Origin of the sequence: Paenirhodobacter hankyongi (assembly GCF_003664585.1) — a bacterium.
Classification (GTDB): Bacteria; Pseudomonadota; Alphaproteobacteria; order Rhodobacterales; family Rhodobacteraceae; genus Rhodobacter; species Rhodobacter hankyongi.
Window position 1 is genome coordinate 1 of sequence record NZ_RCHI01000005.1, and the last position, 56,432, is coordinate 56,432.

Consider the following 56,432-nt stretch of genomic DNA (forward strand, 5'->3'; position numbering starts at 1 on the left):
TCGGCGGGATATCTCAAGCTCAAGATGCAGGAGTGGAACGCCTTCGTGAACCACTTCTCCCACTGGGAACGCGACAACACCCTCGATATCTGAACCAAAAATGCGCGCCCGCGATGCCGGGCCCGCATCATGGAAAACGGCGCCCCGAGGGGCGCCGTTTCGCATGTCGGGGGGAGCGCTCAGGCGCGGGCCGCCGCCTCGATCTGTGCCTCGAGCATCGAGCCGGTCTCGATGAAGCGCTGGTGCCAAGACAGCGCCTCGGTCAGCAGATGCGGCGCGTGCTTGCCCCAGCTGCCCGAGATCGAGCGGGCGAAGTAATCCTCGAGCATCGGGCGATAGGCCGGGTGGGCGCAGTTGCGGATGATCAGCTCGGCGCGCTTGCGCGGCGCCAGGCCGCGCAGGTCGGCCAGGCCCTGCTCGGTGACGATCACCTGCACGTCCTGGCTGATGTGGTCGACATGGGCCGCCATCGGCACGATCGCCGAGATCTTGCCGCCCTTCGCCGTCGAGGGGGTCATGAAGATCGACATGAAGGCGTTGCGGGCGAAGTCGCCCGAGCCGCCGATGCCGTTCTGGATCCGCGAGCCCATGACATGGGTCGAGTTCACGTTGCCGTAGATGTCGGCCTCGATCAGCCCGTTCATCGCGATCACGCCCAGACGGCGGACGAGTTCGGGGTGGTTCGAGATTTCCTGCGGGCGCAGGATCAGCTTGGTGCGATAGTGATCGGCACGCGCGTTCAGATCATGGGCGCGTTCGGGGCTGAGCGAGAAGGCGGTGGCCGAGGCCATGCGCAGCTTGCCCGCGTCGATCATGTCGAGCATGCCGTCCTGGATCACCTCGGTGAAGGCGGTCATCGGCTCGAAGGGGGCGTTGATCAGGCCGGCCATCACCGCGTTCGGCACGTTGCCGACGCCCGATTGCAGCGGCAGCAGCGCCTTCGGCAGGCGGCCCTTCTTCACCTCATGGGCGAGGAACTCGAGAATGTGTTCCGCGATCGCCTGGGCCGAGCCGTCGGGCTTCGAGAAGGGCGCGTTGCGGTCGGCGGCGTCGGTCTCGATGATCGCCACGACCTTCGAGTGGTCGACGTGGAAATGCGGCTCGCCGATGCGCTGATCGGGCGCGATCAGCGGGATCGGCACGCGGTGCGGCGGCAGGCGGGTGCCGTAATAGATGTCGTGCATCCCCTCGAGCGATTCCGACTGCCAGCGGTTCACCTCGAGGATGATCTTGTCTGCGCGATCGAGCCAGGTCTTGTTGTTGCCGACCGAGGAGGAGGGGATCAGCTGACCGCCGGGCGTGATGCCCGAGATCTCGACCACGGCGAAGTCGAGTTCGCCATAGAGCCCTTCCCAGACCATCGGCGCGACCTGGCTCAGGTGCATGTCGACGTAATCCATCTCACCGCGGTTGATGCGCTCGCGCAGGATCGGGTCGGAGTTGTAGGGCAGGCGGAACTCGATGCCGTCGGCGCGGGCCAGCGCACCGTCAAGCTCGGGGCCGGTCGAGGCGCCGGTGAGCACGCGCACGCGGAACGGGCGGCCCTGCGCGTGTTCGGCCTCTGCGCGGGCCGCGAGCGCCACCGGCACCGCCTTCGGATAGCCCGAGCCGGTGAAGCCCGACATGCCGATCGTGGCACCGTGCGGGATCAGCGCGGCCGCATCTTCGGCGCTCATCACCCGAGCGGCAAGGCCGGCGTGGCGCAGGCGGGCGTTCGTCTTGCTGGTGGTCATCTGGCTCCTCCCAAACCCCTGAGGTCGCAGCAACGGTCGTTCATATTCCGTCGCGCGCATGAAACTATCCGAAAGCAGAATGCCGCGCGTTTGTCGATGGCGTAACAGACATGCGCCCCGTGCATGGCTTTCGCAAGAATGTTAGGCGCGGCCTGTCAGCCCGCGCCGAGCAGCACGGCGAGGTGATAGGTGACGAAAGACCCCACCCAGGCCAGCACGAACATGTAGCCGAAGGTGAGCCACATCCAGCGCGCGCCGCCCGCCTCGCGCCGGATCACGGCGAGGGTCGAGATGCATTGCGGCGCGAAGATATACCACACGAGGAGCGAGAGCGCGGTGGCGAGGCTCCAGTTCGCGGCAAGGATCGCACCAAGCGCCGAGGTGCTGTCGCCGCCCACGGCATAGACCGTGGCAAGGCCCGAGACGGCGATCTCGCGCGCTGCCATGCCGGGCACCAGCGCCACGGCGATCTGCCAGTTGAAGCCGATCGGCGCGAGGATCGGTTCCAGAAGATGGCCGATCATCGCGGCGAAGGAATAGAGGATCGGCGGCTCGGTCGCGCCCGCCGGCGCGAAGGGGAAGGTGGCCAGCAGCCAGATCAGCACCGTCATCGCGAAGATCGTGGTGCCCGCGCGTTTCAGGAACGCCTTCGCCCGGGTCGAGAGCCCGATCGCCACCGAGCGCGGCCGCGGCAGCTTATAATCGGGCAGGTCGAGCATGAAGGGCGGCGAGGGCTCGCGCCGCCAGAACATGAACTTCGCCGCGGCCGAGACCGCCAGCGCCGAGACGATGCCGGCGGCGTAAAGGCCGAACATCACCAGCCCCTGCAGGCTGAGCACGCCGAGCACATGGCGCGCCGGGATGAAGGCCGAGATGATCAGCGTATAGACCGGGATCCGCGCCGAGCAGGTCATCAGCGGTGCGACCAGGATCGTCGTCAGCCGGTCGCGGCGGTTGTCGATCACCCGCGCCGCCATGATCCCGGGCACGGCACAGGCGAAGGAGGACAGCAGCGGGATGAAGGCGCGCCCGTGCAGCCCCGCGCCGCCCATGATCTTGTCCATCAGGAACGCCGCCCGCGCCATGTAGCCAAGGTCTTCGAGCAGCAGGATGAAGAGGAACAGGATCAGGATCTGCGGCAGGAACACCAGCACGCCGCCCACGCCCGCGATCACCGCATCCAGAAGGAAGCTCTGCACGATGCCCGCGGGCACATGCGCGGCGACGAAACCGCCCACCACGCCAAAGCCCGCGTCGATCAGGTCCATCAGCGGCGCGGCCCAGGTGAAGACCGCCTGGAACATCACGAAGAGCAGCACCAGCAGGAAGACGAGGCCGAAGACCGGGTGCAGCAACACGCGGTCGATGCGGTTCGTCAGCGTGTCGGGCAGCTCGGGCTCGGTCACCGCGCGCGCGATCAGCCGGTCGGCGGCGCGGTGGCTCAGCCGCAGGTCCGCCGCATTGGGCGGGCTCCACAGGTTCGGGCCGGGCTCGGGCACGCCGCGGGCAAGGATCGCGTCGAGCTCGGCGTGCAGCGCATCGAGCCCGCCCTTGCGCACCGAATTCGCGGTGACGACCGGCACGCCCAGGGTTTCGGAAAGCGCGTTGGTGTCGATCTCGATGCCGCGGTGGCGGGCGATGTCGATCATGTTCATCACCAGCACCATCGGCAGGCCGGTGGCGGCAAGCTCCATCGCCAGCCGCAACCCCGAGCGCGGCGCCGAGGCATCGGCCACGACCAGCAGCAGGTCGGGCACGCGTTCGTTGTGATGGCGACCAAGGACCACGTCGCGGGTCACCACCTCGTCGGGGCTGCGCGCGCGCAGGCTGTGGGTGCCGGGCAGGTCGATGACCCCGATCGAGGCGCCCGAGGGCAGCTTCGCCAGCCCCGCCTTGCGCTCGACGGTGACGCCCGAATAGTTGCCCACATGCTGGCGCGAGCCGGTCAGGGCGTTGAAAAGCGCGGTCTTGCCGCAGTTCGGCGGGCCGACGATCGCCAGGCGAAGGTCGTCGGGGCGCGCCGCGGCGGGCGCGGGAGTGTCGCAGCAGTCCATCTGGTCCGGTTCAGGAAACGAGGATCGCCATCGCCTCGCGACGGCGCAGCGCCACGGTGGCGCCGTTCACCCGCACGGCGATCGGATCGCGGCCGAAGAGCCCCTCGTGCAGGATCGCGACGCGCGCGCCCTCGACGAAGCCAAGCTCGATCAGCCGCCGTTCCATCTCCTCGGCGGGCAGGGTGTTCGAATGGGCGGCGGGCAGGATGCGGAAGACATGGCCGGAAAAGCCCCTGTGCAGGGCCCCGAGCGGACGATGCGCGGCCTCGGGCACGTGACCCGGCAGGCTGGCGGCGTCGATCGGCTGCGGCGAGATCATCATCTCCGGTTCCCTCCGTTCTGGGCCGGCGGGCTGTGCGGGGCCACGGTTCGGGCCGGGCGACAGCGCGTCGATGTGCCCTTCATACTATTCCGAGTGAAGCAATCAAGAATATTCCCGCGGCTCGCGCGGGAATGTGATGCGGCGCGCTGCCGCAAGGTTCCGGGCGCCGGACCCGGCGGGGGTCTTGCGCGGGGCGCGGGCGCCGCGCAGGATCGGCGCGGCAGCGGAGGAGGCGATGGACGCAGACCAGATCATGGCGGGCAGGCGACAGTCGGGGCGGCCGCGCAAGGCGCGCGCGCCGGTGCCGGCGACGCGTGCGGGCGCGATCGACGCCGCCTATCTGGCGCAGGCCCCGGCCGCGCATCGCCGCGCCCATGCGCAGGTGCTGACCCCGCCGGATCTTGCCGCGCTGATGGCCGAGTGGATCGCCGCGGCGCGCCCCGCGACGCTGCTCGATCCGGCCTTCGGCACCGGCATCCTCGCCCGCGCCGTCGCCGCCCGCCGCCCCGGCATCGCCGTCACCGGCTGGGAGGTCGATCCCGAGATTGCCGGGGCGGGGCAGGCGGCCTGCGCGGCGGAGGGGCTGGAGCCCGATCTGCGGCTTGGCGATTTCCTCGCCAGCGCGCCCGAGCCGGTCGAGGCGGTGATCGCCAATCCGCCCTGGCTGCGGCCGCTCGCGGGCAACGGGCTGCGCGCGCAGATCCGGGCGATGGCGGTGCGCACCGGGCTGCCGCTGCAGGGCGCGGTGAATGCCTATACCTTGTTCGTGATCGAGGCCTGCCGGCGGCTGCGCCCGGGCGGGCGCGGCGCCTTCCTGCTTCCGGCCGAATGGGCGAATGCCAATTCCGGCGCGGTGCTGAAGGAGTTTCTCCTCTCCCGCGGGCTGCTGCGCCGGCTGGTCTCGGTGTGCAACCTGCGCCCGGTCTTTGCCGATGCGCTGACCACGGCGAGCCTTGTCCTGGTCGAGGCGCCGCGTGCGGGCGAGGCCCTGCCCGAGACGATCGACTGCCTCTTCGTGCCCGAGGGCGCGGCGCTGCCCGGCCCGGGCACCTCCGGCCGGCCGGTGCCGGTGGCGGCGCTGCGCGCGGCGCCGAAATGGGACGTGCTCTTGCGCGATCTGCCCGAGGCCCCGCCGCCGGGCTTCGTCCGGCTGGCCGCGCTTGCCACCACCCGGCGGGGCCTTGCGACCGGGGCGAACGGCTTCTTTCACCTGAGCCGGGCCGCGGCGCTTGCGCAGGGCATCGCGCCGCACCGGTGGCGCGCTTGCGTGGCAAAGGCGGGCGATGCGCCGGGTCCGGTCTTCACCGCCGCCGATCTTGACGCGCTCGAGGCGGCGGGGCGGCCCACGGTCTTTCTCGACCTGACACCGCCGCTCGCGCCCGCCGAGGCGGCCTATGTCGACGCGGGGGCCGCCGAGGGGCTTGATGCGCGCTTCCTCACCCGCAACCGCACGCCCTGGCACGCGCCCGAACGGCTGTATGTCGCGCCGATCTGGGCCGCGACCTTCGCCCGCGACCGGCTGCGCTTCGTGCTGAACGAGGCGGGCGCGCTGCAGCTGACCGCCTTTCACGGCATCTTTCCCGAGCGGCGCGACCGCGCCTTCCTGCGCGCGCTGACCGCCTGCCTGAACGCCACGCCGGTCGCCGATCTGGCCGAGGCGCAGCTGCGCCGCTATGGCGGCGGCCTGCGCAAGATCGAGCCGCGCGACCTCGCGGAGATCGCCGTGCCCGACCTGCGCCGGGTGCCGCCCGCGCGGCTGGCCGCGCTTGGCCGGGCATTGACCGCATTGAACGAGGGCCGGCGGGGCGCACAGGCGCGCCTCGACCGGCTGGTGGAGGAGGTCGCGGCCGAGATCGCGACAAAACCGGAGGAGAGCACATGAAACTTCTGCGATGGGGCGCGGCGGGGGCCGAACGCCCGGGGATGCTGGCGCCCGATGGCACGATCCGCGACCTTGGCGGCGTGCTGACCGATCTGTCGGGCCCGGCGCTTGCGCCCGAAAGCCTGGCCCGGCTGGCCGCGCTCGACCCCGCGACCCTGCCCGTGGTGGCGCCCGGCACCCGGCTTGGCCCGCCGGTCGCCGGCACCGGCAAGGTGATCTGCATCGGTCTGAACTATGCCGATCACGCCGCGGAGTCCGGCATGGCGGTGCCGCCCGAGCCGGTGATCTTCCTCAAGGCGCCCTCGGCGATCTCGGGGCCCGACGACCCGGTCGAGCTGCCGCGCGGCGCCGAAAAGCTCGACTGGGAGGTGGAGCTGGCCTTCGTCATCGGCACCCGCGCGAAATACGTCGAGGAAGCCGCGGCGATGGATCATGTGGCGGGCTACATGCTGGCCAATGACGTCAGCGAGCGCGCCTTCCAGACCGAGCGCGCCGGGCAATGGACGAAGGGCAAGAGCCACGACACTTTCTTCCCCTGCGGCCCCTGGCTCGTCACCCGTGACGAGATCGCCGATCCGCAGGCGCTGGCGCTTGGCGCCTCGGTCAATGGCGCGGTGATGCAGGCCGGCACCACGGCGACGATGGTCTATGGCGTGCGCTTCCTGGTGAGCTATCTCAGCCGCTTCATGACACTCGAGCCCGGCGACATCGTCACCACCGGCACGCCGCCCGGCGTCGGCATGGGGATGAAGCCGCCGCGCTTCCTGCGCCCGGGCGATGTGGTCGCGCTGACGGGCGAGGGGCTGGGGATGCAGCGCCAGCGCGTGGTGCCGGCATGAGCGGGGCCGCCTTCACCCGTCTTGCCGCCGGCAATGCCACGCGCCGCACCGGGTTCGGTTACGCCGAGCGCCGCGCCGCGCTGATCGCCCTTGCGACGGCGATCCGGGCGCATGAGGCCGAGATCATGGCGGCGCTCGCCACCGATCTCGGCAAGCCCGAGACCGAGACCCGGCTGACCGAGATCGTGCCGGTGCTGGCCGAGATCCGCCATACCCTCGCCCATCTGCGGCGCTGGATGAAGGTGCGCCGCGCGCTGCCGACGCTTGCCATGCTCGGCACCCGCGCCCGGCTGCGGCCCGAGCCGAAGGGCACGGTGCTGGTCATCGCGCCCTGGAACTATCCGTTCTCGCTCGCCCTCGGCCCGCTCGTCTCGGCGCTGGCGGCCGGCAATGGCGCGGTGGTGAAACCCTCGGAACTGGCGCCTGCGACCTCGGCGTTGATCGTGCGCCTGGTCGCCGCCGCGCTGCCCGAGGATCTGGTGGCGGTGATCGAGGGCGGGGTCGAGACCTCGACGGAACTTCTGGCGCTGCCCTTCGACCACATCTTCTTCACCGGCTCGCCCGCGGTCGGGCGGGTGGTGATGGCGGCGGCGGCGAAGACGCTCGCCTCGGTCACGCTGGAACTCGGCGGCAAGTCGCCGGTGATCGTCGGCCCCGGGGCGGATCTGAAGCGCGCCGCGCGGATGGTCGCCTGGGGGAAATTCGCCAATGCCGGCCAGACCTGCATCGCCCCCGACCACGTCTTCGTGCCGCGCGCGCAGGAGGCGGAGTTCCTGACCGCGCTGCGGGCCGAGATCGCGCGCATGTATGGCACCGATCCGCGCGCCTCGAACAGCTTCGCGCGGATCGTGAACACGCGCCATTTCGCGCGTCTGAAGGCGATGCTCGACGAGGCGCGGGCGGGTGGGGCGGAACTTGCGGCAGGCGGCGAGGCCGACGCGGCCGCGCGCTATCTCGCCCCCACCGTGCTGACCCGCACCGATCCGACGATGGCAGTATCGCGCGAGGAGATCTTCGGCCCGGTGCTGCCGGTGATCGCCTATGACGACCTCGACGCGGTGCTCGGCCAGATCGAGGCGGGAGAGAAGCCGCTCGCGCTCTACCTCTTCGAGCGTGACCGCGCGGTGATCGAGCATATCAGCGCCGCCACCACCTCGGGCGCGCTCGGGGTGAACATCACGCTCGCGCATTACCTGCACCTGAACCTGCCCTTCGGCGGTATCGGCAATTCCGGGCTCGGCGCGGCGCACGGGATCTGGGGCTTTCGCGCCTTCAGCCATGAAAAGCCGGTGCTCGAGGATCGCTTCTCCTCGCTCGGCCTCTTGATGCCCCCCTATACGGGCGCGAAGGCGCGGCTTGCGAAACTGGTGCAGCGGCTCGTGGGATAGGCCGGGCAGGGGGCGCTGCCCCCTCTTGGCTGCGCCAATTCACCCCCGAGGTATTTCCGGCAAGGAGAAAGCGCGAAGGGTCTTCCGCTTCCAATTGCCGCAAATATCCCGGGGGTGAGGGCGAAGCCCGAGGGGGCAGCGCCCCCTTCTGCCGCCCGCCCCCTTGCCCGCAGGGCGGATTTGCCGCAAACCGGGCCGGTCGCAGGGAGGGAACGGACATGGGCGAGGCAACGGAGGGCCGGGCGCGGCTCGGGCTCGAGGGGATCGCGGCGCTGGCGCTGCCGCCGCTGTTCTGGGCGGGCAATTTCATCGTCGCGCGCGCGGCGCGTGGCGAGGTGCCGCCGATGGCGCTGTCCTGCGTTCGCTGGGGCCTTGCGCTGCTGTGCATGCTGCCCTTCGCCTGGCCCTATCTCAAGCGCGACGCGGCGTGGTATCGGGAGAACTGGAAGCTCGTGGCGCTGGTCGGCATTCCGGGCGTCACCGGCTTCAACACCCTCGTCTATGTCGGGTTGCAATACACCACCGCGACCAACGGCATGTTGCTGAACTCGACGATCCCGGTGCTGATCCTGGTGCTGGGTGCGCTGTTCTGGGGGCGGAAGATGCGCGCGCTGCAGGCGTTCGGCCTGCTGGTCTCGACCTTCGGCGTGGCCGTCATCATCTTGCATGGCGAATGGCAGCGGCTGGTGACGCTGGAATTCTCGCGCGGCGACCTGATCATCTTCGTCGCGATGATCTGCTGGGCGCTTTACACCCTTGGCCTGACGCGGATCCCGGCCTCGGTCAACCGGCTCGGGCTGCTCGCCGTGCACAGCGCGATGACGCTCGTGCTGCTGGCCCCCTTCCTCGGGCTCGAGATCGCCTCGGGCCGGGTGCCGAGCTTTTCCGGCGCCGGCATCGCGGCGATGCTTTACGTGGGCGTCGTGCCCTCGGTGCTGGCGACGCTGCTTTACATGCGTGCGGTCTCGATCGCCGGGCCGGCGCGGGCGGGGCAGTTCATCCACCTGCTGCCGGTCTATGGCGCGGTGCTCTCGACGCTGTTCCTGGGCGAGGAGCTGCACCTCTATCATGCCGTCGGTTTCGGGGCGATCCTGGCCGGCATCGTGATCGCCGGGCGGGCCGGGCGCTGACGCAGCGGCAGGGCTGACGCGGGGGCAGGGCGGGCGCGCCCTTTCCCTGTCGCGCCGCGGGCCTAGATAGGCCGCGGAAGGAGCCCGCCATGATCCCCTATTCGATCCTCGATCTCTCGCCCATTCCCGCCGGTGCCAGCGTGGCCGAGGCGCTGGCGAACAGCGTTTCGCTTGCCCGCCATGCCGAGGCGCTCGGCTTTCACCGTTACTGGCTTGCCGAGCATCACAACTCGACCGGCATCGCCTCGGCTGCGACGGCGGTGGTGATCGGCCATGTCGCGGGCCAGACCCACAGCATCCGCGTGGGCTCGGGCGGGATCATGCTGCCGAACCATTCGCCGCTGCAGGTGGCCGAGGCCTTCGGCACGCTCGCCACGCTCTATCCCGGCCGCATCGACCTGGGCGTCGGGCGCGCGCCCGGCACCGACCAGCGCACCGCGCAGGCGCTGCGGCGGGGGATGAGCGGTGCCGACCGCTTCCCCGAGGATGTGGTCGAGCTGATGGGCTTCCTGGGCGAGGCCGACCCCGAGGCGCCGGTGCGCGCGGTGCCGGGGCAGGGCACGCATGTGCCGGTGTGGATGCTCGGCTCGTCGCTCTTCGGCGCGCAGCTTGCGGCCTATCTCGGCCTGCCCTACGCCTTCGCCAGCCATTTCGCCCCCGACATGCTGGGCGAGGCGCTCGAGGCCTATCGGGCGCGCTTCCGCCCCGGTGTCACCGCGGCACCGCGCTTCATGCTGGCGGTCAACCTCTTTGCCGCCGAGACCGATGCCGAGGCGCATCTGCTGCGCTCCTCGATGCTGCAAAGCTTCATCAACCTGCGCCGCGGCGCCGCGGGGCCGCTGCCGCCGCCCTGTGCCGATCTGACCACGGTCGCGACCCGGGCCGAGATCGCCATGGCCGAACGCGCGCTGCGGGTCGTCGCGGTCGGCAGCCCGGCCACGGTCGAGGCGCAGCTGCGCAGCTGGATCGACACCTGGCGCCCCGACGAGGTGATCCTCACCGGCCATATCCATGACCACCACGCGCGGCTGCGCAGCTTCGAGATCGGCGCCGAGGTGATGCGGCGGCTCGGCTAGGCCTGCCAGGCCGAGGCAAGGGTGAGGCCGACCAGCCCGACGAGGAAGATCCCCTTCTGCCAGCCCGGCACCGGCAACCGCGCGAGCGTGCCGGGCAGCCACATCACCACGCAGGCCGCGGCGTAGAGGATTGCCAGGCGCAGGCCGAAGGCGGTGAGCGCGCGCTCGCTCTCGGCGGCCTTGCCGAGCACGTCCTGCGCCGCGAGCAGGGCGAAGGCGCCGGCGATGATGCCGGTGAGGAAGGCGATGCCCTCGCCGACGATGTCGGTCATCATCTCGACCGCGGGACGGCTTGGCAGGGCCAGCACGAACAGGCACCAGACCCCGAGCATCGCCCCCATCTGCCGGAAGCTGAGCAGCGATTGTGGCAGATGCGCCCAGCTGGCGACCGAAAGCGGCGCTCCCTCGCCGGCGAGGAAATGCAGGATCTGGGTGCCGAGGAGCGTGAAGAGGAAGGCGAGGGCGCCGGCGAGCATCAGCAGCGCCGCCTGGATGAAGAGTTCGCCGAACGTCCCGAGCGTGGTGAAAAAGCGCGACATGAAAGCTCCCCGGTCTCTGTCTTTCGTGATAACCCGGCCTTGGCCCATGCGTAAACCCGCCGGTTGCGGCAATCAGCGCTTGCATCGCGCGCGCCATGGCCTATAAGGCGCGGACTTCCGCATTCATGTGAACCGGCGGAGCCTCTCGTGGTGGGCCGCGGAAGTCACTGGCCCTCCTATGAAGCCGCCCGAGAAACAGGAGCAAACATGCCGCTTTACGAGCATGTCCTCATTGCGCGCCAGGACCTGTCCAACGCGCAGGCCGAAGGTCTCGTCGAACACTTCTCGACCGTTCTCGCCGACAACGGCGGCAAGGTCGTTGCCTCGGAATACTGGGGCGTGAAGACGATGGCCTACAAGATCAACAAGAACCGCAAGGGCCACTACGCCTATCTGCGCACCGACGCCCCCTCGGCCGCGGTGCAGGAGATGGAACGTCTCGCCCGCCTGCATGACGACGTCATGCGCGTTCTGACCGTCAAGGTCGATGCGCACGAAGACGGCCCGTCGGTGCAGATGCAGAAACGCGAAGAGCGCGACGACCGTCGCGAGCGTCGCGAACGCCGTTGATCGAAAGGACCTGACCCATGGCCAACAAACCGTTTTTCCGTCGCCGCAAGGTCTGCCCGTTCTCGGGCGAGAACGCGCCGAAGATCGACTACAAGGACGTCCGTCTGCTGCAGCGCTACATCTCCGAGCGCGGCAAGATCGTGCCCGCCCGCATCACCGCCGTCTCGGCCAAGAAGCAGCGTGAACTCGCCCGTGCCATCAAGCGCGCGCGTTTCCTCGCCCTGCTCCCCTACGCCGTGAAGTAAGGAGCGAGACCCATGCAAGTCATCCTGCTGGAACGTGTGGCCAAGCTCGGCCAGATGGGCGAGGTCGTGAACGTCAAGGACGGTTACGCCCGCAACTTCCTGCTGCCGCAGGGCAAGGCCCTTCGCGCGTCGGAAACGAACATCAAGTCGTTCGAGGCCCGCAAGGCGCAGCTCGAGGCCCGCAACCTCGAGACCAAGAAGGAAGCCGAAGCTCTCGCCGAGAAGCTTGACGGCCAGACCTTCGTGGTCATCCGCTCGGCCTCAGATTCGGGCGCGCTCTACGGCTCGGTCACCCCGCGTGACGCCGCTGACGCCGCGACCGCCGGTGGCTTCTCGCTCGACCGCAAGCAGGTCGCGCTGAAGGCGCCGATCAAGGATCTCGGCCTGCACGAAGTGCATGTCGTGCTGCATCCGGAAGTCGACGTCACGATCGTGATGAACGTCGCCCGTTCGGCCGAAGAAGCCGAACTGCAGGCGTCGGGCAAGTCGATCCAGGAACTCGCTGCCGAGGCGGAAGCCGAAGCCGAGTTCGAGATCGCCGAGCTCTTCGACGAAGTCGGCGCTGCTGCCGGCGACGAGGAATAATCGGGCCCAACCGCCCGGTGACCGGAAACCGCGCCCCTCGGGGCGCGGTTTTTTCATGTGCGGCCGATGGCGCGCCGAGAGCGGCGCCCGGGGGGGGGCGTGCCTTGAAGGGGGCGTGCCGGCACGATAGGGTGGCGCGACGATGGAGGTGACGATGGCGCAACGGGTTTCGGTCTTTGGCTGCGGCGTGCAGAAGGGCGGCACGACGACCCTTCATGCCTATTTCGCCGATCATCCCGGGTTGTCGGCGCCAAGCCGCAAGGAAACGCATTTCTTCGACGACGAGACGCAGGACTGGTCCTTGCCCGACTATCGCTGTTACGACGCGTTCTATCCCGGCGCGGTTCGGGGCCGGCTGCGGTTCGACATCACCCCGATCTACGGCTATTGGGAACCGTCGCTCGCCCGCATCCAGGCCTACAATCCCGAGGCGAAGCTGATCTTCCTGTGGCGCGATCCGTTCCACCGGGCGCTGTCGCACTGGTCGATGGAGGTCGGTCGCGGCGACGAGAGCCTGGGCTTTTCCGAGGCGCTTGCGACCGAGGAGGAACGCCTTGTCGTGGCGGGTCCGCTCGGTCAGGCGCGGCGGGTGCAATCCTATGTCGACCGCGGCCGCTATGCGAGCCAGCTGCGCCGCGCCTATGCGCTGTTCCCGCGCGAGCAGATCCTGAACCTGCGCTCGGAAGACCTGTTCAAGGCGCATATGGACACGCTCGACCGGATCGCCACCTTCCTCGGCATCGCCCCCTTCGCCAAGGTCGAGGCGAAGCACGAGATGAAGCGCCGCAGCAAGGGTGGGCGGAAAGGCGCGAGCCGGGCCGATTTCGATTTCGTCGCAAGCCGGCTTGCAGGCGAGATGGAGGAGTTCGCGGCGTTGAGCGGGCTCGACATCTCGGGCTGGATGAAGCCGCCTTCGGACGAGCCCGAGGCCCCGAAGGACGAGCCGAAGGGGATCCTGGCGCGTCTCTTCCGCTGAGATCCCGGGCTTTTCGAGGAAAACCGGAGTTTCTGAAAAACACGAAACGGCCGCGGCAGGACCGCGGCCGTTTTCGTTTCATCGGATCTCGAACCTGTCGGCACAGAAAAAGGGCCGCCCGAGGGGCGGCCCTTCCGAATGCGGTCGGGCGGGTCGATCAGACCTCGTCGAGAGCCTCGATGGCCTTCTGCAGGTCTTCCTTCGAGACTTCCTTCTCGGCGACTTCGGCACCGTTGACGATGAAGTCGACGACCTTGTCCTCGAAGATCGGGGCGCGCAGCTGCTGCTGCATCTGCGGGTTCTGCTGCACGAATTCGAAGAAGGCGCGCTCCTGGCCCGGATACTGGCGGGCCTGGTTCAGCACGGCCTGGGTGAACTCGGCGTCGGTCACTTCGATTTCCTGCTTGCGGCCGAGCTCGGCGAGCAGCAGGCCAAGGCGCACGCGGCGTTCGGCGAGCTTGTTGTGCTCGTCGGTCGGTTCCATCGCGCCGTGGTCGTGGCCGTGATCGTCCGGGTGCTCTTCGTGATAGAGCTGGTGGGCGATCTGATGCGCCTCAGCCTCGACCAGCGACGGCGGCAGGTCGAACTTGACCTTCGCGTCGAGCACGTCGAGCAGGCCGCGCTTCAGGATCGCGCGGGCCGCGCCCTGATATTCGGCTTCCAGACGCTCGGCGATCTGCTTCTTCAGCGCCTCGAGGTCCTCGGCACCGAACTTCTTCGCCAGCTCGTCGTCGAGCTCGGCCGCCTTCGGCGCCTTCACCTCGTGCACGTGGCACTTGAAGGTGGCTTCCTGGCCCGCGAGATGCGCCGCACCATATTCCGCCGGGAAGGTGACCTTCACTTCGACATCGTCACCGGCCTTGGCGCCGACGAGCTGATCCTCGAAGCCCGGGATGAACGAGTTCGAGCCGAGCACGAGCGGGTATTTCTCGCCCTTGCCGCCTTCGAAGGGCTCGTCGCCGAGGAAGCCTTCGAAGTCGATGACGACCTGGTCGCCCTCTTTCGCCTTCGAGCCCTTGCGGCGGTCCTCGAAGCTCTGCGCGGTCTTGGCGAGGTTTTCGAGCGCCTCGGCGACGGCGGCCTCCTCGGCCTTCACCACCAGCTTCTCGAGCTTGACGTCGCTCAGGTCGACTTCCGGGATCTCCGGCAGCGCTTCGTAGGAAACGTTGACGATGACGTCATCGCCTTCCTTCCAGTTCTCGCCGCCTTCCATCTCGACCTTCGGCTGCATCGCCGGGCGGTCGCCGGTCTTCTCGAAATGCTCTTTCATCGCGCCGTCGACGGCGTCCTGCATCGCATCGCCCAGAACGCGCGGGCCGAACTGCTTGCGCAGCATCGCCATCGGCACCTTGCCCTTGCGGAAGCCCTTCATCTCGATCTCGGGCTGCGCTTCGAGCAGCTTCTCGGTGACAGTCTTCTCGAGTTCGGCCGCGGTGACGGTGATCTGGTAGCCGCGCTTGAGGCCGTCGTTGAGGGTCTCGGTGACCTGCATGGGTTTTCCTCTGTCTCAAAGGCGCGCCCGGTAGCGCGCGCAATTCCGAATTTCAGCCGCCCTTCTATTGGGCGCGCGTCTTGGTGGCAAGGTGAAAAGGCAAGGTCCGGGCGGCTTCGGCGGCGGCGGGCGGGGCCGGGGCGGGATGCCGCGCCCCCTTGCCGCCTCGGTCGCCGCCGCCTAGTGTCGGGCCGAGACGACGGAGACCCCCATGAGCCCGAAACGCAGCATCTTCGAAGAGGTCGGCGCCGAGAAGCCCGCCACGCCCACCGCCCCCAGGGGCGGGCTGATCGACGCCCGCCCGAAAGGCGCGCGCGCCGCGATCCGGGTGTGGCTGTTCGCGCTGTTCGCGCTGGTCGCGACGATGATCGCGCTTGGCGGCGCGACCCGGCTCAGCGATGCGGGCCTCTCGATCACCGAATGGAAGCCGGTCACCGGCATCTTGCCGCCGCTGAATGACGCCGACTGGCAGGCCGAGTTCACCAGATACCAGGCGACGCCGCAATTTGCCCTGGCGAATGCGACGATGGATCTGGCCGGGTTCAAGGCGATCTACTGGTGGGAATGGGCGCATCGCGCGCTTGGCCGGATGATCGGCCTGGTCTGGGCGGCGGGCTTCGCGGGCTTTGCGCTGACGCGACGGATCCCGAAGGGCTGGGGGCTGCGGCTTTTCGGTCTGGGCGTGCTCGGCGGGCTGCAAGGCGCGATCGGCTGGTGGATGGTCAGCTCGGGGCTGGGCGACGGCATGACCTCGGTCGCCTCCTACCGGCTTGCCGTGCATCTCGGCATCGGCTTCACCATCCTCGGCCTCATCGCCTGGTATGCGCTGCTTCTGGGCCGCAGCGAGGCCGAGCTTCTGCAGGCCCGCCGTCTGGCCGAGCCGCGGCTTTTCGGCATGGCGACGGGGGTGCTGCATCTGGCCTTCCTGCAGGTGCTGCTTGGCGCGCTGGTCGCCGGCATCGACGCCGGGCGCGGCTTCACCGATTGGCCGCTGATGGGCGGGCAATTCCTGCCGCCCGAGCCGTTCTCGCTCACGCCGCTGTGGCGCAACTTCTTCGAAGACCCGGGGCTGGTGCAGTTCGACCACCGGATGATCGGCTATCTCGTGCTGATCTTCGGCGCGGTCACCGCACTGCGCGGCCGCCGTTCGGCCCATGGCGCGACCCGCACCGCCTTCGCCTGGATGGGCGCCTGGCTTCTGGTGCAGGTGGCGCTTGGCATCGTCACGCTGATCCATGCCGCGCCGATGGCGCTTGGCCTTGCGCATCAGCTGGGGGCGGTGGTGGCCTTCGTTCTCATCCTGCGCGCGCGCTTCCTGGCGCGTTACCCGCAGGTGCAATCCATCAGGGGGGGAGCAAGATGACGGCATTTCAAGAGCTTGTCGCGTTTCAGCGCGAGACCGAGGCACTGGCCAGCATCGCCGAACGGCTGGGCTGGGACCAGGAGACGGTGATGCCCCGCGGCGCGGCCGAACAGCGCGCCGAGGAGACCGCCGCGCTCGAATCCGTGCTGCACGCCCGCCGCACCGATCCGCGGATCGAGGACTGGCTTGCCCGGGCCGAGGCGGAAACGCCGTTCGAGGCGCGCTTCCTCGACCTCGCCGGGCGCAGCTACAACCGCAACACCCGGGTGCCGGCGCGTCTGGCGACGGAGCTTGCCCGCCTCACCTCGCTGTCGCAAGGGATCTGGGCCGAGGCGCGGGCCGAGGAAAACCCTGCCGCCTTCGTGCCGGTGCTGAAACAGGTGCTGGCGCTGAAGCGCGAGGAGGCCGAATGCCTGGCCGACGGCGATCTGTACGACGCGCTGCTGGATGACTACGAGCCTGGCGCGACCCACCGTTCCCTTGGTGCGATGTTCGACCGGATGCGGCCGCGGCTTGTGGCGCTGCGCGAGCGGGTGCTTGGCGCCGAATTCCGCCCGCCGGTGCTCGATCAGGTCTTCCCCGAGGCGGCGCAGTTGCGTCTCGCCCGGATCTGCGCCTCGGCCTTCGGCTATGACTGGAGCTGCGGCCGGCTCGACATCGCGGTGCATCCCTTCTCCTCGGGCTCGGGGCGCGACGTGCGCATCACCACGCGCGTGGTGGAAAGCGATCCGTTCAACTGCCTCTATTCGACGATCCACGAGACCGGCCACGCCTGCTACGAGCTCGGCATCGACGAGGAATACGCCTTCACCCCGATGGGGCATGGCGTGTCGATGGGCGTGCACGAAAGCCAGAGCCGGATCTTCGAGAACCAGATCGGCCGCTCGGCCGCCTTCACCGGCTGGCTCTATCAGCGCATGACCGAGGCCTTCGGCGATTTCGGCATCTGCACGCCCGAGGCCTTCCACGCCTGCGTGAACCGGGTCACCCCGGGCTTCATCCGCACCGAGGCGGACGAGCTGCATTACAACCTGCACATCATGATGCGCTTCGATCTCGAGCGCGACCTGATCGCCGGGCGGCTTGCGGTCGACGACCTCGAGGAGGCGTGGAACGCCCGCTTCGAACAGGATTTCGGCGTCGCCGTGCCCACGCCCTCGCAGGGGTTCCTGCAGGACGTGCATTGGGCGGTGGGGCTCTTCGGCTATTTCCCGACCTATGCGCTTGGCAACGTCTATGCCGGCTGCCTGCACCAGACGCTGCGTGCGGCACTCCCCGATCTCGACGCCTCGCTGGCCGGTGGCTCGGCGCGGCCCGCGACCGAATGGCTGCGCGAGAGTCTGCATCGCCACGGCGGGCTGCGCCCGCCCGTCGAGACGATCGAGGCGGCCTGCGGCTTCGCCCCGACCGAAGGGCCGCTCCTTGACTATCTCGAGGCGAAATTCGGCGCGATCTACGGGCTTTGACCGCGACGGCCGTCAGGCCCGAGGGGGCAGCGCCCCCTCGCGCGGGCTCAGCCGCAGCCGGATGCCGTCCTTGCCGCGCACCGTCAGATGCGCGACCGGCACCGGCACCGCGCCCGCCACCGTCTCGAAGCGGAAGGCGCGGGTGAGCAGCGACAGCAGCAGCGGTCCCTCGGCCATGGCAAAGCCGGCGCCCGGGCAGACCCGCGGGCCGGTCGAGAACGGGATATAGGCGCAGCGCTGCGCCTCCTTGCCGTTTTCGCTGTCCCAGCGGGCCGGGTCGAAGCCGTCCGGGTTGTGCCAGATCCGTTCGTGCCGGTGCAGGTGCCAGGGGCTGATCACCACCTGCGCCCCCTTCGGCACCGGGCGCTCGCGGAAGGTCTCGGGGCAGCGCGCCTCGCGCACGAACATTGGCACCGGCGGATAAAGCCGCATCGCCTCGCGGAACACCGCGCGGCTGAGTTTCAGCCGGTTCAGGATCGAGAAGGAAGGGATTTCCTCGCCGATGACGGTTTCGGCCTCGCTGGCAATTCGGTCCTGCCAGTCGGGGTTCTGCGCAAGCAGATAGAGCGACCAGGCGAGCGCCGAGGCCGAGGTCTCGTGCCCGGCGAGGAAGAAGATCGCCACCTGATCGACCATCTCGGATGTCCCGAAGCACGCACCCGTCACCGGGTCGGGGGTGGTCATGATCTTTGTCGCGAGGTCATCGGGCGCGGTGCCCGCCGCGATCTCGGCGGCGCGGGCGGCGGTGAGACGCTCGATCAGGGCGCGGATGCGGGCGGCGGTGCGTTTCGTCGCGCGGGAATGAAAGCGCGGGAACCAGCGCGGCAGCGGCAGGAGCGCGCCGAGATTGACCACCGGCGAGGCGTTCTGATGGGTGCGGAACTCGTGGAAGACGGCCGAGGCGGTGGCATCCTCGATCGGGATCGAGAACAGGGTGCGGAAGATCACGTCGGCCGCGGCATGCGAGGTTTCCGCCTCGATCTCAATCGGTTCCGGGCTGATCTTCGTGCTCAGCCGGGTGACGCAGGCCTGGCCCGCCTCCCACATCGCGGGGAAGGTGTCGCGCAGGCGGCCGCCCTCGAAGGCCGGGTCGATGATCCGGCGCTGGCGCAGCCAGGTCTCGCCATTGGTCAGGAACACGCTGTCGCGCAGCAGCGGCGCCAGCCCCTCGCGCACCCGGTCGGATTTCGGGAAATCCATCGGCCGCTCCTTCAGCACGCGGGCGACAAGCGCGGGGTCGTTGCACAGGAAGGAGCGGAAGAAGGGGGTGCGGAACTCGGCCATCCAGGCGCGGTAGAGCCGCGCGGGCTGCGCCGAGAGGATATCGGCGCGAAACAGGCGGAAATAGCGCCAGAGCGACACCCTGTCGGGGCGCGGGTCGGGTTTCGGGGGCAGAGGTGCGGTCATGCGATCGTGGTAAAGCGGTTCGCGGCGCGCTCAATGCGGCTTTTTGACGGGGGGCGGTCGCGGAACCGCTCGGCCAGCGTCTGCGGGCCGGCGGTGATGCGGAAGTAATCGTATTCGCCCGGTCGGTCGAAGGCGCACAGATACTGGAAATGCAGCCGGAAGAAGCGCCAGCGCAGCGCCTTCCAGCGCTCGGGGCTGAGGGTCTGGGTGAAGGCCGCCGAGAGGATCAGCGGCTGGATCTGATCGGGCGGCGCGACGCCCGTCACCTTGACCGGGTCGCACAGCGCAAAGGCACAGCCGTCGCCCGGGGCGGTGACATCGACCCAGCTCAGCTCGGTCCGCGCGCCAAGAAAGGCGAGGTCGGCGCGCAGCCGGGTGGCGCGGGGCAGGAAGCTGACCATCGGCACGACCTGGCCGAGCGAGAGGAAGCCGAGCGCGGGGCCCGTGGCGGGCACGCGGCCCGAGCGGATCAGGTCCGAAAGGATCGAGACGGCGAGATGCGCGCCCGAGCTGTGGCCGACGACCAGCACCTCGTCCCAGTCCTCGGTCAGCGCCTGCGCGATGGTGTCGGCGAAGTCCGCCATCCGCGCCTCGAGCCGCGGCGGGTTGGCGCCGCCCCACCGCGCGGTGAAGGCATAGTCGTGCATCAGGTAATAGGCATAGAACTTGCCGTCCTTCGCCCGGAACCAGCGCAGCGTGAAGGCCAGCACGGCGGCGCCAAGCACCAGCCCCGCAAGCGCGCGGAACGGAAAGGGCGGCAGCAGGGCGAGCAGCACCGCGGCGATGGCCCAGCCGAGCAGCGCGCCCACAAGGGCCTGGGCCAGCAGGGCAAAGATCGGGTAGAGCGCGGCGATGATCGGTCCCTTGCGCAGCCGCATCAGCCGGAAAAGCGCGCCCGAGCCGATATAGGTCCAGGCGGTGCGAACCAGCTGCGCATAGGTTTCGGGGATCGAGGCGCCCATGCTGTCGCGCACGATGTCGGACCAGACCAGCACCTCGACCGCGGCCTCGACCGTCTCGCCCGCCTGCACCGAGCGCACGCGCCAGCCATAGGGGCCGCCGCCGCGCTTCGGGGCGAGAGCGATCTCATAGCCCGAGATCCCGGCCTGTGCGGTGCCTTCCTTGCGATAGAGCTCGCGATAGCGGCGCGGGTGGATCGGGTCATAGCCCGGGATGTAGAACACCCGGCGCCGGCGCACGCGGCGCGCCTCCTCTGTCTGCGGCTGATCTGCGGTCATGCTGGCCCCGGTTTTTTGCGAGACTAGCGGGCAAAACCGGCGAAGGTAAGGCGTTAACCCTGCCAGCGGTCGAGATGGCGGCGGATCGCGGAGATGCGCTCGGGCGCGGCGGGGTGGGTGGCGAGCCAGGCGGGCATCGCGGTGGTGCCGGTCAGCGCCTCGAGCTTCTCGAACAGCGCGATCTGCGGGCCGGCGCCATAGCCCGCCTTGATCAGCAGCGCGGTGGCGAATTCGTCGGCCTCGAACTCGTCGCGGCGGCTGAGTTTCGCGGCAAGCGCCGTGGTCAGCGTGTTGGCGATCCAGACGCCGGCGAAGGGGATCATCCGGCCGAGAACGCCGGTCAGCACGGTGCGCAGGGCGTTCTGTCCGGTGAAGTCGATCATCCGACGTCGGGCATGGCCATGCGCGACGTGCCCGAGCTCATGCGCGATGACGGCGCCGATCTCCTCGGCGCTGATCCGGCCCTGGCGGTGTAGGCGCAGGAAGCCCTCGGTCAGAAAAACGCGGCCGTCAGGGGTGGCAAGGCCGTTCACCGCCTCGACCTCGTAGACATGGACGGGCACGGTGGCGACGCCAAGCGCGGCGGCGAGGCGGTCGAGCACCGGGGCAAGGCGGCTGTCATTGAGCCGGCGCGATTTCGCGTCGAGCGAGCGGGCAAGGCTGCGCGCCGAGACGTGCCACAGCACGAGGCCATAGGCGAGCATCAGCAGGATGGGCAGAAGGCGCAGCAGCATGGGGCCGATGTGGGGGCTTCGGGCGGGGGCGTCAAGCGCCGTTCCGCGCGGTCGCGCGCAGCGCATGCCACAGCCACCAGCCAAGGGCGAGGGCCGCGGCGCCGGCGCCGAGAAATCCGACGGCGTTTGCCGCAAGGTCGGCCGCCGCCTGCAGGTTCGCCCCGAAGACGATGCCCAGCCCGACATAGGCCGCGACCCAGACCGCTTCGCCCAGCAGATCGGCAAGCGCAAAGCGCGGATGGGCAAAGCCCGAGGCGCCGGCGGCAAGGTTCACCCAGGGACCGAGCGCCGAGAACAGCCAGCGGCTGAGAAACACCGTCACCACGCCGCGCCGGCGCAGGCTTGTCATCGCCGAGGCGACCAGATCGCCGCGCCGCGTGCCCGGCTCTGGCAGCCAGTGCCCGGCCCGGCGGCCGAGCAGGAAGCCGAGCTGATCGCCCGCCACCGCGCCGGCATAGGCGGCCGCGGTCACCATGGGCAGCGACAGATCGCCCGAGGCGACGAAGGCGCCCGCCGCGATCATCATCAGCGACGAGGGCACCGGCAGCGCCAGACAGCTGAGGAAGGTGGTCAGCCCGAGCAGCGCCGGCCCGTAGAGCGGCAGCTGTGCGAGGAACCAGTCGGACAGGTCGGCGAGGCTCATTTCGGCGGCTGGTCCGGATCGGCGCCGGGGGCGAGCGGGGTGAGCGTCGGCAGCACGGCCGCAACGTCGTCGAGCAGCTGCGTCACCGGAATGCCGCGATCGCGCGCGATCTCCTCGAGCGAGCGCCGGCCGCCGTCGCGCGGGCCGAGCACCGCATCGAGTGCGCCGTTCGGCAGGTGCCAGCTGCGCGCGAGATAGCCCGGCGTCATCCAGGGCTCGGGCATCTGCCTGTGATGCGCCGGGTTCGACCAATAGAGTGCCCGCACCACCATCCGCCCGCCGAAGAAGGCGGTCAGCCCCACGGCCAGCGCAAAGGCGATGAGCACGAGGCGCTGCTCGTGCCAGAGCCGGGCGAGGGCGGCGCGCAACCTCATCCGAGGGTCCGCATCGCACGGGTGATGCCGTCGAGGGTCAGCGGGAACATCCGCCCCTCGAATTCGCGCTGCACGATGCCGATCGAGGCGGTATAGCCCCAGTGCCGCTCGGGCACCGGATTGAGCCAGGCATGCGCGGGCCATTGCTCGCGGGCGCGGGCAAGCCAGAGCGCGCCGGGTTCGGGGTTCCAGTGCTCGTTCGCGCCGCCCGCATGGGTGATCTCGTAAGGGCTCATCGAGGCGTCGCCGACGAAGATGCACTTGTAGTCGGGACCGAAGCGATGCAGCACCTCCCAGGTCGGCGTGACCTCGTCCCAGCGGCGCTTGTTCGACTTCCACACCCCCTCGTAAAGGCAGTTGTGGAAATAGAAATGTTCGAGATGCTTGAACTCGGCCCGGGCTGCCGAGAACAGCTCCTCGACCAGTTTCACATGCGCATCCATCGAGCCGCCGATGTCGAGAAACAGCACCACCTTGACGGCGTTGCGCCGCTCGGGCCGGGTCTTGACGTCGATATAACCCGCCTCGGCCGAGGCGCGGATCGTGCCGGGCAGGTCGAGTTCCTCATGCGCCCCGGCGCGGGCCCATTGCCGCAGCCGCTTCAGCGCCACCTTGATGTTGCGCGTACCGAGTTCGACCGTGTCGTCGAGATCCTGGAATTCCCTCTTGTCCCAGACCTTTACGGCGCGTTGATGACGTGACTTGTCCTGCCCGATGCGGACCCCCTCGGGGTTGTAGCCATAGGCGCCGAAGGGCGAGGTGCCGGCGGTACCGATCCATTTCGAACCGCCCTGGTGGCGCTCCTTCTGCTCGGCCAGGCGCTGGCGCAGCGTCTCCATCAGCTTGTCGAAACCGCCAAGCGCCTCTATCGCCGCCTTCTCCTCCTCGCTGAGGTACTTTTCGGCGAGCTTCGCCAGCCAGTCGCCGGGCAGATCGAGCGCCTCGAGCACCGCCTCGGGGGCGATCGCCTCGATGCCGGAAAAGGCCTCGGCGAAGGCGCGGTCGAAACGGTCGAGATGGCGCTCGTCCTTCACCATCGTGGTGCGGGCGAAATAGTAGAAACCGTCGAGATCATAGGTGCACAGCCCCGCCGCCAGCCCCTCGAGAAAGGCCAGGTATTCGCGCAGCGAGACGGGCACGCCGCCGCGCCGCAGGGCTTCGAAGAAGGGCAGGAACATCCGCGCCTCACACCATCCGGTTCAGCACGATGGTGACGAAAAGCCCCGCAAGCGCAAGAAGAATGCCGAAGACCGCCGCATATTGCAGCTGATCAAGCCCGTTGCCACCGCGCCGCCGCGCCCGTGCCGCACCGATCAGCGCGCCGATCACCAGCCCTGCCAGAATATACATCCCGCCTCCCCGGATGCGGCCGGGCAGCGCCGGCTCAGTTCACCTGCGCCCCGGCCCCGGCCAGCGCCGCCACCTCGGTGGCGCGGGCCCGGACGGCGGCGTCCGAACCAAAGCCATAGCGTGCCCAGTGCTGCGAGTCGAGCCAGGCGGCCCGGGCCCCGGCACTGTCGCCAAGCGCCTCGCAGGCCTCGGCACGGATCATCGAGAGCGTCGCGCTCAGCGCGGCATTCTCGGCCGTGCGCGCGGCCGGCAGGGCGCGTTCGCTCAGCGCGCGGGCCGTGTCGGGCTGGCCCGAGGCGAGGGCAAGGGCCGCAAGCTGCATGTCGACATGGGCGGCCTGCACCGCGGCGCCGGGCGTGGCGCGGAAGATCGCGCCCGCCGTGCGGAAGGCGGACAGCGCCGCCTGCGGATCGTCCCGCAGGCTGAGCCGGCCGAGCGCGAACAGGGCAAAGCCCGTGCGGCTGTCGCTCCAGCCCTCGGCGCGGGCGATCTGCACCGCCTGCGCGGCCGCGGCCTTGCGCCGGGCCGGCGTGCCGGTGCCGAAGGCCGTGTCGATCGCGCGCGAGAAGCGCGGCGGCGTCGGATCGGCGGGGAGCGGCGTGACGGCGCCGCCCGCGGGGTTGATCCGGGCCAGCACCGCGGGCAGCCGTGCCGCCACCTCGGCCTCGGTCATGCCCGAGTGCAGCTCGGGCGCATAGGTCGCGCGCAGGATCAGCATGTCGTGGCGCGTCAGCACCGCCTGGAAATTGTCGTCGTTCCAGATCGAGTCGGGCAGACGGTAGAGGTCGTTCAGCGGGCCGAGCGCCTGGCTGACCTCTTCGTGCAGGCAGTCGCGCAGCTCCTGCGGGCTCGCCTCGGCGGGGATGAAGACGGTGGCGTCGCGGCGCACCGTCTGCGTCGCCCAGTCGGTGGTGCGGTCGCGCCGGCGGGCGCGGTAATCGTCCCAGCCCGCGACATTCGGCACGACGAAGCAGGCGGCGCCCGGCACCTCGGCCTGCAGCACCCGTTTCGGCACGAAATCGAGGGTGATCCGGTTCGCCCCGCCAAGGCCGGTGCCGATCGCGATCCCCGCCTCGGCGCGCAGCCGCGCGGTCAGCCGGTCAAGCTCGGCGGGCGCGGTCGCGGGGACGGCGCCGGCAAGGGACATGTTCACCGGACCCTCGAAGCGGGTGAAGACCGGCAGGGCACGCCCGGTTTCCAGCGCGAAGGACAGCTCGCGGAAATCGCGGGCCAGTGCCGCGTTCGAGAGCACCGAGGGGCGCGGTGTCGCCGCCGGGGCGGGCGCGTCGAGCGGCATCCGCGCGCTCTCGGCCGCGGCGCGGGTCGGCGGCACCTGTGCCGCGGGCGCGGCGCAGGCGGCAAGCGTCGCGGCAAGGCCGAGCGCCGCGAGCGCGCGCAGCGGTGCGGCAAGGACCGCGCGGGGCGTGGAAATCGTCGGACGCATGGCAGTGCGGTCCCTTGGAGGCTGTCGAACGTGATGCCTCAGCTTCGGCCGGCAAGCGCCTGCCACGCAAGCGGAAATTGCGGCGCCGATGTGGCCTGCGCCGCCGCGGCGGCGCCATGATTGCGCCGCTTGCGGGAGATTGTCCTTTTTGTGGAAACGTTTCGTTTCCTGATCTTGGCGAATCAGCGCGGCACTGCGGCGCCTGTGCAACGACCCGTTGCCGCATCGGAAACGTCGCAACCGGTTCTCCGGGGGGCGCGTCCGCGAACCGGCGCTGCGTCCAATCCCGCGCCGGCTGGGCCATTGTTGCGCAGGCGTTGGCGTCGGGGCGAATCGCGCGACTTGGCGGCTCCGGCGCAATCGTGTCATCGCCGCGTCACCTCGCGCCTTGAACCCCTGCGTTCAAATCGCTACCTTGGGGACAACTTGAAATCGGAGGGCGTGCAATGGCGCCCAAGCGTCCCAGGTCTGCGGGCGCGTTCCCGAAACCGGTAGAGCCGACCGCGACCGTCCCCGCCGAGAAGGGCGAGCTTTATGCTGCGCTCGATCTTGGCACCAACAGTTGCCGGATGCTGATTGCCCGACCGAAGGGCGATCAGTTTCAGGTGGTGGACAGCTTTTCCAAGGCGGTCCAGCTCGGCCAGGGGCTTGAAGCCTCGGGCCGCTTGTCGCGTTCATCCATGGCGCGCACGGTGCAGGCATTGCAGATCTGCCGGCGCAAGATCGAATCCCATGGCGTCAAGCGGATGCGGCTGGTTGCCACCGAGGCCTGCCGCCGTGCCGGCAACGCCCGAGACTTCATCCGCTATGTCCGGCGCGAAACCGGCCTGCCGCTCGAGATCATCCCGCCCGAGGAGGAGGCACGCCTTGCCGTGATCTCCTGCGCCTCGCTCGTCAGCCCGCGCACCGAACAGGTGCTGGTGGTCGACATCGGCGGCGGCTCGACCGAACTTGTCTGGATCGATATCTCGAAGGTGCCGCCGGCCGACCGGGCGCGGGCGATCATGCGGATGTCGGGGGCGGGCGGGTTCCGCGCGCTCGAAGGGCCGGAGCCGTCGGCGCGGGTGGTCGACTGGATCTCGGTGCCGCTGGGCGTGGCCACGCTCAAGGACCAGTTCGCCGATGTCGAGGATGACGCGGCGCGTTTCGCGCTGATGAGCTGGTACTTCGAGGAGAAACTGGCCGATTTCACCCCCTACAGCTCGGGAAGCCCGCAAGAGGGCTTCCAGATCATCGGCACCTCGGGCACGGTGACCACGGTTGCCGCCTGTCACCTCGGGCTGAAGCGCTATGACCGCACCCGCGTCGACGGGCTGGCGATGTCCTCGGCGCAGATCGACGCGGTGATCCGGCGGTTCCTGCAGCTCGGTCCCGAGGGCCGGCGTGCCGATCCGCGCATCGGGCGCGACCGGCACACGCTGATCATGTCGGGCGCGGCGATCTTGCAGGCGCTGATGCGGGTCTGGCCGACCGACCGGATGTCGGTGGCCGACCGCGGCCTGCGCGAGGGGCTGCTTTACGCACAGATGGCCGCCGATGGCGTGCTCGAGGAAATGGGCCCGATCTGAGGGCAAGGAGAGAAAAATGGCGAAGACACCCTCCGGCAAGAACAGCTCGGGCCGCGGCCAGCGCGAATTGCGCGTGCGCGTGAAGACGGCGAAGGGGCGCAAGCTCAGCTCGACGCTCTGGCTCGAGCGGCAGCTGAACGACCCCTATGTCCTGCGCGCGAAGAAGGAAGGCTATCGCGGCCGCGCCGCCTTCAAGATCCTGGAGCTCGACGACAAGTTCCGCTTCCTCGTGCCGGGCGCGCGGGTGGTCGACCTTGGCTGCGCGCCGGGCGGCTGGTGCCAGGTGGCGGTGCAGCGGGTGAACGCGCTTGGCGAGAAGTCGGGCAAGAAGGTGGGCACCGTGCTGGGCGTCGACCTGCAGGAGGTGACGCCGATCACCGGCGCCGAGATCCATCAGCTTGATTTCCTCGAGGATGACGCCGACGAGAAGGTGAAGACCTGGCTTGGCGGCAAGGCCGATGTGGTGATGTCGGACATGGCCGCGGCGGCCTCGGGCAACCAGCAGGTCGACCACCTGCGGATCATCACCCTGTGCGAACACGCCGCCTATTTCGCCTTCGATGTGCTGGAAGAGGGCGGCACCTTCGTCGCCAAGGTGCTGGCGGGCGGCGCCGAGCAGGAGCTGCTGACCATCCTCAAGAAGAATTTCACCAAGGTCGCGAACGTCAAGCCGCCGGCCTCGCGCAAGGACAGTTCCGAGAAATTCGTGGTCGCGCAGGGCTTTCGCGGCAAGCGCCACGAGGGCGGGGCGGAAGATGGGGAAGAGCCTGCGACCTAAGTCGTAAGGCCGACCCGCGCGGGGGCATTTACTCCTGCCCCGAACCGGCTATCCTTCCGAGCCTGACGCATCGGAAAGAGGGGAGGCTTTTCGCCATGCCGTCGATGAACACAGTCCAGCGCAACCACGCCGACATCGTGCAGTCGGTGGTGACGTCCCCGGCCGCGCTCGGCCGGGCGGGCTTTGCGGCAAGCTGGCGCCGCTCGCTCATCCATCACAAGCTCGACCCGGCGACGCAACGCCCGATCGAGCGGTTGTCGACCCCCGAGATGCGCGCCCGGCGCGAGGCGGCGGGGCTTCTGGTGCGGGTGGCGAGCCCGGTGCTCGACCGGCTCGCCCGCGCCGCCTGCGACGCGGGCTGCACCGTTCTTCTGTCCGACGCGCAGGGGCTGATCCTGGATGAGCGCGTGCGCGACGGCGACAAGCGCGAATTCCACGCCTCGAACCTGGCGCCCGGCACCGACTGGTCGGAGGGGGCCGAGGGCACGAATGGCATCGGCACCTGTCTGGCCGAGGGCCGCGCCGTGACCGTCTGGCGCGACCAGCATTTCCGCTCGACCAACACCGGGCTGACCTGCATGGGTTCGCCGGTCTTCGGCGCGACCGGCGAGCTGGCCGGGGTGATCGACATTTCCTCGGTGCGCGACGACATGGCCGAGGGCTATGCACGGATCGTCGCGCTGACCGTGCAGGACGCCGCGCTGCGGATCGAGGCGGATCTCTTCCGTGCGTCCTTCGAGGGGGCGCGGATCCTCTCCGCCGGGGCGGGCGAGAATGCACCGCAGGGCGTGATGCTGCTCGCGCTCGACCGCGACGATCTGGTGATCGGCGCGACGCGGGCGGCGCGGCGTCACCTCGGCATCGAGGACAGCGCCATCGGCCGGCTGCCGGCGGATGATCTGTTCAGCGGTCAGACCACGCGCGGCGGGCTCGAGGAGGCGCAACGCGCCGAGATGGCCCGCGCGCTGGCGCGCTCGGGCGGCAATGTCTCGGCCGCGGCGCGCGATCTCGGCATCGGCCGCGCCACCTTCTACCGCAAGGCGAAGGCGCTCGGGCTTCAGGTCTGAGCGTCACAGCGCCGTTCAGAGTGCGGTGAGGTCGAGCACCCGCGCCTGCGGGCAGGCTTCGCGCGCGATCTCGCACAGGTGGCGGTGGTGGGTCAGGTAGATCACCTGGCCGTGGTGCGACATCTGGCCGAGCAGGGTGAAGGCCGCGGTGGCGCGGCCATCGTCGAAGGTTTCCATGATGTCGTCGGCGACGAAGGGCACGGTCGGGCGGCTGCGGGCGAGTTCCGCATAGCCCGCGATCCGCAGCGCCAGGTAAAGCTGGAACCGCGTGCCCTTCGACAGATCCGCCGCCAGCTTCGCCCCGCCCGCGGCGGGCAGCGCCACCAGCCGTTCCTGCGCGCCGTCGGGTTCGGCCGAAAGCCCGGCATAGGCGCCGCGCGACAGCGCCGCGAAGGCCTCTGAGGCGCGGGCGAGCATGGCACTGCGATGGCTGTCGCGATAGTGCCGCAGCGCGGTCTCGAAGGCGATCAGACCGAAGCGGGCGGCCAGATGGGCGCGGCTGTCTTCGGCCAGCGCATTGAGCAGGTTTGCGCGTTCGGCCTCGATCCGCGCGACGGCATCGTCGCCGCCCACCGCCTCGAGCCGCCGGCGTGCCTCGCGCAGCGCGGCAAAGCTTTCCTCGGCCGCGGCGCGGGTGGCCGCGGCGGCGCTCTGCAGTGCGGATTCGCGGGTGGCGAGGGTGGCGTCATCGTCATCCCCGGCCTCCGGCTCGGGTTGCGCGGCAAGGTCGCGGGTCAGCCGGGCGATCTCGGTGCGAAGCGCGCCGGCGGTGCGGCAGGCCGCCAGATGCGCCGCCAGCTCGCGCCCGCGCAGCATGGGCGCACCGAGATGGGCGGCGATCCCGGCCTGTCCGGCCTCGTTCGCCAGCTGCGCGGCAGTGTCGGCGTCTTGCGTTGCGCGCAGGGCGGCGAGATCGGCGCCGAGCACCTCGCGTTGCCCCTCGATCTCCTCGGCGCGGCGCAGCCGGGCGGTCAGCGCGGTCCAGGGCGCGTCGTCGGCAAGCCCCAGCCGGGTGCGCAGATCGGCGAGCGCCGTGCGGAAACGATCGCGGTTCGCCTCCATCTTCGCGATCCGGTCGGCGAGGGCGGCGTGGTTTGCGGCTTCCTGCCCCAGCCGGTCGAGCAGGTCGAGCATCCGGCCCAGCCCCTCGATCCCGACGGGTTCGGCGGCGAGCGGCGTGCCCGCGGTCTGCGTGGCCCAGTCGGCGGTCCAAGCGGCAAGCTGCGCTTCGGCCTTATCCAGGGCCTGTGCGCGGCGGGTGGCGGTCTCGCGCGCGGTCTCGGCGGCGCGGTCGAGATCGGCGATCCGGCCCGCGGCCTCGACCCGGGCGAGCGCCTCGGCCCGCAGCGCGGCAAGGCCGCCCGGGGCCGGCATCGGCTGGCCAAGCAGCGCCGCAAGCGCCTGCGCGGCGGCGTCGACGGCCGCGCTGGCGCGTGTGGTCTCGGCCTCGGCCGCGGCCAGCCGGGCCTGCGCCGCAAGCGCCGTTTCGCGCGCCGCGAGCCACGACAGCAACGCGTCGAACCCGGCGCCGGAGAGGCCGAGCGCTTCGGTCATCGCCGCCACATCGGCCAGATGCGCGGCGCGGGCGGCCTGTGCCGCGCTCAGCGCCGCCGCGGCCCGGTCCTGCGCGGCGGCCTCGCGGGCCCGAAGCCGCGCGGCCGCAAGCCGGTCGGCCGCCTGCGCGGTGATCCGGTCATCGGCCCGCAGCGCCGCCTCGAAAGCCGCGGCGCTGTTGCGGGTGAGCGTCGCCAGATGCGCGGCCCAGAGCGCCTCGCGCCGGCTGCGCGCGGCATCGGCGTCGGCCGTGGCCTCGGGGGCGTCGATCTCGCCGGGGGCGGTGGCCGTCAGCGCGCGCTGCGCATCGGCCAGCGCGGTGCGGGTGGTCTCGGCTGCGGTTTTCAACCCCTCGAGCTGCCACGGCGCGGGCACGGCAAGGGCGGCCAGCGCCGCGGCATCGCCGCGCCAGGGCGCAAGCGCGGCCAGCGCTTGCGCAAGGTCTGCGCGCGCAAGGTCTTCGGCGCGACGGGCGAGCGCGAGCGTGGCCGCCGGATCGTCACGGCCGATCTGCGCGAGCAGGGCGGCCAGAGCGCGCGCATCGCTGCCGGCGCCGGCGGTGGTGCGGCGCGCCTCGGCCTCGGCCAGGGCGGTTTGCGCGGCCTCGGCCTCGGCCCGGGCGGCGGCCACGGCCGTCTCGTGGCCCGAGCGACGGGCGAGAAGCGCGCGCAGGGACGCCAGCCGGGCCGGGCTGAGCAGAAGGCCCGCCACCGGCACCCCGGTCCGGCCAAGCGCCGCCTGCGTCGCGCGCAGGCTCGCCTCGATCTGCTGTGCGGCATCGATCCGGTGCGGCAGATCGGCAAGCGCGGTGTCATGCGCCGCGCGCAGCCCCTCGGCCGCCGCCAGATCCGGGGCCAGCGCCAGCACCGCCGGATCGGGGGCAAGGGCCGCGAGCCGGTCCTCGAGCGTCCGGATCTGCGCCGCCGCGGCCGCCAGCCGACTGTCGATGCCGATCCGCGCCTCGGTCAGCGCACGCAGCTGGTCGTCCAATGCGGCATCGGCCTCGGGCAGGGCGGCAAGCGGGGCAAGCTCGGCCTCGGCCGCCACAAGGCGTGCGCGCAGCGGCCGCGCGGCACGGGTGGCGCGGATGGCGGCCAGCGCGGCATCGGCGGCATCGGCCGCAGCCTTGGCGCGGGTCCAGCCCTCCTCGGCCACGGCACCCTCGCGCGCCAGCTTCTGCGCCGCCGCTGCGCTGGTGTCGAGATCGCGCCGCGCCCGGTCGAGATCGGCCAGCCGCGCCTTCGCGTCGCGAACCGCGCCCTTGCGCCGGCCCGGCGCGTGGAAGGCGTCGAGATCCGCCCGCATCGCCTCGAGCTCGGGGCCGAGGCCGGCAAGCCCGGCGCTGGCGGAAAACAGCATCTCGCCAAGGTCGCCGCGGCTCGCAAGGATGCTCTCGCCGCCGCGTTCGAGCGTGTCGTCGTCGAGCGAGAACATCGCGCCATAGCCCTCGCGGCCCAGCCCGCCAAGCGCCGCCTGCAGCACGGTCTCGGGCAGGGCCGCGCCATGGGCATCGAGCAGGCTGCCCGTGCTGCGCTTGATCCGGGTGAGGGCCATCGGTCCCGCCTCGGTGCGGATCGTGGCGCCGATGCGCATCGTCGGGCCGGGGTGCAGGAAGTCATAGCGGCTGCGCAGCGGGATGCCGAACAGCAGGTCGAGCCAGGCCGAGAAGATCGTCGACTTGCCGGCCTCGTTCGGGCCGAAGATGACATGCAGATCGGCCCCGCCGGGCGTGGGCGCGGGGAAGTCGAGCACGGTGTCGGTGAAGCGGCCGTAGCGCGCGAGGTCAAGCCGGTCGAGCCGCATCAGCCCTCCTCCCCGCCGGGGGCGAGGCGGGCCAGAAGCTGTGCCGTGCCGGTGGCGAGAAGCGCGGCACAGGCGGCGTCAAGCGCGGCCTCGTCCTCGCCCAGAAGGCCGCGCAGCTCGGGCGGCAGGTCGTGCAGCAGCTCCTCGGCGGTCTTGCGCAGCTGCGCGGCAAGGCCCGCGTCGCGGGGCAGGTCGTCGTTCAGAAGGCGCAGCAGGTCGGCGGGCAGGCGGCCGGCCTGCACGTCGCCGCCGTTCACCCGCGCCTCGAGCTTGTCGATCCAGATCCCGCCGATCGCCTCGGCGGCGGCGCGCGCCTCCTCGGTCAGCCGGTCGAGGTCGCGCCCGATCCGCCAGGCAAGCGGCGTCGCGCCGACAAGAACCGGGCGCAGCACCAGAGCCGTGCCCGCGGCGCCGGCGGCCGCGTCGCGCAGTGCCGACGCCAGCCGGCCGGGCAGGGCGGCCCAGTCGGCGATGCCGCTCAGGTCAAGCTCGACCCGCTCGAAGCGCAGCGGTGCGACGGCGCGGGCGTCGGTCGTCACCGTGCCATCGTCGGCCACGGTGACGAGGGTGACGGTCTTTTCCCCGCTTTCGCCGATGTCGCGGCCCTGCGGCATGCCGGGCATGACGACGACCGAGCGGCCGCGGTATTCGGCGCGGCGGTGGATATGGCCAAGCGCCCAGTAGTCATAGCCCTGCGCATCGAGATCTGCGACCGCGCAGGGGGCGTAATTGTCGTGCCCGGGGCTGCCGTTCAGGCTGGTGTGCATCATGCCGATGTTGATCGCGCCCGGAACCGGGGCGGGGTAGCGCGGCAGCAGGCTCTCGGGGGCGCTGTCCTGGGCAAAGCTCAGCCCGTGCACGGCCACGGTGCGGCCCCGGGCCTCGAACACCTCGGTCGCGGCGCGGCCGCCGAAGACATGGGTGCCGGGGGGCGGCTCCAGCTCACGCGTGACCTTCGACATCGCGTCGTGGTTGCCGCGGATGAGGAAGCTGCGAATCCCCGCGGCCCCCAGACGGGCAAGCTCCTGCCGCAGGAACCGCGGCGTCTTCGCCGAGCCCTGCGCGCCGTCCCACAGATCGCCCGCGATCAAGAGTGCATCGACCGCTTCGGCCAGGCACAGATCGACGATCCGGCTCAGCGCGGTGCGGGTGGCGGTGCCGACCTCCTCGGCCAGGGCCGGATCGCGCAGCGCCAGCGACACCAGCGGCGAGTCGAGGTGCAGGTCGGCGGTATGGACAAAGCGGACTGCCACGGCGGGAGGGGGCCTTTCGGGAACCGGGCCAGAAGACCAGATCGGGGCGGGGCGAGGCAAGCGGAAAGCGCGCCGCAGGATGGGCGAGGGATGGGCGGAAACCCCGCCTCGGGCGCCACGCTCCATTGACGGCGCGGGCCCGATCTGCGATGCCGCTCGCCTCTGACGAAGGAGAGCATCATGCAGGACAAACTGCCCGAGCGTCCCGAACTGGATCTGCTGATCGTCGTCACGGAGCTGCACGCCGCGCGCGGTGCCGTTGACCGTGCCGCGCTGCAGGTCGAAGCCCGCGGCCGTGGGCTCGAGGTGGCGCGGCCGCTCTCAGGGCTGATCGGCGCCGGGCTCGTCGAGGAGATCACCCACCGGCCGTCCTTCCTGAAACGCCTGTTCGGCGCGCGCGAGACGGTGGTGCTGGCGCCGACCGAGGCCGCGCGCAGCCTGCTGGCTGCGCTGAACGGCGAGACGGCGGCCGAGGTCGCGGATGAGGCGGCGGCGGCAGCCCCCGAAGCCGTCGCGCCGGAGACGCCCGTCGCCGAGGTCGCGCCGGAAACCGTGTCGGTCGAAGCTCCCGTGGCCTCCGACGCCGCGCCTTTCGTGCTGGACCAGCCGGCGGCCGAGACCCTTGCGCCCGAGGCCCCGCTTCAGGAAAGCCCCGTTGCGGAAGTCCCGCCGGCCGAGGCTCCGGTCGCCGAACCCCAGCCTGTGGACACGCCTTCGGTCGAGGCGGCCGTCGCGGAACCGACGATCGAGGAGACCCCGGTGGCCGAGGCGCCGCGCCGCGCCCCCGCGCGGCCGGTTCCGACGCCGGCCCGGGCCCGGGTGGTCGGCTTCACCGAGGAGCTCGGCGGCACGCCTGAAGAGGCGCCGCCGATCGCTCCGGTCCGCGTCGATCCCGAGGTGATGGACGGGCTGCGCGAGCTGCTCGAGGGGCTGGGCATGGAGCTGACCATGGCCGGCGAGGCGCTGATCGGCACCCGCATGGCGCAGGGCTTCTCGGCCGGCGAGGCGCTGTCGCAGGTGGTGCTCTTCGCCTTTGCCCATGCGATCCGCCACGACATCCTGTTCCATGGCGAGATGCGCGCGCTTGGCCTGTCGGAATACGCGATCGAGGTGATGCGCGAGGTCGAGAAGCTGCGCGATGCGGGCGAGATCGGCGAGGCGCGCTTCGAGGAGGACATGCGCGCCCTCTGGGCGTTGCTCGAGGAGGCGCCCGATCGCGATGCGCGGCTTGATGCCCTGCTCACCGATCCGGTCGGCGGCGCGGCCCCCGTTGCGGTGCTGCCCGAGGATCTGCGCAGCGCCGAGGAGGCGGAAGAGGAGGACGAGGGCTTCTGAGCCCTGTCCCTTTCCGCAACTTCCGGGTTTCTGCGGCTGCACCTGTCTCAGGCCCGAGACAGTCTGCCATTCTGGGCGCGCATTGCGGCTATGCAACTTGGGAAAGGTGGCGCACCTTGGATGCATCGCGGGTCGTGGAGGACCCGCAGCATTCAGGGAGGAAATCCAGATGGCAACCGACATGTCGGCCGAGTTCAAGGGTGTGATGGTGTCGCCGTTCAAGGCGCGCTACGACAACTTCATTGGTGGCAAGTTCGTGCCGCCGGTCAGCGGCCGCTACTTCGACAACATCACCCCGATCACCGGCGGCAAGATCTGCGAAGTCGCCCGTTCGGACGCCGCCGATATCGAGCTGGCGCTTGATGCCGCGCATGCCGCGAAGGATGGCTGGGGCACCACCTCGGCCGCGCACCGCTCGAACGTGCTGCTGAAGATCGCCGACCGGCTCGAGGCGAACCTCGACCTGCTCGCCGCCGCCGAGACCTGGGACAACGGCAAGCCGATCCGCGAGACGACCGCCGCCGACATCCCGCTGTCGATCGACCACTTCCGCTACTTCGCCGGTGTCCTGCGCTCGCAGGAAGGCACGATGTCGGAAATCGACAACGACACCGTCGCCTACCACTATCACGAGCCGCTCGGCGTCGTCGGCCAGATCATCCCGTGGAACTTCTCGATCCTGATGGCGGCGTGGAAGCTTGCCCCGGCGCTGGCTGCCGGCAACTGCGTGGTGATGAAGCCCGCCGAACAGACCCCGGCCGCGATCATGGTGCTGGCGGAACTCATCGCCGACCTGCTGCCGGGTGGCGTGCTGAACATCGTCAACGGCATGGGCCCGGAAGTCGGCGCGCCGCTGGCGAAATCGCCGCGCATCGCCAAGATCGCCTTCACCGGCTCGACCGCGACCGGCCGCAAGATCATGCAGGCCGCGACCGAGAACCTGATCCCGGTCACGCTGGAACTGGGCGGCAAGTCGCCGAACATCTTCTTCTCGGACGTGATGGCGAAGGATGACGCCTTCCTCGACAAGGCGGTCGAAGGCTTCGTCCTCTTCGCCTTCAACCAGGGCGAGGTCTGCACCTGCCCGTCGCGCGCGCTGATCCAGGAAGACATCTACGAGGCCTTCATCGAGCGCGCCATCGCCCGGGTGAAAGCGATCAAGCAGGGCGACCCGCGTCTGATGGAGACCATGGTCGGCGCCCAGGCGAGTCAGGAACAGCAGGACAAGATCCTGTCCTATCTGCAGATCGGCCGCCAGGAAGGCGCCGAGGTGCTGGTCGGCGGCGACGCCGCGCGCTTCAACGGCGAGCTGTCGAACGGCTTCTACATCCAGCCGACGATCCTCAAGGGCCACAACAAGATGCGCGTGTTCCAGGAGGAGATCTTCGGGCCGGTCGTCTCGGTGACCACCTTCAAGGACGAGGCGGAAGCGCTGCACATCGCCAACGACACGATGTACGGCCTCGGCGCCGGCGTCTGGTCGCGCGACATCAACACCTGCTACCGCTTCGGCCGCCACATCCAGGCCGGGCGCGTCTGGGTCAACAACTACCACGCCTACCCGGCCCACGCGGCCTTCGGTGGCTACAAGCAGTCGGGCATCGGTCGCGAGACCCACAAGATGATGCTCGACCACTATCAGCAGACCAAGAACATGCTGGTTTCCTACAACCCGAACAAGCTGGGCTTCTTCTGAGACCTCCCCAGCCCAGCGGGGCCGCTCCTTCGGGGGCGGCCTTCAATTCCGGACACCTTCCCCCCTCCGTCCGGCTCGGCCGTCCGCCCCGCGGGCGGCCTTTTGCGCTGCGACGACGGGACCTCCGTCGCGACAACGTGGCCCACGCGCCGCGGCGGCGCGGGCCTCAGGGCGCCTTGCGGAACTGCGACGGGGTCTTGCCGGTGCGGGCGTGGAAGGCGCGGGTGAAATAGGCCGGGCTGGTGTAGCCCAGCACGTCCGAGATCTCCTTCACCGGGGCGCGGGTTTCCGACAGCAGTCGGCGCGCCTCGTAAAGGCGGCGGTCCTGCAGCAGGTCCGAGGCGGCGCGGCCGCAGCTTGAGCGGCACGAGCGGGTCAGATGGGTCGGCGTCACACCGAGCTGCGCGGCATAGTCGGCAACGCCATGGCCCGAGCGGAATTCACGTTCGAGCAGCGTCGCATAGCGCGCCACCAGCTTGCGCGCCGCATCGGGCGCAGGCAGGTCATTCGCGCCCGAGGCTGCCTGCCGCTCGAGCCAGACGCTGAGCAGGCCAAGGTGGTGATGCACCGCCCGATCGGCCGCGGGCCGATCGCTTTCGTTTTCGCGCTGCGCCGCCTCGAGCAGCGCGTTGAGTTCGACCTGCGAGGCGGCGTCGCGGATGCGCAGGTGCAGCGCGCCCTGCGGCAGTGGCAGGTTGCACTCTGCCCCGAAGAAGACCGCCGTGCCATGCGTCTGCGGGCTCATGTCGAAGCCGTGCATCACGCCCGCCGGAATGAAGATCGCGTTATGCGCGCCATAGCCGCGCGTCGTGCCGCCGACGGTGATCCGGCCCTGGCCCCGGGTGAACCACAGCAGGCACGGCTCGGAGAGCGAGCGCATCGCCTCGATCCGCCAGCGCCCGCCCTGGGCAAGCCGGGCGATCGGCATCAGGCGCAGCTGCGAGGGCGCCGAGGGCAGGCAGGCGGCCTGCCGCTCGCGCGGCATCTCGCCGGCAGGGGGCGGGGACAGGTGCGACAGCGGCGGTGCGGTGAAGAGTTTCACGGGCAGGGTCCGGTTGGCTTGCTACGGGCGCAGCATAGGAGAGAAGACGTTTCTCTTGCCAACAGAAAATTCAGTCCCTTGCGGGATGTTGCCGGTGCGACTCAGGGGGTCTGGATGTTGTGCCAGCCGCGCATCCGGCTACGAAACCAGGTGCGCTGCCGCTTGGCATATTGGCGCGAGGCGGCCTGCGCCTGCGCGGTTGCCGTCGCGAGGTCGATCTCGCCGCGCAGATGCGCCACCAGGTCCGGTGCGCCGATCGCCTTCGCCCAGAGCGCGCGGGGCTCCCAGATCGGCAGCACCGCCCGCACCTCATCGAGCGCGCCCTGTTCCAGCATCAGCCCGAAACGGCGGTCGATCCGCTCGGCGAGCCAGTCGCGGTCGGCGTCGAGCAGGAGCGGCGTGCAGTTGTCGAGCGGCAACAGCGGCGCGGGGGTCGCATCCTGCCAGGCGGCAAGGCCGCGTCCGGTCGCGCGCTGCACCTCCCAGGCCCGTTGCACCCGCATCGGGTTCAGCCGATCGATCCGCGCCGCCGTCTCGGGATCGAGCGCGGCCAGCAGCGCCGCCACGCCTTCGGCCGCGAGCCGCGCGTCCGCCTCGGCCCGCACGGCGGCAGGCGTCGGAGGGATCTCGGCCAGCCCCTCGGTCAGCGCGGTGAAGTAAAGCCCTGTGCCGCCGACGATGACCGGCCGCGGCCCGGTGCCGGCGCGAAACTCCGCAAGAATCGGTTCCAGATCGCGCAGCCAGGCGCCGACGGAATAATCCTCCCCGGGCGCCTTGTGGCCGTAAAGGCGGTGCGGCGCGAGCGCCTCTTCCTCGGCCGAGGGGCGCGCCGACAGCAGCCGCCAGCACGACCAGACCTGCAGCGCGTCGGCGTTCACCACCACCCCGCCGCGCGCCTGCGCCAGCGAAAGCGCCAGCGCCGATTTGCCGCTGGCCGTCGCGCCGGCGATCAGGATGGGCCGGTCATCCGGGATATTCTCGAGCGGCATCATTGGTTTGCGTGGCTTTCCGAGGCGGTGGAAAGGGTTTACCCGCCGGAAACGACTGGTGGAATTCCCGAGTTGAACCCGAAGCCCATTTGCGACATTTTGCGCCGCGATGACAACCGAAATGAGGATCCCCGAGATGAGTGCAGAGGCAGAGCCGACTGTGAAGTACAAACGTGTGCTTTTGAAGATCTCGGGCGAGGCGCTGATGGGGGATCAGGGCTACGGGCTGCACCCGCCGACCGTCGCCCGCATCGCCCGCGAAGTGAAGACGGTGCATGACCTCGGCGTCGAGATCTGCATGGTGATCGGTGGCGGCAACATCTTCCGCGGCCTTGCCGGCGCCGCGCAGGGGATGGAACGCACCACCGCCGATTACATGGGGATGCTCGCCACGGTGATGAACGCGCTCGGCATGCAGGCGCAGCTCGAGGCGCTCGGCATCCACACCCGGGTGATCTCGGCGATTCCGATGGACCAGGTCTGCGAGCCCTACATCCGCCGCCGCGCCGTGCGCCACCTCGAGAAGAAGCGGATCTGCATCTTCGCCGCGGGCACCGGCAACCCCTATTTCACCACCGACACCGCCGCGACGCTGCGCGCGAACGAGATGAATTGCGAAGCGATCTTCAAGGGCACGAAGGTCGACGGCGTCTATGACAAGGACCCGAAGAAGTTCCCGGACGCCAAGCGCTACGACCAGGTCAGCTATGACGAGTGCCTGCAGAAGAACCTCGGCGTGATGGACGCCTCGGCGATCGCGCTCGCCCGCGACAACAACCTGCCGATCATCGTCTTCTCGCTCGACGAGCCGGGCGGCTTCCGCGGCATCCTGGCGGGGCAGGGCACCTATACCACGGTGAAGGGCTAAGGCCGGCGGATTTCCGCGCCTTCGCCTTTTCCTGGCCGAAATACTCCGGGGGTTCGGGGGCTGGCCCCCGAAAGCCCTACCCAAGGCCGCGCGCTGCGGCTAAAGAAAGACAGACTTCAAGATCCGGGGGATAACCCATGTCCGACGACATCGAAATCGACACCGACGACCTCGAACGCCGCATGGAAGGCGCGATGGCGTCGCTCAAGCATGAATTCGGCTCGCTGCGCACCGGCCGGGCCTCCGCCTCGATGGTGGAGCCGATCCTGGTCGACGCCTACGGCTCGCTGACGCCGATCAACCAGGTTGGCACGATCAACGTGCCCGAACCGCGGATGGTCACCGTCAACGTCTGGGACAAGGGCCTGATCAACAAGGTCGAGAAGGCGATCCGCGAGTCGGGCCTTGGCATCAACCCGCAGACCAACGGCCCGATCATCATGCTGCCGATCCCCGAGCTGAACGAGGAACGCCGCAAGGAGCTGACCAAGGTCGCCGCGCAATATGCCGAAAGCGCCCGCGTCGCGATCCGCAACGTGCGCCGCGACGGCATGGACCAGATCAAGAAGGCGAAGGGCTCGGGCATGTCCGAGGACGACGTCAAGTTCTGGGAGGCCGAGGTCGAGGAGCTGACGAAGAAGCACATCGCCCTCATCGACAAGGCGCTCGAGGCGAAACAGGCGGAGATCATGCAGGTCTGAGCCGACCTGCATCCCCCGCAAGCAAAGAGGCCCGTGATGCCCGCGAGTGAGCCCCCGGCCGGCTGTGGCCCCGTCGATTACGGCGTGTCGCATGTCGCCATCATCATGGACGGCAACGGCCGTTGGGCGAAGAACCGCGGCTGGCCGCGGCTCGTCGGTCACCGCCGTGGCGCCGAGCGGGTGAAGGAGATCGTCCGCGCCTGCCCGGATCTGGGCGTGCGCTGGCTGACCGTCTATGCCTTCTCGACCGAGAACTGGAAGCGCTCGACCGAGGAGGTGCTCGGCCTGATGGGCATCTTCGCGCGCTACATCGAGAAGGAGGCCGACGGCCTCTCGGCCGAGGGCGTGCGGATGCGCTTCATCGGTGCGCGCGAACGGCTTGACCCGAAGCTGCAGGCGCTGATGGCGGGGATCGAGGCGCGCACCGCGCCGAACACCCGGCTGAACCTGACGGTGGCAATCAACTACGGCGGCCGCGACGAGCTGCGCCGCGCCGCCGTGCGGCTGGCGCAGGATGTCGCCGCGGGCCGGATCGCCCCCGATGCGATCGACGAGGCGGCCTTTGCGGCCCGGCTCGACACCGCGGCGATTCCCGACCCGGATCTGGTGATCCGCACCTCGGGGGAGACCCGGACCTCGAACTTCCTGCCCTGGCAGGCGGCCTATTCGGAATACGAGTTCACCCCCACGCTCTGGCCCGATTTCGGCCCGGCCGAGCTCGAGAAGGTGCTTGCCGTGTTCAGCACGCGCGAGCGGCGCTTTGGCGGGGCGAAGGCATGAGCACGCAGGGCACGACGCCGGCTGCGGGCTCACGCTGGACCGACCTGCGGCCGCGGGTGCTGTCGGGACTGGTGATGGTGGCGATCGGCGCGGTCACCATCTGGCTTGGCGGCAAGACCTTCGGCCTGCTCGCGGTGGTTGTCTGCGGGCTGATGATCTGGGAGCTGGCGACGATCATGGCGCCGGCGGGCAGCGGGCGCGGCGCCGCGGCGGCGGCGCTGTCGGTGCTTGCTGCGGTGCTGATGGCGCTGGTGCTCTACTGGCCGGGCGCGCTCACCCGCTGGGCGCTGCTGCTGCCGGTGGTCGTGGGCACGGCCCTGCCGCGGCGCGACCGGCTGATCTTCGCGCTTTACGCCTTTGCGGTGATGGCGGCGAGCTATGGGCTGATCGTGCTGCGGCTCAATGCCGGCGCGCTGGTGATCCTGTGGATCGTGACCATCGTCGTGGTGTCCGACGTCGCGGGCTATTTCGCCGGCCGCGCGATCGGCGGGCCGAAGTTCTGGCCGCGGGTCAGCCCGAAGAAGACCTGGTCGGGCACCGTCGCGGGCTGGATCGGCGCGGTGGCCGTGGGCGCGGGCTTTGCCGCGCTCGGCTGGGGCGGCTGGACGCTCGTGTGGCTTTCGCCGCTCACCGCCTTTGCCGGGCAGATGGGCGATATCGCGGAAAGCGCGATCAAGCGGCGGACGGGTGTGAAGGACAGCTCGCACCTGATCCCCGGCCATGGCGGCGTGCTCGACCGGTTCGACGCGCTGATCGGGGCGGTGGTCTTCCTGCTGATCGTGATGAAATTCATGCGGCTGCCCTTCGACGGGATGTGACGGATGCGCAAGGTTTCGGTTTTCGGCTCCACCGGCTCGATCGGTGTGAACACGCTCGACCTGCTGGTGCGGCAGGGCGGGTCAGAGGCGTTCCAGGTGGTGGCGCTGACCGGCGGGCACAATGTCGATCTTCTGGCCAGCCAGGCGCGCGAACTGCGTGCCGAGATCGCGGTGACCGCGCATGAGGACCGGCTGCCGGCGCTGCGCGCGGCGCTGCACGGCTCGGGGATCGAGGCGGCGGCGGGCCCCGCGGCGCTGATCGAGGCGGCGGAGCGGCCGGCCGACTGGATCATGTCGGCGATTGTCGGCGCGGCGGCGATCGCGCCCGGCTTCGCGGCGCTGAAGCATGGCACGACGCTGGCGCTTGCCAACAAGGAAAGCCTGGTCGCCGCCGGGCCGCTGCTTCTGGCCGAGGCGCGGCGGCAGGGCGCGCGGATCCTGCCCGTCGACAGCGAGCATTCGGCGGTGTTCCAGGCTCTCGTCGGCGAGGAGATGGCGGCGGTCGAGCGGATCATCATCACCGCCTCGGGCGGTGCCTTCCGCGACTGGCCGCTCGAGAAACTGGCGACCGCGACCGTCGCCGCGGCCTCGACCCATCCGAACTGGGCGATGGGGCAGCGGATCACCATCGACAGCGCCTCGATGTTCAACAAGGCGCTGGAAGTCATCGAAACGAAAGAGTTTTTCGGCGTCGACCCGGATATCATCGAGGTTCTGGTGCATCCCGAGAGCCTGGTCCACGCACTGGTCGGTTTCCGCGACGGGGCGCTCATGGCGCATCTGGGCGCGCCCGACATGCGCCACGCGATCGGCTATGCGCTGAACTGGCCCGAACGGGCCGAGCTGCCGGTGGCGCGGCTCGATCTGGCGCAGATCGGATCGCTCAGCTTCCGCGCCCCCGACCCGGTCCGCTTCCCGGCGCTGCGCCTTGCGCGCGAGGTGATGGCGATCGGCGGCACGGCCGGGGCGGCCTTCAACGCTGCGAAGGAGGTCGCGCTTGACGGTTTCATCGCCGGGCAGATCGGCTTCCTCGACATGGCGCGGCTGGTCGAGGCGGTGCTCGCGGACATGTGCGCGGGCCATGGGCTTGGAAATGCGGCCGTCAGCCTCGATAACGTCTTGCAGACCGACGCCGAGGCCCGCGCCCTCGGCCGCGAAAGAATTTCGACCGGAAGGATCTGACCCTTGGAGTTTCTCCCCGATTTCGGCAACGCGCTCTATACGCTGGTGGCCTTCGTCGTCGCGCTGATGATCATCGTGACGGTGCACGAGTTCGGCCATTACATCGTCGGCCGCTGGTCGGGGATCAAGGCCGAGGCCTTCTCGATCGGCTTCGGGCCGCGGCTGCTGTCGCGCGTCGACAAGCACGGCACGCGCTGGCAGGTCTCGGCGATCCCGCTCGGCGGCTATGTCAAGTTCCTGGGCGATGCGAATGCGGCCTCGGCGGGTGCCGACGAGGGCGCGATGGCCGGGCTGAGTGCCGAGGAGAAGCGCCACACCATGCACGGTGCGCCGCTTTGGGCCCGCGCGGTGACGGTGGCGGCGGGGCCGGTGTTCAACTTCGTGCTGTCGATCGCGATCTTTGCCGGCATGATGATCTGGACCGGCACCGCGACCGATGTGCCGACGGTGGGCAAGCTTGCGGTGCTGCCGGGTGGCAGCGGCGATCTGCGCGTGGGCGACCGGGTGCTGGCGATCGAGGGGCGCGAGACGCCCGATTACGCGACGCTGAGCGCGGTGACGGACGAGCTTCCGGCACAGCCTGCGCTGACCTGGCGGGTCGAGCGCGACGGGCAGGTGGCCGAGGTTGCCGGGCCGCAGCTGTTCCCGCCGCGTCTGAACGGGGTGATGCCGTCTTCGGCGGCCTATGCCGCGGGGCTGGCTGCGGGCGACGTGGTCACCGCGATCGATGGCGCGCCGATCTGGCGCTTCGTCGATCTGCAGCAGAAGGTCACGGCCAGCGAGGGCGCCCCCGTGGCGCTCACTGTCTGGCGGCCGGGCAAGGACGGGGCCGAGACGCTTCAGATGACGCTGACCCCGCGCCGCACCGATGTGCCGACTGCCGCGGGCGGGTTCGAGACGCGCTGGATGATCGGCGCGACGGGCGAGCCGGTCTTCACCCCGCTCACCCGCCCGACCGGCGTCGTCGAGGCGGTGAAGGGCGGGGCCGTGCAGACCTGGGAGGTCGTCGCCTCCTCGGTCTCGGCGCTCAAGCACATGATTCTCGGCCAGATCTCCTCGTGCAACCTGCATGGCGCGATCGGCATCGCGCAGGGCTCGGCCGCGGCGGCGAAGGCGGGCACGGCGAGCTTCATCTGGTTCGTCGCGGTGCTGTCGACGGCCGTGGGCTTCCTGAACCTGTTCCCGATTCCCGTGCTCGACGGCGGGCATCTGATGTTCCACATCTGGGAAGGCGTCACCGGCAAGCCGCCGTCGGACCGGGCGATGAACCTGCTCACCGCGATCGGGTTGTCGCTGGTGCTGACGATGATGCTGTTCGGCCTGTGGAACGACCTGTTCTGCCCCTGAGGAGGCACAACTTGGCCGCAATTCGGCCATAATGCGCCGCTACTTCCGGTTGTGCGAATGGTCCGCGCAGGGGAGGGGTGATCATGCAGATGGTGCAGGCAGACGGCTTTCGCGGCCTCTCGCTCGTTGTCGATCTGGCACTCGACCGCCTGATGGCGCCGGCCGCCATCCTCGTCGCGCTCGCGATCGGGGGAATCCTCGGCTACGAGCTGATCGCGCTGTTCGGTCCGGCTGCGGGGTCGCCCTATCAGCTCTGATCCGGGCGCGTTTTCTGTCTCTGACGTCCTCCGCCGCACCATGTCCGCATGGCGCGGCCTTTGCGTTTTGCCGGCTTGGCGGGCAATGGCGCAACGCCTGCGGACGAATGCCGCCGAGGGCGCATTTCCGACATCTTGCGGTTTTGACAAGCATCCCCTTTCCAGCTACTCACGATCTTGCAGTCTGAAGGAAATACAGGGCGGGGTGACAGGCAATGACGAACCGGCGGAAGAACGCATTTCTCGGGCGTTCGCTTCTCACGACCCGGCTTGTCGCGGTGGCGCTTCTGGGCGGCGGTTTCGCCGCGGCCTTGCCGCCGGTGGCGGCGATGGCGCAGGAGTATCGCTTTTCGCAGGTGAAGATCGAAGGCAACGACACGATCGAGGCGGCGACCATTCTCGCCTATGCCAAGATCGCGCGCGGTTCCTCGGTGAGCGCGGCGCAGCTCAATGACGCCTATCAGCGGCTTCAGGGCTCGGGCCTGTTCGAGAAGGTCGATCTGGTGCCGCAGGGCGGCACGCTGGTCATCCGCGTGCAGGAATTCCCGACCGTCAACGTCGTCTCCTTCGAAGGCAACAAAGTGCTGAAGGACGAGATTCTTGCGGGCGAGGTGAAGACGCAGCCGCGCAAGGTCTACAGCCCCGCCACGGTCGAGGCCGATGCCGCCGCGATCGTCAAAGGCTATGCCGATGCCGGGCGCGTCAACGTGCGCGTCGACCCGAAGGTGATCAAGCGCGACAACAACCGTGTCGACGTTGTCTTCGAGGTCAAGGAAGGCTTCGTGTCGGAAGTCGAGCGCATCAGCTTCACCGGGAACTCCGCCTATTCCGACCGCCGCCTGCGCGATGTGCTGCAGACGAAGCAGGCAGGCCTTCTGCACCGGCTGATCCAGCGCGACAACTTCGTTGCCGACCGCGTCGATCTCGACCGTCAGCTGCTGACCGACTTCTATCGCTCGCGCGGCTATCCGGACGTGCAGGTCACCGGCGTGTCCTCGGAAATGGCGCGCGACCGCGAAGGCTTTTTCATGACCTTCAACATCCGTGAAGGCCAGCAGTATCACTTCGGCAAGATCACCACCGTTTCCGAGGTGTCCGAGCTCGACGCGAAGGACTTCGAGAAACTCGCGAAGATCCGCGAGGGCGTGATCTACTCTCCGAACGCCATCGATCTTGCCATCACCCGGATGGAAGAGACGGCGCTGCGCAAGGGCGCGAATTTCGTGCGCGTCGATCCGCGCATCACCCGCGATCCGAAGACCCAGACCCTGAACGTGGAATTCGCCCTCGTGCGCGGCCAGCGCCTGTTCGTCGAGCGCATCGACATCGAGGGTAACACCACGACGCTCGACAGCGTGATCCGACGCGAATTCCACACCGTCGAAGGCGACCCCTTCAACGCGCGCGAGATCCGCAACTCGGCCGAGCGCATCCGCGCGCTTGGCTTCTTCACCAAGGCGGACGTCAATACCCGTCAGGGCTCCGGCCCCGATCAGGTCATCGTCGACGTCAACGTCGAGGAACAGCCGACCGGCTCGCTGACCCTGGGCGCAAGCTACGGCGCCTCGCAGGGCTTTGGCGTGAACGTCGGGGTCCAGGAAGCCAACTTCCTCGGCCGCGGCCAGTATCTCGGTGTGCAGGTCGGCACCACCTCGGGCACGTCGTCGAGCTCGCTCGACTTCATCGAGCCCTACCTCTTCGGGCGTGACCTGAAGATGCGCTACCACATGTGGTATGACACCTCCGAGAATGACAACTCGGACTACTCGACCCGGATGCAGGGCCTGTCGCCCTCGATCGAATTCCCGCTGGCACAGAACTCGCGGCTCGAGCTGCGCTATACCTTCAGCCGCGACAAGCTGTACGACGTCACCGCCTATGATCCGGATCCGGATGGGGATTCGACCACCAGTGACGCGGTTGGCTCCTCGCCGATCCTGTCGCGCGAGGAGGGGCAGTATGACACCTCGTCGCTGGGCTACACCTACACCTGGGACACGCGCCGCACCGGCATCGATCCGCGCTATGGCTTCACCTTCCGCTTCTCGCAGGATTACGCGGGGCTGGGCGGCGACGTCACCGCGGTGACCTCGACCGCGCTGCTGCGCGGCGAGCGCAAGGTCTGGAACGAGGAGGTGACGCTGCGCGCCGAACTCGAGGGCGGCATGGTGAACCCGACCGGCGACACCCAGCTGACGATCCTTGACCGCTTCTCGGGCAATGGCAAGATCCGCGGCTTCGAGCCGAACGGCTATGGCCCGCGCGACACCGGTGCGCCGAACAAGGATGCGCTCGGCGGCAAGTATTTCGCGGCGCTGCGGATGGAATCGGAATTCCCGATCGGCATCCCCGAGGAATACGGCGTCACCGGCGGCCTGTTCTGGGACATCGGTTCGGTCTGGGGGCTCGAGGACAAGGCCGGGGCCACCGGGACCGTCGATGACAGCATGCACCTGCGCTCGGCGGTCGGCTTCTCGGTGTTCTGGCGCTCGGCGATCGGTCCGCTGCGTCTGAACTTCTCGAAGGCGATCAAGAAGGAAGACTACGACAAGGAACAGAACTTCGACCTGACCATCTCGACGCAGTTCTGAGGCAGGGAGATGCGCTTTCCGCCGCGTTTCATCGAGGGGCCGGGGCTTTGCCTCGGCCTCGTCGCGCTTGTGGCCGGGCTGGGGGGCATCCTGCCCGGGCCGGTTGCGGCCCAGCAATCGGCGGGCGACAGCCGCGGCGAGGCGGTGATCCGGGTGCCCAGCCCGGTGCTCACCCTCGACTGGGAGGCGCTGTTCGAGACGACCCGCTGGGGCAAGCGCATCCGCGCCGATCTTGCCGCGGAGTCGCGCGCGCTTTCCGACGAGAACAACCGTATCGCAGACGACCTGATCGCCGAGGAAAAGGCGCTGACCGAGCGGCGCGCGACGATGGACCCGACCGCCTTCCGCACCGAGGCGAATGCCTTCGACGAACGCGCGACGGGCATCCGCAACGCCCAGAAGGCGAAGGCGCAGGCGCTGTCGCGGCGCTTCGAGGAAAGCCGGCAGGCCTTCTTCGAGGCGGTGACGCCGATGCTCGACGATATCCTGGCCAAGCGCGGCGCAGTCATGGTGCTCGACCGGCGGGTGATCATCCGCGGCCTTGCCGAGGCGGATGTGACCGATGATCTGGTGCGGCTCGTTGACGGGAAACTGGGCGACGGCCCGGCGGCGGCCGAAGCCGCAGCGCCCGACACCTCCGCCGCGACCCCCGGGACCGTCGCACCCGAAACTCCCGCCGCGCCGGCCGCGCCGGGCAACTGAGCGCGCCCGCATTCTTGCCAAGCGGCGCTGGCGTTGCTAGCAAGGCTCGACCGCGGACGCTTGAGGATCAAGGACAGACGATGACCGAACCCGCCCCCCATACCTTTGCCGATCTCGCGCTGATCAAGCGGATCATCCCGCACCGCTACCCGTTCCTGCTGGTGGACAAGGTGCGCGACATCGTCCCCTTCGAATCTGCTGTCGGCATCAAGAACGTCACCAGCAACGAGCCGCATTTCCAGGGCCATTTCCCGGATGAGCCGGTGATGCCGGGCGTCACCATCGTCGAGGCGATGGCGCAGACCGCGGCGATCGTCGTGGGGATCTCGCTCAACCTCATCGACAAGCCGCTCGCCACCTATTTCATGGGCATCGATGGCGTGAAATTCCGCCGCAAGGTGGTGCCGGGCGACGTGCTCGAGATGCCGGTCAAGGTGATCCGCGGGGGCGGCCGGATCTGGAAGTTCGAGGGTCAGGCGCTGGTCGAGGGGCAACTTGCCGCGCAGGCCGAGTTCACTGCGATGATGGACCTCAAGGCCTGAGCCATGGCGATTGATCCGGGCGCCATCATTCATCCTTCCGCCGTCATCGAAGAGGGCGCCACGATTGCCGCGGGCGTCCACATCGGGCCGTTCTGTCATGTCGGCCCCGAGGTGTGCCTTGCCGAGGGCGTCGAGCTGAAATCGCATGTCGTCGTCTCCGGCCTGACCGAGATCGGCGAGGACACCACCGTCTTTCCCTTCGCCTCGCTCGGTCAGGTGCCGCAGGACCTGAAATACAAGGGCGAGAAGACGCGGCTGGTGATCGGCAAGCGCAACCGCATCCGCGAATACGTGACGATGAACCCCGGCACCGAAGGCGGCGGCGGGGTCACCCGCGTCGGTGACGACGGGTTGTTCATGTCCTCGAGCCATGTCGCCCATGACGTCACGATCGGCGACCGGGTGATCCTGGTGAACTCGGTCGCGATCGCCGGGCATTGCCACATCGAGGATGACGTGATCGTCGGCGGGCTGTCGGGCGTGCACCAATGGGTGCGGATCGGCCATGGCGCGATCATCGGCGCGCTGTCGATGGTGACCTCGGACGTGATCCCGCATGCGCTGGTCGCCGGGCCGCGCGCGCAGCTCGAGGGGCTGAACCTCGTCGGGCTGAAGCGCCGCGGCGTGTCGCGGGCGGAAATCGGGGCCCTGCGCGAGCTCTACATGGCGCTGTCCGAGGGCAACTTCCGCGAACAGGCGCGCAAGCTCCATGACGAGGGCACCGACAGTGCGCTTGCCCGCGAGGTGCTCGATTTCATCCTCGGTCCGTCGGACCGCAGCTTCCTGACGCCGCGATGAACATCGGTGCCGAAACCGCGCTGATCGCGGGGACGGGCGGGCTGCCGGCGCTGCTGGCCGCCGCCGCGCCCGGGATGCTGCTGTGCGAGCTCGATGGCTTTGCCTCGGCCGTGCCGGGGGCCGAGCCGCTGCGTTTTCGCGTCGAGCGGCTGGTGCCCTTCCTTGACGCGCTGATTGCGCGCGGGGTGACGCGGGTCTGCTTTGCCGGCGCGATCCAGCGCCCGAAGCTCGAACCCGAGCTGTTCGACGCGCAGACCGCGGCGCTGGTGCCGCGGCTGGTCGGCGCGATGCAGGCGGGCGATGACGCGACGCTGCGCGCGGTGATCGAGCTGTTCGAGGATTGGGGGCTGGTCGTCGTCGGCGCCGACGAGATCGCGCCCGAGCTGGTGCCGGGCGAGGGCGTGCTTGCGGGCGCGCTGCGCGCGGTCGACAAGACCGATGCCGCGCGCGCCGCCGAGATCGTCACCGCGCTTGGCGCGGTCGATGTCGGGCAGGGCGCGGTGGTGGCGCAGGGCCTGTGCCTTGCGGTCGAAAGCCTGCCGGGCACCGATGCGATGCTCGATTTCGTCGCGGCGCATCGCGGCCAGCGCCGCGGGCCGGTGGGGGGCGTCTTCTTCAAGGCGCCGAAACCCGGTCAGGACCGCCGCATCGACCTGCCGGCGATCGGGCCGCAGACCGTGGCGAAGGCTGCCGCAGCGGGGCTTTCGGGCATCGTCTTCGAGGCGGGGGGCGTGCTGCTCCTTGACCGCGCCGCGACCGTGGCCGCGGCCGAGGAGGCCGGGATCTTCCTCTGGGGGCGGGCAGGATGAGGCTGTTCCTGGTCGCGGGCGAGGCTTCGGGCGACAAGCTCGGCGCGGCGCTGATGGCCGGGATGAAGGCGCTTGCGCCGGGCGTCGAATTCTCCGGCGTCGGTGGCCCGCTGATGGAGGCCGAGGGCCTCGTCAGCCTGTTCCCGATGGAGGAGCTGTCGGTGATGGGCATCGCGGAGGTGCTGCCGAAATACCGCCAGCTCAAGCGCCGCATCGCCGAGACCGCACAGGCCGTGCTCGACACCGGGCCCGCCGCGCTCGTCACCATCGACAGCCCCGATTTCTCGTTGCGGGTCGCGCGAATCGTCAAGGCGGCGCGCCCGGATCTGCGCACCATCCATTACGTCGCGCCCTCGGTCTGGGCCTGGCGCCCCGGCCGCGCGGTGAAGATGGCCAAGGTGATCGACCACGTCCTGGCGCTTCTGCCCTTCGAGCCGCCCTATATGGAAGCCGCGGGCATGAGCTGCGATTTCGTCGGCCATCCGGTGGTCGCCGAGCCGCGGGCAACTGCCGCCGAGGCCGCGCTCTTCCGCGAGCGCCACGGCATCGGTGACGACCAGCCCCTGGTGCTGTGCCTGCCCGGTTCGCGCCGGGGCGAGGTCGAGCGGCTCGGGCCGCGCTTCGACGAGGCGCTGATGCGGCTGCGCGACCGCGAGCCCGGGTTGCGGGTGGTGCTGCCCACGGTGCGCGGCGTCGCTCCCCTGGTGCGCGAGATGTCGGCGCGCTGGCCGGTCGCGCCCATCGTGGTCGAGGAGGCGGCGGACAAGCGCGCGGCCTTCGCCGCGGCCGATCTGGCGCTGGCCGCCTCGGGCACGGTCAGCCTTGAGCTTGCGGCAAGCCGCACGCCGATGGTGATCGCCTATGACGCCAGTTTCCTCACCTGGCACATCATCTGGCGGATGCTGCGCGTCGATACGGTGACGCTGGTCAATCTGGTGTCCGAGACCCGGGCGATCCCGGAATTTCTCGGCCCCGAATGCCGCCCGGACCGGATCTGCCACGCCCTCGTGCAGCTTCTGGAAAGCCCGGAGGCGCGGGCCGGTCAGCATGCGGCGATGGAAGAGACGATGCGCCGGCTTGGCGAGGGCGGCGAGGCGCCGGGGCTGCGCGCGGCGCGCTCGGTGCTGGCGGCGATCGAGCGGCGGCGTTGATGCGGGGCGTCCTGGCGGTCGTGCTGCTCGTGCTCGCCACGCCGGCCGCACGGGCCGAAGAGGGCGCGACGACGATCGGGGAACCGGCGGGCGAGGCGATCTGGGAGGCGGACTGCGCCGGGTGTCACCGCGATGTGGACAGGGCGCTTGCCCGGGTGAGCTGGGCGCTGACCGGCCAGCCGCCGCCTGAACGCGCGGTCTGGCTGCGCGATTTCATCCTGAACCACCACACGCCGGCGCGCGACAAGGTCGAGGTGCTGGCCGCTTGGCTGGCGCAGCGCTGAGCCGAGCCTCAGACCTTCTCGAGCGGGATCACGTCGACCGCCTGCCGGGTCTCGTGGCCGCCCGCGGTGCGCATCACGCCGCGCACCGGTGCCACGTCGGAATAGTCGCGGCCGACGGCGATGGTGACGTAATCCTCACCGGCGAACTGGTCATTCGTCGGGTCGAACTCGATCCAGCCGGCCTCGAAGCCGACCCAGGCCCGGACCCAGGCGTGCATCGCGTCCGCACCCTCGAGCCGCGGCTTGCCGGGAGGCGGGAAGGTGCGCAGGAAGCCCGAGACATAGCCCGCCGGAATGCCGATGCCGCGCAATGCGGCGATCATGATATGGGTGAAGTCCTGACACACGCCGCGGCGCTGCGCGAAGGCCTCGCGCGCCGAGGTGTCGACGGTCGTCGCCTCGGCGTCGAAGGTCATCGCCCGGTTCAGTGCGCGCCCGATCGCCACCACCGCCTGTTGCGCCGTCATCCCCGCCGCAAGCTGCTTGCGGGCGAAGGCCGTGGTCTCGGTCATCGGCGCGACGCGGGGGCTGGCGCCCAAGAAATGGTGCGGCACCTCGGGGGCCAGGCTCTGCTGGGCCGCGATCTCGTCGGGCAACCGGTCAAGGAGCGCGGAGAGATCACTTGCAGGCGGCGCGGCGCGGCGCTCGACCTTGGCGGCCAGCTGGAACGAGACCGCATCGATCGGGGCATGCCAGGTGACCGAGGTGGTCGAATTGCCGAAGAAGTCGATCGCCTCGCGCCGCTCGTCGGGCATCGGCTCGACAGTCAGCAGCCGCGACAGCACGCGCTGTCGGCCCGGGATATCAGAGGGCAGCAGCCGCACGAGATTGCGGATGTGATCCGAGGGAGCGGCATAGTCGTAGTCGATCGCGAGCCTGATTTCGTACAGCATGTCAGCCCTTTACCGCAGATACGCCGCGCCGATGAGATCCGAGATCCCGGCCAGTTCGCCGCGCAGGGTGCACAGGCGGTCGGTGTCGATTTCGGCCGGTGTGGCGATCAGCAGCGCGCTTTCGACCGGCACGATGGCGCGCAGCAGCGCCGTCAGCCGGCCGTTCTCGCGCGCGTTCGGCAGCGCCTCGGCCAGATAGCGCAGCCGCTGCACCTGGAACAGGATCGCGCGCGGGTTGTCGGCATCGAGGGCGAGCAGATCGACGACGGTATCGCGCGAGGTCTCGACCCGGTAGCGGCGCTGGTGGGTGATGACGCTGTCGGCGACCTCGACCGCCATGTCGAGCGAGCCCTCGGGCGCCTCGGCATCGGCAAAGGTGGCCAGGAGCGCGGCAAGCGAATCCGCCCGTTCGAGCGCCCGGCCGAAGCTGAGGAAGCGCCAGCCCGAGAAGCGATACATGTTCTCGTGCACGAGACCGGAAAAGCCGGTGATCTTGCGCAAAAGCACCGACATCGCGCGCGCGGCATCGTCGCCGGGCTGCGCCGTGGTGGTCATCCGTCGCGCCGTCTTCAGCATGTCGTTCAGCGCCGCCCAGCCATCGGTCGAGAACCGGTCGCGCACCTTGCCCGCACAGCTGCGCGCCGCCTCGAGCCGATCGATCAGCGCCGCGGGCACCGGTTCCTCAAGGTCATAGCCATAGCCGGTGAGGAACTCGTCCAGCCGCAGCAGGCGCGCGTCATTCGGGTTGTCGGTGGCGGCCAGGCGCAGATGATAGGCGCGGATCAGGCGGATCGCGTCTTCGCTGCGCTCGACATAGCGGCCAAGCCAATAGAGGTTGTCGGCGGCGCGAGAAGGAAGGATTGCGGTAGTGGCGCGGTGGAAATCAGGCGTCGGGCGCGGCGCGAGGGTTTCTTGCGGCACCGGCCGGTCGGAGACCACCCAGACGTCGGCGACCGAACCGCCACGCTGCATCGCCAGCGCCGTCGCATCGCCGGTCTTGCCGATCCGGGCATAGCCGCCCTGCATGAAGCGCCAGCCGCGGGGCGTGCGCGCGGCAAAGATGCGGATCGTCATCGGCCGCGGCTCGACCCGGCCGCCGTCCTCGGCATCGACCCAGACGGGTGTCGTCGACAGAGTCACCGCCTCCTGGCCAACCAGCCCCTGGCCCTCGCGTTCGAGCCAGTCGGTGATCGAGCGGGTGCCGCCGTCGCGGAAGGCGCCACCAAGCGCCGACTCGGCGCCGATGTCGAAGGGCAGGTCACAGGCATAGGCCGGGCCGATCATCATCCGCGCGGCATTGTCGCGGACATAGGCGCGCTCGGTGTCGCCGCCGCACCACCAGGTGGCGATGTTGGGCAGCTTCAGCGGCGCGCCCGCCAGCACCTCGGCGATCCGCGGCAGGAAGGCCATCATCGCCCGCATCTCGAGCACGCCCGAGCCGAGCGCGTTGACGAGGGCAAGGTTGCCAAGCCGCACCGCCTCCATCAGCCCCGGCGTGCCGATCCGGCTCGACGGATCGAGTTCCAGAGGATCGGCAAAGGCGCCATCGATGCGCCGCCACAGCACGCCGAGCGGCTGCGGCCCCTCGATTGTGCGCACCATCGCCTGACCGTTCTCGACCAGCAGATCCTCGCCTTCGAGCAGCATCAGGCCGAGGTAGCGCGCGATGTAGGTGTGTTCGTAATAGCTGTCGTTATGCGGGCCGGGGGTCAGGATGCCTGCGGCGCGCTCGCGCCCGCCCGCGCCCTGCGCGAGCCGTTGCAGCGCCTCGCGATAGGCGCCGAAGAAGCCCGCAAGGCGGTGGATATGGGCCCGCGGGAAGCGTTCGGGGAAGATCCGCCCGGTCGCCATCCGGTTTTCCAGCGCGAAGCCCGCGCCCGAAGGCGCCTGTGTGCGGTCGCCGAGCACGAGCCACGAGCCGTCGGGCGAGCGGCCGACCTCGAAGGCGAGGAAATGCAGGTAATGGCCGCCGCGCGGCGGCACGCCGACCATCGGCCGCAGCCATTGCCGCGAGCCCGCGATCAGCTCGGCCGGCAGATGGCCGTCGCGCACGAGCCGTCCCTGGCCGTAGAGATCGGCCATGACCTCCTCGAGCAGGTCGGCACGTTGCGCCAGCCCGTCGCAGATGCCTTGCCATTCGTCCTCGTGCAGGATCACCGGGATATGGCTGAGCGGCCATTCCCGTTCCTGCAACGGGTCGTTCGAATATTGCCGGAAGAACACGCCGGCATCGCGCAGATAGAGATTGCCGCGCTCGAAGCGCGCGGCAATCTCGTCACGGTTGAGCCGCGAGAAGCGGTCGACGAAGCGGCGCCAGACCGGCCGCATCCGGCCCTCGGCGTCGAACAGCTCGTCCGCGACGCCCGGGGTGAGCCGGTAGTCGGAGAAGAGGTCCGGTGCGGGGGGCGTCGTGGCGGGCTCGGTCATGATTCATTTCTGGCTCGTCGGTCAGAACAGTCCGATGGGCCGGCGCAGGTCCAGCGTCAAGGGGAATTCCGGATGCGGGGTCTCGCTCGCGGGCTCATAGACGCCGCCGGTGTGGCCGAAGGGCTCGAACCGGGCAAGACGCCGCGCCTCGGCCTCGTAGGCATTGACCGGGAAGGTGTCATAGTTGCGCCCGCCGGGATGGGCGACGTGATAGGTGCAGCCGGCCAGCGCGTGACCCGTCCAGGTGTCGTAGATGTCGAAGACGAGCGGCGTGTTCACCGGCAGCGTCGGGTGCAGCGCCTCGGGCGGTTGCCAGGCCTTGAAGCGCACGCCGCCGACCGAGACCCCGGAGGTCTGGGTCCTGGCCATCGGCACGGGGCGTCGGTTGCACATCACCTTGTAACGGTCCTGATGGAGGGTGGTCAGCTTCACCTGAAGTCTTTCGACAGAACTGTCGGTGTAGCGGACGGTTCCCCCGATCGCGCCGGTTTCGCCCAGCACATGCCAGGGTTCGAGCGCCTGACGCACCTCGAGATGCACGCCCTCGGCCTGGATCTGGCCGCAGAACGGGAAGCGGAACTCGGCCTGCGCCTCGAACCAGACCGGGTCCATCTCGAAACCGTGGTTCTTCAGGTCGGTGAGCAGGCTGAGCAGGTCTTCCCACAGGTAATGGGGCAGCATGAAGCGGTCATGCAGCACCGTGCCCCAGCGGACCGGCCGGCCCTCGACCGGGGCGATCCAGCACCGCGCGATCAGCGCCCGCAGCAGCAGTTGCTGGGCCAGCGACATGCGCGGATGGGGCGGCATCTCGAAGCCGCGGAACTCGACCAGGCCCAGACGGCCGGTCGGCCCGTCGGGCGAATAGAGCTTGTCGATGCAGATCTCGGCGCGGTGCGTGTTGCCGGTGACATCGGTCAGCATGTTGCGCAACAGCCGGTCGACCAGCCAGGGCGGCGGCGTCATCCCCTTCCAGGGCGGCGTGATCTGCGACAGCGCGATCTCGAGCTCGTAGAGCGTGTCGTGGCGCGCCTCGTCGATGCGCGGGGCCTGCGAGGTCGGGCCGATGAACAGGCCCGAGAACAGGTAGCTCAGGCAGGGATGGCGCTGCCAGATCAGGATTAGCGATTTCAGCAGATCGGGGCGGCGCAGGAACGGGCTGTCGTTCGGGGTGGCGCCACCGACGACCACGTGGTTGCCGCCGCCGGTGCCGGTGTGGCGGCCGTCGATCATGAACTTGTCGGCACCAAGGCGCGACAGCCGGGCTTCTTCATAGATCGCCTCGGTGGTGGCGACGCAATCCTCCCAGCTGTGGGCGGGGTGGATGTTGACCTCGATCACGCCCGGATCGGGGGCGACGCGGATCACGTTCAGCCGCGGGTCATGCGGCGGCGCATAGCCTTCGATGTGGATGGGCAGGTTCAGCTCGGCCGCCGTCGCCTCGGCGGTGGCGATCAGTTCGAGATAATCCTCGAGCGTGTCGCAGGGCGGCATGAAGAGGCACAGCCGGCCATCGCGCGGCTCGATCGCGATCGCGGTGCGGACCCAGCCCATCGAGGGGTCGACCCCCTCGCCGAGATGGGTGTCCTGCGGCACCCATTTCTGCCGCTCGGCCTCTTTCGCGCCGGCGCGGAAGCCCTGCGCATGGCCCGGCGTCACCCCGGGCATCAGCGCGGCACGCTCGGCGTCTTCCTGCGCGAGGCGGTCGATCTCCTCCTGGATCTTGCGGCGGCGCTCCTCGACCACGGCCTGATAATCGGGCAGCGGCGCGCGCGGCACGGTCGGGTCGGCCGGATAGCTGTAGGGATATTGCGCGGGCGGGATATAGGGCAGCGAGCCGAGCGGCAGGCGGAAGCCCACCGGGCTGTCGCCGGGGATCAGGAAGATATGGCCGCGGCGCGGCTTCCACAGCTCGGAGCGCCAGTGCGACGGTGTATCGGCCGATTGCCACCAGCGCTGGATCGGCAGGACATAGCCCGAGGGCTCGGTCAGGCCGCGGTTGAAGACGCGGGCATAGCGGGCGCGGTCCTCGGGGTTCTTCAGCCGGGAATTTTCGGGCGAGACATTCGGCGGCAGGTTCGCTTCCTTGAGGATCCACTCGGCCGGATCCTCGTAGGCGGGCTGGGCATAGTTGCCGTCAAGGCCGAGCTTGGTCGCGAAGGTCGACATGAATTTGCCGGCCTCGGCCGCGCTCATCTGCTGCGGCGCATCCTCGCGCGCGATCAGCTCGGGGTTCTTCCACACCGGCAGCCCGTCGTTGCGCCAGTAGAGCGAGAAGGTCCAGCGCGGCAGGCTTTCGCCCGGATACCACTTGCCCTGACCGTAATGCAGGAAGCCACCGGGCGCGAAG

At 69.7% G+C, this 56,432-nt stretch carries 50 protein-coding genes (1 of these 50 running past the window's edge); 30 read left to right on the top strand and 20 right to left on the bottom strand.

Annotated features, from left to right (window positions below):
* Positions 1–179: 179 nt before the first annotated feature.
* The 3 genes from DYS74_RS06455 to DYS74_RS06465 all read right to left on the bottom strand — a co-directional run bounded on the left by DYS74_RS06455 (position 180) and on the right by DYS74_RS06465 (position 4,109).
* Positions 180–1,733 carry an acetyl-CoA hydrolase/transferase family protein gene (locus tag DYS74_RS06455; RefSeq protein WP_220668829.1) on the bottom strand — a complete coding sequence of 518 codons (1,554 nt, stop codon included), beginning with the start codon at positions 1,731–1,733 and terminating at the stop codon, positions 180–182.
* Positions 1,734–1,888: 155 nt separating this feature from the next.
* Positions 1,889–3,787 carry a ferrous iron transporter B gene (gene feoB, locus DYS74_RS06460; RefSeq protein ID WP_121532079.1) on the bottom strand — a complete coding sequence of 633 codons (1,899 nt, stop codon included), beginning with the start codon at positions 3,785–3,787 and terminating at the stop codon, positions 1,889–1,891.
* Positions 3,788–3,797: 10 nt separating this feature from the next.
* The gene (locus DYS74_RS06465; protein ID WP_240664463.1) at positions 3,798–4,109 is read right to left on the bottom strand and encodes a FeoA family protein; all 312 of its coding nucleotides are present in this window, start codon (positions 4,107–4,109) and stop codon (positions 3,798–3,800) included.
* Between the two features lie 235 nt (positions 4,110–4,344).
* Between DYS74_RS06465 and DYS74_RS06470 the strand changes: the two genes are divergently transcribed.
* The 5 genes from DYS74_RS06470 to DYS74_RS06490 all read left to right on the top strand — a co-directional run bounded on the left by DYS74_RS06470 (position 4,345) and on the right by DYS74_RS06490 (position 10,424).
* On the top strand, positions 4,345–5,991 hold the full coding sequence (locus DYS74_RS06470) for an Eco57I restriction-modification methylase domain-containing protein (protein ID WP_183077474.1): 1,647 nt from the start codon (positions 4,345–4,347) through the stop codon (positions 5,989–5,991).
* Complete coding sequence (locus DYS74_RS06475; protein WP_121532083.1) at positions 5,988–6,830, top strand: fumarylacetoacetate hydrolase family protein; 843 nt, start codon at positions 5,988–5,990, stop codon at positions 6,828–6,830. The genes DYS74_RS06470 and DYS74_RS06475 overlap by 4 nt, the downstream gene beginning before the upstream one ends.
* Positions 6,827–8,218: an aldehyde dehydrogenase family protein gene (locus DYS74_RS06480; RefSeq protein WP_121532085.1), complete on the top strand. Its 1,392-nt coding sequence runs from the start codon at positions 6,827–6,829 to the stop codon at positions 8,216–8,218. The genes DYS74_RS06475 and DYS74_RS06480 overlap by 4 nt, the downstream gene beginning before the upstream one ends.
* A gap of 218 nt (positions 8,219–8,436) precedes the next feature.
* Entirely contained in the window at positions 8,437–9,348 is a 912-nt protein-coding gene (locus DYS74_RS06485) for a DMT family transporter (RefSeq protein WP_121532087.1), read from the top strand.
* Positions 9,349–9,437: 89 nt separating this feature from the next.
* Positions 9,438–10,424 (top strand): LLM class flavin-dependent oxidoreductase, encoded by a 987-nt coding sequence (locus tag DYS74_RS06490; protein WP_121532089.1) that lies wholly within the window; start codon positions 9,438–9,440, stop codon positions 10,422–10,424.
* Here DYS74_RS06490 and DYS74_RS06495 read toward each other — a convergent pair.
* Entirely contained in the window at positions 10,421–10,963 is a 543-nt protein-coding gene (locus DYS74_RS06495; RefSeq protein ID WP_121532091.1) for a hypothetical protein, read from the bottom strand. The genes DYS74_RS06490 and DYS74_RS06495 overlap by 4 nt on opposite strands.
* Before the next feature lie 207 nt (positions 10,964–11,170).
* On the opposite strand from DYS74_RS06495, the gene rpsF reads away from it, so the two are divergent.
* The 4 genes from rpsF (at position 11,171) to DYS74_RS06515 (ending at position 13,339) form a co-directional block, all read left to right on the top strand.
* The gene (rpsF, locus tag DYS74_RS06500; RefSeq protein ID WP_121532093.1) at positions 11,171–11,533 is read left to right on the top strand and encodes a 30S ribosomal protein S6; all 363 of its coding nucleotides are present in this window, start codon (positions 11,171–11,173) and stop codon (positions 11,531–11,533) included.
* A gap of 17 nt (positions 11,534–11,550) precedes the next feature.
* Positions 11,551–11,778: a 30S ribosomal protein S18 gene (gene rpsR / locus DYS74_RS06505; protein WP_068765176.1), complete on the top strand. Its 228-nt coding sequence runs from the start codon at positions 11,551–11,553 to the stop codon at positions 11,776–11,778.
* Positions 11,779–11,790: 12 nt separating this feature from the next.
* A complete protein-coding gene (gene rplI, locus DYS74_RS06510) occupies positions 11,791–12,363 on the top strand; it encodes a 50S ribosomal protein L9 (protein ID WP_121532095.1) in 573 nt (190 codons plus the stop codon).
* 154 nt (positions 12,364–12,517) lie between these two features.
* Positions 12,518–13,339, top strand: a complete 822-nt coding sequence (locus DYS74_RS06515) for a sulfotransferase family protein (RefSeq protein ID WP_183077475.1) — start codon at positions 12,518–12,520, stop codon at positions 13,337–13,339.
* Between the two features lie 157 nt (positions 13,340–13,496).
* On the opposite strand, the gene tig is transcribed toward DYS74_RS06515, so the two are convergent.
* Positions 13,497–14,831 carry a trigger factor gene (gene tig / locus DYS74_RS06520; protein ID WP_121532099.1) on the bottom strand — a complete coding sequence of 445 codons (1,335 nt, stop codon included), beginning with the start codon at positions 14,829–14,831 and terminating at the stop codon, positions 13,497–13,499.
* 211 nt (positions 14,832–15,042) lie between these two features.
* On the opposite strand from tig, the gene ctaA reads away from it, so the two are divergent.
* Together ctaA and DYS74_RS06530 are read left to right on the top strand one after the other, a co-directional pair.
* On the top strand, positions 15,043–16,194 hold the full coding sequence (ctaA, locus tag DYS74_RS06525; protein ID WP_121532101.1) for a heme A synthase: 1,152 nt from the start codon (positions 15,043–15,045) through the stop codon (positions 16,192–16,194).
* Positions 16,191–17,660, top strand: coding sequence for a carboxypeptidase M32 (locus DYS74_RS06530; RefSeq protein ID WP_121532103.1), 1,470 nt, complete (start codon positions 16,191–16,193; stop codon positions 17,658–17,660). Before ctaA ends, DYS74_RS06530 begins: the two co-directional genes overlap by 4 nt.
* 12 nt (positions 17,661–17,672) lie before the next feature.
* On the opposite strand, the gene DYS74_RS06535 is transcribed toward DYS74_RS06530, so the two are convergent.
* The 8 genes from DYS74_RS06535 to DYS74_RS06565 are packed head-to-tail and all read right to left on the bottom strand — an operon-like array spanning position 17,673 to position 24,850.
* Entirely contained in the window at positions 17,673–19,067 is a 1,395-nt protein-coding gene (locus DYS74_RS06535) for a cytochrome P450 (RefSeq protein ID WP_121532105.1), read from the bottom strand.
* A complete protein-coding gene (locus DYS74_RS06540) occupies positions 19,064–20,305 on the bottom strand; it encodes a hypothetical protein (RefSeq protein ID WP_121532107.1) in 1,242 nt (413 codons plus the stop codon). The genes DYS74_RS06535 and DYS74_RS06540 overlap by 4 nt, the downstream gene beginning before the upstream one ends.
* A gap of 53 nt (positions 20,306–20,358) precedes the next feature.
* On the bottom strand, positions 20,359–21,036 hold the full coding sequence (locus tag DYS74_RS06545) for a M48 family metallopeptidase (protein ID WP_121532509.1): 678 nt from the start codon (positions 21,034–21,036) through the stop codon (positions 20,359–20,361).
* A gap of 34 nt (positions 21,037–21,070) precedes the next feature.
* Entirely contained in the window at positions 21,071–21,682 is a 612-nt protein-coding gene (locus DYS74_RS06550) for a DedA family protein (RefSeq protein WP_121532109.1), read from the bottom strand.
* The gene (locus DYS74_RS06555; protein ID WP_147435463.1) at positions 21,679–22,056 is read right to left on the bottom strand and encodes a hypothetical protein; all 378 of its coding nucleotides are present in this window, start codon (positions 22,054–22,056) and stop codon (positions 21,679–21,681) included. The genes DYS74_RS06550 and DYS74_RS06555 overlap by 4 nt, the downstream gene beginning before the upstream one ends.
* On the bottom strand, positions 22,053–23,234 hold the full coding sequence (locus tag DYS74_RS06560) for a vWA domain-containing protein (protein ID WP_121532112.1): 1,182 nt from the start codon (positions 23,232–23,234) through the stop codon (positions 22,053–22,055). The genes DYS74_RS06555 and DYS74_RS06560 overlap by 4 nt, the downstream gene beginning before the upstream one ends.
* 7 nt (positions 23,235–23,241) lie before the next feature.
* Positions 23,242–23,406 carry a hypothetical protein gene (locus DYS74_RS18610; protein WP_164879965.1) on the bottom strand — a complete coding sequence of 55 codons (165 nt, stop codon included), beginning with the start codon at positions 23,404–23,406 and terminating at the stop codon, positions 23,242–23,244.
* Between the two features lie 34 nt (positions 23,407–23,440).
* Positions 23,441–24,850, bottom strand: a complete 1,410-nt coding sequence (locus DYS74_RS06565) for a DUF2927 domain-containing protein (RefSeq protein ID WP_121532114.1) — start codon at positions 24,848–24,850, stop codon at positions 23,441–23,443.
* A 446-nt stretch (positions 24,851–25,296) separates the two neighbouring features.
* Here DYS74_RS06565 and DYS74_RS06570 point away from each other — a divergent pair, with 446 nt between their 5' ends.
* From DYS74_RS06570 to DYS74_RS06580, 3 genes are all read left to right on the top strand, one after another.
* Positions 25,297–26,418, top strand: coding sequence for a Ppx/GppA phosphatase family protein (locus tag DYS74_RS06570; RefSeq protein ID WP_121532116.1), 1,122 nt, complete (start codon positions 25,297–25,299; stop codon positions 26,416–26,418).
* 16 nt (positions 26,419–26,434) lie between these two features.
* Complete coding sequence (locus DYS74_RS06575; protein WP_121532118.1) at positions 26,435–27,196, top strand: RlmE family RNA methyltransferase; 762 nt, start codon at positions 26,435–26,437, stop codon at positions 27,194–27,196.
* Positions 27,197–27,291: 95 nt separating this feature from the next.
* Positions 27,292–28,263: a GAF domain-containing protein gene (locus DYS74_RS06580; protein ID WP_245965215.1), complete on the top strand. Its 972-nt coding sequence runs from the start codon at positions 27,292–27,294 to the stop codon at positions 28,261–28,263.
* Positions 28,264–28,278: 15 nt separating this feature from the next.
* Here the strand turns inward: DYS74_RS06580 and DYS74_RS06585 are convergent, their stop codons facing one another.
* Together DYS74_RS06585 and DYS74_RS06590 are read right to left on the bottom strand one after the other, a co-directional pair.
* Complete coding sequence (locus DYS74_RS06585; RefSeq protein ID WP_121532119.1) at positions 28,279–31,620, bottom strand: YhaN family protein; 3,342 nt, start codon at positions 31,618–31,620, stop codon at positions 28,279–28,281.
* Complete coding sequence (locus DYS74_RS06590) at positions 31,620–32,873, bottom strand: metallophosphoesterase family protein (protein WP_121532121.1); 1,254 nt, start codon at positions 32,871–32,873, stop codon at positions 31,620–31,622. The genes DYS74_RS06585 and DYS74_RS06590 overlap by 1 nt, the downstream gene beginning before the upstream one ends.
* 180 nt (positions 32,874–33,053) lie before the next feature.
* On the opposite strand from DYS74_RS06590, the gene DYS74_RS18615 reads away from it, so the two are divergent.
* Positions 33,054–34,208 (top strand): hypothetical protein, encoded by a 1,155-nt coding sequence (locus DYS74_RS18615; protein ID WP_183077476.1) that lies wholly within the window; start codon positions 33,054–33,056, stop codon positions 34,206–34,208.
* 169 nt (positions 34,209–34,377) lie between these two features.
* On the top strand, positions 34,378–35,904 hold the full coding sequence (adh, locus tag DYS74_RS06600; RefSeq protein ID WP_245965216.1) for an aldehyde dehydrogenase: 1,527 nt from the start codon (positions 34,378–34,380) through the stop codon (positions 35,902–35,904).
* Positions 35,905–36,070: 166 nt separating this feature from the next.
* On the opposite strand, the gene DYS74_RS06605 is transcribed toward adh, so the two are convergent.
* Both DYS74_RS06605 and miaA read right to left on the bottom strand, forming a co-directional pair.
* On the bottom strand, positions 36,071–36,946 hold the full coding sequence (locus DYS74_RS06605) for an AraC family transcriptional regulator (RefSeq protein WP_245965217.1): 876 nt from the start codon (positions 36,944–36,946) through the stop codon (positions 36,071–36,073).
* 101 nt (positions 36,947–37,047) lie between these two features.
* Positions 37,048–37,938: a tRNA (adenosine(37)-N6)-dimethylallyltransferase MiaA gene (gene miaA, locus DYS74_RS06610; protein ID WP_121532123.1), complete on the bottom strand. Its 891-nt coding sequence runs from the start codon at positions 37,936–37,938 to the stop codon at positions 37,048–37,050.
* Positions 37,939–38,071: 133 nt separating this feature from the next.
* On the opposite strand from miaA, the gene pyrH reads away from it, so the two are divergent.
* From pyrH to DYS74_RS06675, 14 genes are all read left to right on the top strand, one after another.
* Complete coding sequence (gene pyrH, locus DYS74_RS06615) at positions 38,072–38,803, top strand: UMP kinase (protein ID WP_113900177.1); 732 nt, start codon at positions 38,072–38,074, stop codon at positions 38,801–38,803.
* Between the two features lie 137 nt (positions 38,804–38,940).
* Positions 38,941–39,504, top strand: a complete 564-nt coding sequence (frr, locus tag DYS74_RS06620; RefSeq protein ID WP_121532125.1) for a ribosome recycling factor — start codon at positions 38,941–38,943, stop codon at positions 39,502–39,504.
* Between the two features lie 36 nt (positions 39,505–39,540).
* Positions 39,541–40,284, top strand: coding sequence for a polyprenyl diphosphate synthase (uppS, locus tag DYS74_RS06625; RefSeq protein WP_121532126.1), 744 nt, complete (start codon positions 39,541–39,543; stop codon positions 40,282–40,284).
* On the top strand, positions 40,281–41,102 hold the full coding sequence (locus DYS74_RS06630) for a phosphatidate cytidylyltransferase (protein ID WP_121532128.1): 822 nt from the start codon (positions 40,281–40,283) through the stop codon (positions 41,100–41,102). Before uppS ends, DYS74_RS06630 begins: the two co-directional genes overlap by 4 nt.
* 3 nt (positions 41,103–41,105) lie before the next feature.
* Positions 41,106–42,284 (top strand): 1-deoxy-D-xylulose-5-phosphate reductoisomerase, encoded by a 1,179-nt coding sequence (dxr, locus tag DYS74_RS06635; RefSeq protein WP_121532130.1) that lies wholly within the window; start codon positions 41,106–41,108, stop codon positions 42,282–42,284.
* A 3-nt stretch (positions 42,285–42,287) separates the two neighbouring features.
* On the top strand, positions 42,288–43,631 hold the full coding sequence (gene rseP, locus DYS74_RS06640) for an RIP metalloprotease RseP (protein WP_121532132.1): 1,344 nt from the start codon (positions 42,288–42,290) through the stop codon (positions 43,629–43,631).
* Positions 43,632–43,714: 83 nt separating this feature from the next.
* Positions 43,715–43,888, top strand: a complete 174-nt coding sequence (locus DYS74_RS18620; protein WP_183077477.1) for a hypothetical protein — start codon at positions 43,715–43,717, stop codon at positions 43,886–43,888.
* A 215-nt stretch (positions 43,889–44,103) separates the two neighbouring features.
* On the top strand, positions 44,104–46,479 hold the full coding sequence (gene bamA / locus DYS74_RS06645; protein WP_121532134.1) for an outer membrane protein assembly factor BamA: 2,376 nt from the start codon (positions 44,104–44,106) through the stop codon (positions 46,477–46,479).
* A 9-nt stretch (positions 46,480–46,488) separates the two neighbouring features.
* On the top strand, positions 46,489–47,181 hold the full coding sequence (locus DYS74_RS06650) for an OmpH family outer membrane protein (RefSeq protein WP_121532136.1): 693 nt from the start codon (positions 46,489–46,491) through the stop codon (positions 47,179–47,181).
* Between the two features lie 80 nt (positions 47,182–47,261).
* Positions 47,262–47,723 (top strand): 3-hydroxyacyl-ACP dehydratase FabZ, encoded by a 462-nt coding sequence (gene fabZ / locus DYS74_RS06655; RefSeq protein WP_121532138.1) that lies wholly within the window; start codon positions 47,262–47,264, stop codon positions 47,721–47,723.
* Between the two features lie 3 nt (positions 47,724–47,726).
* A complete protein-coding gene (gene lpxA / locus DYS74_RS06660; RefSeq protein ID WP_121532140.1) occupies positions 47,727–48,521 on the top strand; it encodes an acyl-ACP--UDP-N-acetylglucosamine O-acyltransferase in 795 nt (264 codons plus the stop codon).
* A complete protein-coding gene (locus DYS74_RS06665) occupies positions 48,518–49,330 on the top strand; it encodes an LpxI family protein (protein ID WP_121532142.1) in 813 nt (270 codons plus the stop codon). Before lpxA ends, DYS74_RS06665 begins: the two co-directional genes overlap by 4 nt.
* The gene (lpxB, locus tag DYS74_RS06670; protein ID WP_121532144.1) at positions 49,327–50,481 is read left to right on the top strand and encodes a lipid-A-disaccharide synthase; all 1,155 of its coding nucleotides are present in this window, start codon (positions 49,327–49,329) and stop codon (positions 50,479–50,481) included. The genes DYS74_RS06665 and lpxB overlap by 4 nt, the downstream gene beginning before the upstream one ends.
* A complete protein-coding gene (locus DYS74_RS06675; RefSeq protein WP_121532146.1) occupies positions 50,481–50,765 on the top strand; it encodes a hypothetical protein in 285 nt (94 codons plus the stop codon). Before lpxB ends, DYS74_RS06675 begins: the two co-directional genes overlap by 1 nt.
* 8 nt (positions 50,766–50,773) lie before the next feature.
* On the opposite strand, the gene DYS74_RS06680 is transcribed toward DYS74_RS06675, so the two are convergent.
* The 3 genes in view from DYS74_RS06680 to DYS74_RS06690 are tightly spaced (at most 21 nt apart) and all read right to left on the bottom strand, a layout consistent with a single transcriptional unit that may run on beyond the window.
* Positions 50,774–51,658, bottom strand: a complete 885-nt coding sequence (locus DYS74_RS06680) for a transglutaminase family protein (protein ID WP_121532148.1) — start codon at positions 51,656–51,658, stop codon at positions 50,774–50,776.
* Positions 51,659–51,667: 9 nt separating this feature from the next.
* On the bottom strand, positions 51,668–54,085 hold the full coding sequence (locus DYS74_RS06685; RefSeq protein WP_121532150.1) for a circularly permuted type 2 ATP-grasp protein: 2,418 nt from the start codon (positions 54,083–54,085) through the stop codon (positions 51,668–51,670).
* Between the two features lie 21 nt (positions 54,086–54,106).
* On the bottom strand, positions 54,107–56,432 hold the 3' portion of the coding sequence (locus tag DYS74_RS06690; protein WP_121532152.1) for a transglutaminase family protein. Its footprint extends 1,115 nt past the window's final position; the window shows 2,326 of its 3,441 coding nt (coding positions 1,116–3,441); the start codon falls outside the window, past its right edge; its stop codon occupies positions 54,107–54,109.

Bases quoted from the DNA above. Each gene is read 5' to 3' on its own strand.
- DYS74_RS18620 (WP_183077477.1), top strand. From the start codon at position 43,715: ATGCAGATGGTGCAGGCAGACGGCTTTCGCGGCCTCTCGCTCGTTGTC.
- ctaA (WP_121532101.1), top strand. From the start codon at position 15,043: ATGAGCCCGAAACGCAGCATCTTCGAAGAGGTCGGCGCCGAGAAGCCC.
- rpsF (WP_121532093.1), top strand. From the start codon at position 11,171: ATGCCGCTTTACGAGCATGTCCTCATTGCGCGCCAGGACCTGTCCAAC.
- lpxB (WP_121532144.1), top strand. From the start codon at position 49,327: ATGAGGCTGTTCCTGGTCGCGGGCGAGGCTTCGGGCGACAAGCTCGGC.
- tig (WP_121532099.1), bottom strand. From the start codon at position 14,831: ATGCAGGTCACCGAGACCCTCAACGACGGCCTCAAGCGCGGCTACCAG.
- DYS74_RS06565 (WP_121532114.1), bottom strand. From the start codon at position 24,850: ATGCGTCCGACGATTTCCACGCCCCGCGCGGTCCTTGCCGCACCGCTG.
- DYS74_RS18610 (WP_164879965.1), bottom strand. From the start codon at position 23,406: ATGTATATTCTGGCAGGGCTGGTGATCGGCGCGCTGATCGGTGCGGCA.
- DYS74_RS06650 (WP_121532136.1), top strand. From the start codon at position 46,489: ATGCGCTTTCCGCCGCGTTTCATCGAGGGGCCGGGGCTTTGCCTCGGC.
- lpxA (WP_121532140.1), top strand. From the start codon at position 47,727: ATGGCGATTGATCCGGGCGCCATCATTCATCCTTCCGCCGTCATCGAA.
- DYS74_RS06540 (WP_121532107.1), bottom strand. From the start codon at position 20,305: ATGACCGCAGATCAGCCGCAGACAGAGGAGGCGCGCCGCGTGCGCCGG.
- DYS74_RS06485 (WP_121532087.1), top strand. From the start codon at position 8,437: ATGGGCGAGGCAACGGAGGGCCGGGCGCGGCTCGGGCTCGAGGGGATC.
- rpsR (WP_068765176.1), top strand. From the start codon at position 11,551: ATGGCCAACAAACCGTTTTTCCGTCGCCGCAAGGTCTGCCCGTTCTCG.
- DYS74_RS06555 (WP_147435463.1), bottom strand. From the start codon at position 22,056: ATGAGGTTGCGCGCCGCCCTCGCCCGGCTCTGGCACGAGCAGCGCCTC.
- DYS74_RS06570 (WP_121532116.1), top strand. From the start codon at position 25,297: ATGGCGCCCAAGCGTCCCAGGTCTGCGGGCGCGTTCCCGAAACCGGTA.
- DYS74_RS06680 (WP_121532148.1), bottom strand. From the start codon at position 51,658: ATGCTGTACGAAATCAGGCTCGCGATCGACTACGACTATGCCGCTCCC.
- DYS74_RS06560 (WP_121532112.1), bottom strand. From the start codon at position 23,234: ATGTTCCTGCCCTTCTTCGAAGCCCTGCGGCGCGGCGGCGTGCCCGTC.
- DYS74_RS06630 (WP_121532128.1), top strand. From the start codon at position 40,281: ATGAGCACGCAGGGCACGACGCCGGCTGCGGGCTCACGCTGGACCGAC.
- DYS74_RS06550 (WP_121532109.1), bottom strand. From the start codon at position 21,682: ATGAGCCTCGCCGACCTGTCCGACTGGTTCCTCGCACAGCTGCCGCTC.
- DYS74_RS06685 (WP_121532150.1), bottom strand. From the start codon at position 54,085: ATGACCGAGCCCGCCACGACGCCCCCCGCACCGGACCTCTTCTCCGAC.
- DYS74_RS06470 (WP_183077474.1), top strand. From the start codon at position 4,345: ATGGACGCAGACCAGATCATGGCGGGCAGGCGACAGTCGGGGCGGCCG.
- DYS74_RS18615 (WP_183077476.1), top strand. From the start codon at position 33,054: ATGCAGGACAAACTGCCCGAGCGTCCCGAACTGGATCTGCTGATCGTC.
- miaA (WP_121532123.1), bottom strand. From the start codon at position 37,938: ATGATGCCGCTCGAGAATATCCCGGATGACCGGCCCATCCTGATCGCC.
- DYS74_RS06475 (WP_121532083.1), top strand. From the start codon at position 5,988: ATGAAACTTCTGCGATGGGGCGCGGCGGGGGCCGAACGCCCGGGGATG.
- DYS74_RS06495 (WP_121532091.1), bottom strand. From the start codon at position 10,963: ATGTCGCGCTTTTTCACCACGCTCGGGACGTTCGGCGAACTCTTCATC.
- bamA (WP_121532134.1), top strand. From the start codon at position 44,104: ATGACGAACCGGCGGAAGAACGCATTTCTCGGGCGTTCGCTTCTCACG.
- DYS74_RS06480 (WP_121532085.1), top strand. From the start codon at position 6,827: ATGAGCGGGGCCGCCTTCACCCGTCTTGCCGCCGGCAATGCCACGCGC.
- DYS74_RS06580 (WP_245965215.1), top strand. From the start codon at position 27,292: ATGCCGTCGATGAACACAGTCCAGCGCAACCACGCCGACATCGTGCAG.
- DYS74_RS06675 (WP_121532146.1), top strand. From the start codon at position 50,481: ATGCGGGGCGTCCTGGCGGTCGTGCTGCTCGTGCTCGCCACGCCGGCC.
- DYS74_RS06515 (WP_183077475.1), top strand. From the start codon at position 12,518: ATGGCGCAACGGGTTTCGGTCTTTGGCTGCGGCGTGCAGAAGGGCGGC.
- DYS74_RS06585 (WP_121532119.1), bottom strand. From the start codon at position 31,620: ATGCGGCTCGACCGGCTTGACCTCGCGCGCTACGGCCGCTTCACCGAC.
- DYS74_RS06530 (WP_121532103.1), top strand. From the start codon at position 16,191: ATGACGGCATTTCAAGAGCTTGTCGCGTTTCAGCGCGAGACCGAGGCA.
- DYS74_RS06535 (WP_121532105.1), bottom strand. From the start codon at position 19,067: ATGACCGCACCTCTGCCCCCGAAACCCGACCCGCGCCCCGACAGGGTG.
- DYS74_RS06465 (WP_240664463.1), bottom strand. From the start codon at position 4,109: ATGATGATCTCGCCGCAGCCGATCGACGCCGCCAGCCTGCCGGGTCAC.
- frr (WP_121532125.1), top strand. From the start codon at position 38,941: ATGTCCGACGACATCGAAATCGACACCGACGACCTCGAACGCCGCATG.
- uppS (WP_121532126.1), top strand. From the start codon at position 39,541: ATGCCCGCGAGTGAGCCCCCGGCCGGCTGTGGCCCCGTCGATTACGGC.
- pyrH (WP_113900177.1), top strand. From the start codon at position 38,072: ATGAGTGCAGAGGCAGAGCCGACTGTGAAGTACAAACGTGTGCTTTTG.
- DYS74_RS06665 (WP_121532142.1), top strand. From the start codon at position 48,518: ATGAACATCGGTGCCGAAACCGCGCTGATCGCGGGGACGGGCGGGCTG.
- adh (WP_245965216.1), top strand. From the start codon at position 34,378: ATGGCAACCGACATGTCGGCCGAGTTCAAGGGTGTGATGGTGTCGCCG.
- DYS74_RS06455 (WP_220668829.1), bottom strand. From the start codon at position 1,733: ATGACCACCAGCAAGACGAACGCCCGCCTGCGCCACGCCGGCCTTGCC.
- dxr (WP_121532130.1), top strand. From the start codon at position 41,106: ATGCGCAAGGTTTCGGTTTTCGGCTCCACCGGCTCGATCGGTGTGAAC.
- feoB (WP_121532079.1), bottom strand. From the start codon at position 3,787: ATGGACTGCTGCGACACTCCCGCGCCCGCCGCGGCGCGCCCCGACGAC.
- rplI (WP_121532095.1), top strand. From the start codon at position 11,791: ATGCAAGTCATCCTGCTGGAACGTGTGGCCAAGCTCGGCCAGATGGGC.
- fabZ (WP_121532138.1), top strand. From the start codon at position 47,262: ATGACCGAACCCGCCCCCCATACCTTTGCCGATCTCGCGCTGATCAAG.
- DYS74_RS06490 (WP_121532089.1), top strand. From the start codon at position 9,438: ATGATCCCCTATTCGATCCTCGATCTCTCGCCCATTCCCGCCGGTGCC.
- DYS74_RS06575 (WP_121532118.1), top strand. From the start codon at position 26,435: ATGGCGAAGACACCCTCCGGCAAGAACAGCTCGGGCCGCGGCCAGCGC.